Origin of the sequence: Brevibacillus nigriterrae (assembly GCF_049846925.1) — a bacterium.
Taxonomy (GTDB): domain Bacteria; phylum Bacillota; class Bacilli; order Brevibacillales; family Brevibacillaceae; genus Brevibacillus_H.
In genome coordinates this window covers 1-55335 of the sequence record NZ_JBNCMT010000009.1, presented here as the reverse complement: position 1 = coordinate 55335, position 55335 = coordinate 1, and the positions used below count along the sequence as shown (strand labels likewise).

General features: G+C 43.8%; 66 protein-coding genes and 2 riboswitches (1 of these 68 only partly in view). Of the genes, 31 read left to right on the top strand and 35 right to left on the bottom strand.

The features are described from left to right. Positions 1-609, bottom strand: the 5' portion of a protein-coding gene (gene typA, locus ACPW7N_RS08830) for a translational GTPase TypA (RefSeq protein WP_425650690.1). It extends 1233 nt beyond the left edge of the window; the window shows 609 of its 1842 coding nt (coding positions 1-609); its start codon is at positions 607-609; its stop codon lies off the left edge, out of view. Positions 610-772: 163 nt separating this feature from the next. On the opposite strand from typA, the gene ACPW7N_RS08825 reads away from it, so the two are divergent. Genes ACPW7N_RS08825 through ACPW7N_RS08815 form a run of 3 tightly spaced genes read left to right on the top strand, consistent with a single transcriptional unit; the run spans position 773 to position 3810 of the window. Next, entirely contained in the window at positions 773-2155 is a 1383-nt protein-coding gene (locus tag ACPW7N_RS08825) for a hypothetical protein (RefSeq protein ID WP_425650689.1), read from the top strand. Continuing rightward, positions 2152-3123 (top strand): hypothetical protein, encoded by a 972-nt coding sequence (locus ACPW7N_RS08820; RefSeq protein WP_425650688.1) that lies wholly within the window; start codon positions 2152-2154, stop codon positions 3121-3123. The genes ACPW7N_RS08825 and ACPW7N_RS08820 overlap by 4 nt, the downstream gene beginning before the upstream one ends. 45 nt (positions 3124-3168) lie before the next feature. Further along, entirely contained in the window at positions 3169-3810 is a 642-nt protein-coding gene (locus tag ACPW7N_RS08815; protein WP_425650687.1) for a YhcN/YlaJ family sporulation lipoprotein, read from the top strand. 69 nt (positions 3811-3879) lie between these two features. Here the strand turns inward: ACPW7N_RS08815 and speD are convergent, their stop codons facing one another. From speD to ACPW7N_RS08800, 3 genes are all read right to left on the bottom strand, one after another. After that, entirely contained in the window at positions 3880-4284 is a 405-nt protein-coding gene (gene speD / locus ACPW7N_RS08810; RefSeq protein WP_425650686.1) for an adenosylmethionine decarboxylase, read from the bottom strand. A 248-nt stretch (positions 4285-4532) separates the two neighbouring features. Continuing rightward, positions 4533-5135 (bottom strand): hypothetical protein, encoded by a 603-nt coding sequence (locus ACPW7N_RS08805; RefSeq protein WP_425650685.1) that lies wholly within the window; start codon positions 5133-5135, stop codon positions 4533-4535. Between the two features lie 368 nt (positions 5136-5503). Further along, a complete protein-coding gene (locus ACPW7N_RS08800) occupies positions 5504-6004 on the bottom strand; it encodes a DUF4446 family protein (RefSeq protein ID WP_425650684.1) in 501 nt (166 codons plus the stop codon). A gap of 181 nt (positions 6005-6185) precedes the next feature. On the opposite strand from ACPW7N_RS08800, the gene ACPW7N_RS08795 reads away from it, so the two are divergent. Then, positions 6186-7214, top strand: coding sequence for a PilZ domain-containing protein (locus ACPW7N_RS08795; protein ID WP_425650683.1), 1029 nt, complete (start codon positions 6186-6188; stop codon positions 7212-7214). 116 nt (positions 7215-7330) lie between these two features. Here the strand turns inward: ACPW7N_RS08795 and ACPW7N_RS08790 are convergent, their stop codons facing one another. Beyond that, the gene (locus ACPW7N_RS08790) at positions 7331-7930 is read right to left on the bottom strand and encodes a hypothetical protein (RefSeq protein ID WP_425650682.1); all 600 of its coding nucleotides are present in this window, start codon (positions 7928-7930) and stop codon (positions 7331-7333) included. A gap of 335 nt (positions 7931-8265) precedes the next feature. Between ACPW7N_RS08790 and ACPW7N_RS08785 the strand changes: the two genes are divergently transcribed. Further along, entirely contained in the window at positions 8266-8907 is a 642-nt protein-coding gene (locus ACPW7N_RS08785; protein ID WP_425650681.1) for a YktB family protein, read from the top strand. 124 nt (positions 8908-9031) lie between these two features. On the opposite strand, the gene ACPW7N_RS08780 is transcribed toward ACPW7N_RS08785, so the two are convergent. After that, the gene (locus ACPW7N_RS08780) at positions 9032-9997 is read right to left on the bottom strand and encodes an NAD(P)H-dependent flavin oxidoreductase (protein ID WP_425650680.1); all 966 of its coding nucleotides are present in this window, start codon (positions 9995-9997) and stop codon (positions 9032-9034) included. 231 nt (positions 9998-10228) lie between these two features. On the opposite strand from ACPW7N_RS08780, the gene ACPW7N_RS08775 reads away from it, so the two are divergent. Next, on the top strand, positions 10229-11704 hold the full coding sequence (locus tag ACPW7N_RS08775; protein WP_425650679.1) for an aminotransferase class I/II-fold pyridoxal phosphate-dependent enzyme: 1476 nt from the start codon (positions 10229-10231) through the stop codon (positions 11702-11704). Positions 11705-11811: 107 nt separating this feature from the next. Here ACPW7N_RS08775 and ACPW7N_RS08770 read toward each other — a convergent pair whose 3' ends face one another. The 4 genes from ACPW7N_RS08770 to ACPW7N_RS08755 all read right to left on the bottom strand — a co-directional run bounded on the left by ACPW7N_RS08770 (position 11812) and on the right by ACPW7N_RS08755 (position 15662). Continuing rightward, the gene (locus tag ACPW7N_RS08770; protein ID WP_425650678.1) at positions 11812-13917 is read right to left on the bottom strand and encodes a TolB family protein; all 2106 of its coding nucleotides are present in this window, start codon (positions 13915-13917) and stop codon (positions 11812-11814) included. 163 nt (positions 13918-14080) lie between these two features. After that, positions 14081-14203, bottom strand: a complete 123-nt coding sequence (locus tag ACPW7N_RS08765) for a GapA-binding peptide SR1P (RefSeq protein WP_425650677.1) — start codon at positions 14201-14203, stop codon at positions 14081-14083. Positions 14204-14343: 140 nt separating this feature from the next. Beyond that, on the bottom strand, positions 14344-15174 hold the full coding sequence (locus tag ACPW7N_RS08760) for an alpha/beta hydrolase (protein ID WP_425650676.1): 831 nt from the start codon (positions 15172-15174) through the stop codon (positions 14344-14346). A 188-nt stretch (positions 15175-15362) separates the two neighbouring features. Beyond that, on the bottom strand, positions 15363-15662 hold the full coding sequence (locus ACPW7N_RS08755) for a DUF3055 domain-containing protein (RefSeq protein WP_425650675.1): 300 nt from the start codon (positions 15660-15662) through the stop codon (positions 15363-15365). A gap of 220 nt (positions 15663-15882) precedes the next feature. Here ACPW7N_RS08755 and ACPW7N_RS08750 point away from each other — a divergent pair, with 220 nt between their 5' ends. After that, positions 15883-16863: a 4Fe-4S binding protein gene (locus ACPW7N_RS08750; protein WP_425650674.1), complete on the top strand. Its 981-nt coding sequence runs from the start codon at positions 15883-15885 to the stop codon at positions 16861-16863. 64 nt (positions 16864-16927) lie between these two features. On the opposite strand, the gene ACPW7N_RS08745 is transcribed toward ACPW7N_RS08750, so the two are convergent. Then, positions 16928-17452 (bottom strand): MarR family winged helix-turn-helix transcriptional regulator, encoded by a 525-nt coding sequence (locus ACPW7N_RS08745; RefSeq protein WP_425650673.1) that lies wholly within the window; start codon positions 17450-17452, stop codon positions 16928-16930. Positions 17453-17685: 233 nt separating this feature from the next. Here ACPW7N_RS08745 and ACPW7N_RS08740 point away from each other — a divergent pair, with 233 nt between their 5' ends. Both ACPW7N_RS08740 and ACPW7N_RS08735 read left to right on the top strand, forming a co-directional pair. Beyond that, positions 17686-18114 carry a DUF1885 family protein gene (locus tag ACPW7N_RS08740; protein WP_425650672.1) on the top strand — a complete coding sequence of 143 codons (429 nt, stop codon included), beginning with the start codon at positions 17686-17688 and terminating at the stop codon, positions 18112-18114. Positions 18115-18212: 98 nt separating this feature from the next. Beyond that, entirely contained in the window at positions 18213-18746 is a 534-nt protein-coding gene (locus ACPW7N_RS08735; protein ID WP_425650671.1) for a gamma carbonic anhydrase family protein, read from the top strand. 64 nt (positions 18747-18810) lie between these two features. On the opposite strand, the gene ACPW7N_RS08730 is transcribed toward ACPW7N_RS08735, so the two are convergent. From ACPW7N_RS08730 to ligD, 10 genes are all read right to left on the bottom strand, one after another. Further along, positions 18811-19176, bottom strand: coding sequence for a DUF4912 domain-containing protein (locus tag ACPW7N_RS08730; RefSeq protein WP_425650670.1), 366 nt, complete (start codon positions 19174-19176; stop codon positions 18811-18813). 104 nt (positions 19177-19280) lie between these two features. Next, complete coding sequence (locus tag ACPW7N_RS08725; RefSeq protein WP_425650669.1) at positions 19281-19874, bottom strand: hypothetical protein; 594 nt, start codon at positions 19872-19874, stop codon at positions 19281-19283. A 76-nt stretch (positions 19875-19950) separates the two neighbouring features. Then, entirely contained in the window at positions 19951-20112 is a 162-nt protein-coding gene (locus ACPW7N_RS08720; protein WP_425650668.1) for a hypothetical protein, read from the bottom strand. 60 nt (positions 20113-20172) lie between these two features. Next, positions 20173-21312: an N-acetyldiaminopimelate deacetylase gene (locus ACPW7N_RS08715; RefSeq protein ID WP_425650667.1), complete on the bottom strand. Its 1140-nt coding sequence runs from the start codon at positions 21310-21312 to the stop codon at positions 20173-20175. Continuing rightward, positions 21312-22493 (bottom strand): aspartate aminotransferase family protein, encoded by a 1182-nt coding sequence (locus tag ACPW7N_RS08710; RefSeq protein WP_425650788.1) that lies wholly within the window; start codon positions 22491-22493, stop codon positions 21312-21314. Before ACPW7N_RS08710 ends, ACPW7N_RS08715 begins: the two co-directional genes overlap by 1 nt. 67 nt (positions 22494-22560) lie before the next feature. Beyond that, positions 22561-23271 (bottom strand): 2,3,4,5-tetrahydropyridine-2,6-dicarboxylate N-acetyltransferase, encoded by a 711-nt coding sequence (gene dapD, locus ACPW7N_RS08705; RefSeq protein ID WP_425650666.1) that lies wholly within the window; start codon positions 23269-23271, stop codon positions 22561-22563. A 129-nt stretch (positions 23272-23400) separates the two neighbouring features. Next, positions 23401-23586, bottom strand: a riboswitch (Lysine riboswitch). Between the two features lie 73 nt (positions 23587-23659). After that, the gene (locus tag ACPW7N_RS08700) at positions 23660-24667 is read right to left on the bottom strand and encodes a DUF2804 domain-containing protein (protein ID WP_425650665.1); all 1008 of its coding nucleotides are present in this window, start codon (positions 24665-24667) and stop codon (positions 23660-23662) included. Between the two features lie 65 nt (positions 24668-24732). Continuing rightward, positions 24733-26772: a diguanylate cyclase domain-containing protein gene (locus tag ACPW7N_RS08695; RefSeq protein WP_425650664.1), complete on the bottom strand. Its 2040-nt coding sequence runs from the start codon at positions 26770-26772 to the stop codon at positions 24733-24735. A 134-nt stretch (positions 26773-26906) separates the two neighbouring features. Then, positions 26907-27653 carry a type I methionyl aminopeptidase gene (gene map / locus ACPW7N_RS08690; RefSeq protein ID WP_425650663.1) on the bottom strand — a complete coding sequence of 249 codons (747 nt, stop codon included), beginning with the start codon at positions 27651-27653 and terminating at the stop codon, positions 26907-26909. 20 nt (positions 27654-27673) lie between these two features. Then, complete coding sequence (gene ligD, locus ACPW7N_RS08685; RefSeq protein WP_425650662.1) at positions 27674-28609, bottom strand: non-homologous end-joining DNA ligase; 936 nt, start codon at positions 28607-28609, stop codon at positions 27674-27676. Between the two features lie 149 nt (positions 28610-28758). Here ligD and ACPW7N_RS08680 point away from each other — a divergent pair, with 149 nt between their 5' ends. From ACPW7N_RS08680 to ACPW7N_RS08670, 3 genes are read left to right on the top strand one after another with little or no spacing between them, the layout of a single operon-like run. Further along, positions 28759-29502 carry an N-acetylmuramoyl-L-alanine amidase family protein gene (locus ACPW7N_RS08680; protein ID WP_425650661.1) on the top strand — a complete coding sequence of 248 codons (744 nt, stop codon included), beginning with the start codon at positions 28759-28761 and terminating at the stop codon, positions 29500-29502. Beyond that, positions 29499-30449, top strand: a complete 951-nt coding sequence (locus tag ACPW7N_RS08675; RefSeq protein WP_425650660.1) for an ATP-dependent DNA ligase — start codon at positions 29499-29501, stop codon at positions 30447-30449. Before ACPW7N_RS08680 ends, ACPW7N_RS08675 begins: the two co-directional genes overlap by 4 nt. Before the next feature lie 6 nt (positions 30450-30455). Continuing rightward, complete coding sequence (locus ACPW7N_RS08670) at positions 30456-31526, top strand: hypothetical protein (protein ID WP_425650659.1); 1071 nt, start codon at positions 30456-30458, stop codon at positions 31524-31526. Between the two features lie 45 nt (positions 31527-31571). Here ACPW7N_RS08670 and ACPW7N_RS08665 read toward each other — a convergent pair whose 3' ends face one another. After that, on the bottom strand, positions 31572-32339 hold the full coding sequence (locus ACPW7N_RS08665; RefSeq protein ID WP_425650658.1) for a divergent polysaccharide deacetylase family protein: 768 nt from the start codon (positions 32337-32339) through the stop codon (positions 31572-31574). 16 nt (positions 32340-32355) lie between these two features. Then, complete coding sequence (gene ku, locus ACPW7N_RS08660; RefSeq protein ID WP_425650657.1) at positions 32356-33255, bottom strand: non-homologous end joining protein Ku; 900 nt, start codon at positions 33253-33255, stop codon at positions 32356-32358. Between the two features lie 129 nt (positions 33256-33384). On the opposite strand from ku, the gene ACPW7N_RS08655 reads away from it, so the two are divergent. Beyond that, a complete protein-coding gene (locus tag ACPW7N_RS08655; RefSeq protein ID WP_425650656.1) occupies positions 33385-33714 on the top strand; it encodes a hypothetical protein in 330 nt (109 codons plus the stop codon). On the opposite strand, the gene ACPW7N_RS08650 is transcribed toward ACPW7N_RS08655, so the two are convergent. Both ACPW7N_RS08650 and ACPW7N_RS08645 read right to left on the bottom strand, forming a co-directional pair. Continuing rightward, a complete protein-coding gene (locus tag ACPW7N_RS08650) occupies positions 33693-35129 on the bottom strand; it encodes a sensor histidine kinase (RefSeq protein WP_425650655.1) in 1437 nt (478 codons plus the stop codon). The genes ACPW7N_RS08655 and ACPW7N_RS08650 overlap by 22 nt on opposite strands. A gap of 3 nt (positions 35130-35132) precedes the next feature. Continuing rightward, positions 35133-35831: a response regulator transcription factor gene (locus ACPW7N_RS08645; protein ID WP_425650654.1), complete on the bottom strand. Its 699-nt coding sequence runs from the start codon at positions 35829-35831 to the stop codon at positions 35133-35135. Positions 35832-35954: 123 nt separating this feature from the next. Between ACPW7N_RS08645 and ACPW7N_RS08640 the strand changes: the two genes are divergently transcribed. Together ACPW7N_RS08640 and ACPW7N_RS08635 are read left to right on the top strand one after the other, a co-directional pair. Then, positions 35955-36110 carry a hypothetical protein gene (locus tag ACPW7N_RS08640; RefSeq protein ID WP_425650653.1) on the top strand — a complete coding sequence of 52 codons (156 nt, stop codon included), beginning with the start codon at positions 35955-35957 and terminating at the stop codon, positions 36108-36110. 103 nt (positions 36111-36213) lie between these two features. Beyond that, positions 36214-36714, top strand: a complete 501-nt coding sequence (locus tag ACPW7N_RS08635; protein WP_425650652.1) for a DUF6803 family protein — start codon at positions 36214-36216, stop codon at positions 36712-36714. A 67-nt stretch (positions 36715-36781) separates the two neighbouring features. On the opposite strand, the gene ACPW7N_RS08630 is transcribed toward ACPW7N_RS08635, so the two are convergent. Then, positions 36782-36976 carry a hypothetical protein gene (locus ACPW7N_RS08630; RefSeq protein ID WP_425650651.1) on the bottom strand — a complete coding sequence of 65 codons (195 nt, stop codon included), beginning with the start codon at positions 36974-36976 and terminating at the stop codon, positions 36782-36784. Between the two features lie 129 nt (positions 36977-37105). Here ACPW7N_RS08630 and ACPW7N_RS08625 point away from each other — a divergent pair, with 129 nt between their 5' ends. The 6 genes from ACPW7N_RS08625 to ACPW7N_RS08600 all read left to right on the top strand — a co-directional run bounded on the left by ACPW7N_RS08625 (position 37106) and on the right by ACPW7N_RS08600 (position 39858). Further along, positions 37106-37618 carry a hypothetical protein gene (locus ACPW7N_RS08625; RefSeq protein ID WP_425650650.1) on the top strand — a complete coding sequence of 171 codons (513 nt, stop codon included), beginning with the start codon at positions 37106-37108 and terminating at the stop codon, positions 37616-37618. A gap of 140 nt (positions 37619-37758) precedes the next feature. After that, entirely contained in the window at positions 37759-37959 is a 201-nt protein-coding gene (locus ACPW7N_RS08620; protein ID WP_425650649.1) for a hypothetical protein, read from the top strand. An 80-nt stretch (positions 37960-38039) separates the two neighbouring features. Next, complete coding sequence (locus ACPW7N_RS08615; RefSeq protein WP_425650648.1) at positions 38040-38267, top strand: hypothetical protein; 228 nt, start codon at positions 38040-38042, stop codon at positions 38265-38267. Continuing rightward, complete coding sequence (locus ACPW7N_RS08610; RefSeq protein ID WP_425650647.1) at positions 38242-38622, top strand: YkvA family protein; 381 nt, start codon at positions 38242-38244, stop codon at positions 38620-38622. Before ACPW7N_RS08615 ends, ACPW7N_RS08610 begins: the two co-directional genes overlap by 26 nt. Positions 38623-38631: 9 nt before the next feature. Beyond that, the gene (locus ACPW7N_RS08605) at positions 38632-39114 is read left to right on the top strand and encodes a GNAT family N-acetyltransferase (RefSeq protein WP_425650646.1); all 483 of its coding nucleotides are present in this window, start codon (positions 38632-38634) and stop codon (positions 39112-39114) included. Between the two features lie 33 nt (positions 39115-39147). Then, entirely contained in the window at positions 39148-39858 is a 711-nt protein-coding gene (locus tag ACPW7N_RS08600; protein ID WP_425650645.1) for a thermonuclease family protein, read from the top strand. On the opposite strand, the gene ACPW7N_RS08595 is transcribed toward ACPW7N_RS08600, so the two are convergent. The 4 genes from ACPW7N_RS08595 to ACPW7N_RS08580 form a co-directional block, all read right to left on the bottom strand. Further along, a complete protein-coding gene (locus ACPW7N_RS08595) occupies positions 39855-40934 on the bottom strand; it encodes a glycosyltransferase (protein WP_425650644.1) in 1080 nt (359 codons plus the stop codon). The genes ACPW7N_RS08600 and ACPW7N_RS08595 overlap by 4 nt on opposite strands. 7 nt (positions 40935-40941) lie before the next feature. Then, positions 40942-41703, bottom strand: a complete 762-nt coding sequence (locus ACPW7N_RS08590; RefSeq protein ID WP_425650643.1) for a glycosyltransferase — start codon at positions 41701-41703, stop codon at positions 40942-40944. Between the two features lie 104 nt (positions 41704-41807). Next, positions 41808-42350: a flavodoxin family protein gene (locus ACPW7N_RS08585; RefSeq protein ID WP_425650787.1), complete on the bottom strand. Its 543-nt coding sequence runs from the start codon at positions 42348-42350 to the stop codon at positions 41808-41810. Positions 42351-42377: 27 nt separating this feature from the next. Then, entirely contained in the window at positions 42378-43349 is a 972-nt protein-coding gene (locus ACPW7N_RS08580; RefSeq protein WP_425650642.1) for a substrate-binding domain-containing protein, read from the bottom strand. A gap of 118 nt (positions 43350-43467) precedes the next feature. Between ACPW7N_RS08580 and modA (ACPW7N_RS08575) the strand changes: the two genes are divergently transcribed. The 5 genes from modA (ACPW7N_RS08575) to ACPW7N_RS08555 all read left to right on the top strand — a co-directional run bounded on the left by modA (ACPW7N_RS08575) (position 43468) and on the right by ACPW7N_RS08555 (position 46732). Beyond that, positions 43468-44247 carry a molybdate ABC transporter substrate-binding protein gene (gene modA, locus ACPW7N_RS08575; protein ID WP_425650641.1) on the top strand — a complete coding sequence of 260 codons (780 nt, stop codon included), beginning with the start codon at positions 43468-43470 and terminating at the stop codon, positions 44245-44247. Between the two features lie 51 nt (positions 44248-44298). Further along, the gene (locus ACPW7N_RS08570; protein WP_425650640.1) at positions 44299-44778 is read left to right on the top strand and encodes a GAF domain-containing protein; all 480 of its coding nucleotides are present in this window, start codon (positions 44299-44301) and stop codon (positions 44776-44778) included. Positions 44779-44976: 198 nt separating this feature from the next. Next, positions 44977-45561 carry a hypothetical protein gene (locus tag ACPW7N_RS08565; protein ID WP_425650639.1) on the top strand — a complete coding sequence of 195 codons (585 nt, stop codon included), beginning with the start codon at positions 44977-44979 and terminating at the stop codon, positions 45559-45561. Between the two features lie 2 nt (positions 45562-45563). Then, positions 45564-46493 carry a 4Fe-4S dicluster domain-containing protein gene (locus ACPW7N_RS08560; RefSeq protein WP_425650638.1) on the top strand — a complete coding sequence of 310 codons (930 nt, stop codon included), beginning with the start codon at positions 45564-45566 and terminating at the stop codon, positions 46491-46493. Positions 46494-46498: 5 nt separating this feature from the next. Next, positions 46499-46732 carry a hypothetical protein gene (locus ACPW7N_RS08555; protein WP_425650637.1) on the top strand — a complete coding sequence of 78 codons (234 nt, stop codon included), beginning with the start codon at positions 46499-46501 and terminating at the stop codon, positions 46730-46732. 129 nt (positions 46733-46861) lie between these two features. On the opposite strand, the gene ACPW7N_RS08550 is transcribed toward ACPW7N_RS08555, so the two are convergent. Next, a complete protein-coding gene (locus tag ACPW7N_RS08550; protein ID WP_425650636.1) occupies positions 46862-47638 on the bottom strand; it encodes a class I SAM-dependent methyltransferase in 777 nt (258 codons plus the stop codon). After that, positions 47638-47777: riboswitch (molybdenum cofactor riboswitch) on the bottom strand. It overlaps the preceding gene by 1 nt. A 232-nt stretch (positions 47778-48009) precedes the next feature. On the opposite strand from ACPW7N_RS08550, the gene modA (ACPW7N_RS08545) reads away from it, so the two are divergent. The 4 genes from modA (ACPW7N_RS08545) to ACPW7N_RS08530 are packed head-to-tail and all read left to right on the top strand — an operon-like array spanning position 48010 to position 50545. Beyond that, positions 48010-49104: a molybdate ABC transporter substrate-binding protein gene (gene modA / locus ACPW7N_RS08545; RefSeq protein ID WP_425650635.1), complete on the top strand. Its 1095-nt coding sequence runs from the start codon at positions 48010-48012 to the stop codon at positions 49102-49104. Further along, on the top strand, positions 49058-49165 hold the full coding sequence (locus ACPW7N_RS08540) for a substrate-binding domain-containing protein (protein ID WP_425650634.1): 108 nt from the start codon (positions 49058-49060) through the stop codon (positions 49163-49165). The genes modA (ACPW7N_RS08545) and ACPW7N_RS08540 overlap by 47 nt, the downstream gene beginning before the upstream one ends. 20 nt (positions 49166-49185) lie before the next feature. Next, a complete protein-coding gene (gene modB, locus ACPW7N_RS08535; RefSeq protein ID WP_425650633.1) occupies positions 49186-49866 on the top strand; it encodes a molybdate ABC transporter permease subunit in 681 nt (226 codons plus the stop codon). Between the two features lie 16 nt (positions 49867-49882). Beyond that, positions 49883-50545 carry an ATP-binding cassette domain-containing protein gene (locus ACPW7N_RS08530; RefSeq protein WP_425650632.1) on the top strand — a complete coding sequence of 221 codons (663 nt, stop codon included), beginning with the start codon at positions 49883-49885 and terminating at the stop codon, positions 50543-50545. Between the two features lie 95 nt (positions 50546-50640). Here the strand turns inward: ACPW7N_RS08530 and ACPW7N_RS08525 are convergent, their stop codons facing one another. From ACPW7N_RS08525 to ACPW7N_RS08510, 4 genes are all read right to left on the bottom strand, one after another. Continuing rightward, positions 50641-52389: a methyl-accepting chemotaxis protein gene (locus tag ACPW7N_RS08525; RefSeq protein WP_425650631.1), complete on the bottom strand. Its 1749-nt coding sequence runs from the start codon at positions 52387-52389 to the stop codon at positions 50641-50643. Between the two features lie 244 nt (positions 52390-52633). Continuing rightward, on the bottom strand, positions 52634-53269 hold the full coding sequence (locus ACPW7N_RS08520) for a pyridoxamine 5'-phosphate oxidase family protein (RefSeq protein ID WP_425650630.1): 636 nt from the start codon (positions 53267-53269) through the stop codon (positions 52634-52636). A 96-nt stretch (positions 53270-53365) separates the two neighbouring features. Continuing rightward, positions 53366-54172 carry an MBL fold metallo-hydrolase gene (locus ACPW7N_RS08515; RefSeq protein WP_425650629.1) on the bottom strand — a complete coding sequence of 269 codons (807 nt, stop codon included), beginning with the start codon at positions 54170-54172 and terminating at the stop codon, positions 53366-53368. A 145-nt stretch (positions 54173-54317) separates the two neighbouring features. After that, entirely contained in the window at positions 54318-54782 is a 465-nt protein-coding gene (locus tag ACPW7N_RS08510; RefSeq protein WP_425650628.1) for a YbaK/EbsC family protein, read from the bottom strand. An 83-nt stretch (positions 54783-54865) separates the two neighbouring features. Here ACPW7N_RS08510 and ACPW7N_RS08505 point away from each other — a divergent pair. Further along, positions 54866-55335, top strand: a 470-nt coding sequence (locus tag ACPW7N_RS08505; protein WP_425650627.1) for an NAD(P)H-hydrate epimerase, incomplete at its 3' end; no start/stop codon positions are given.

Here is a 55335-nt window from a genome sequence, read left to right as displayed (position 1 = left end):
ATTCTCATCTGCTTCAGGAGCAGGTGAATGTTCAATAATCGTATCGAACAGTGGTTTCAAATCGTCTTGTAGCTGATCTGGCTCCATACCGGCAATTCCAGCCAAACCGGAAGCATACACGATTGGGAAATCCAATTGATCTTCCGTTGCGTCAAGGTCAATGAACAAGTCATATACTTCATTGATTACTTCTTGTGGACGAGCATTTTCACGGTCAATTTTGTTTACTACAACAATTGGCGTTACTTTTGCTTCTAATGCTTTACGAAGTACGAAACGAGTTTGTGGCATACAGCCTTCAAATGCATCTACAATTAAAAGAACCCCATCGACCATGCTCATGATACGCTCTACTTCTCCACCGAAGTCAGCATGCCCAGGAGTATCTAGAATGTTAATGGTGTACTCATTGTATTTAACAGAGGTTGTTTTCGCCAAAATCGTGATCCCACGCTCACGTTCCAAATCGTTGGAATCCATCATGCGATCTTCCACTTGTTGATTGCTTCTGAATGTCCCAGATTGAATCAACAGCTTATCAACTAACGTGGTTTTACCATGGTCTACGTGAGCAATGATTGCTATATTCCGAATATCAGGGCGTTTCATAAGTTCCTCCTCTTTTTCACATACACTCCATCATAACAGGTAGATGTAATCTTAACAACGTACCAATATAAAAATTTTGTGTGTTTCTTCATGTAAAGGTTTGTCCAATATTCAAATAAATGGTAAAATGCGTAATAAATTCATCTTTTTAGGTGATGGTGAAATGATGAGTATCACACCTTGCAAGCAGACTGAATTATTCGCCGATACAGTAATAAAACTGGCTGATGCTTTTGGCATGTTCGCTACCTTTTATTCAACAAATCGTTACTCGAATCAGTATGTCTGGGATCAATGCGCATTTTCTGATCGGCGGACAATGTCTGCTACGTACTTCTTTCTTTCTCTGCATACATCGGATGGACGGATTGGACAGGCTCTCGGTCAAGGGATGTCTCAATCCGCACTAGAGAACGCCTTCCATCTGGCTAGGCATACGATGCAAAAAAACGAAAGACTGACAACTGTGATCAACCACTTGCAAAAATATGAACAACAGCAAAAAATCCCCCCTATTACCACGCCTCCCCGATCCGGGACATCAGACGTTGGTTTACGGCAGCACTATATTCAGTGGGAAGCTCATCACAGAGAGGCTGCTGGCATACTTTCACATTCTTCTCTTCGATCTTCATTGGAGACTTCAACAGAATACCATTATTCGCTGCGAACTGACGGAGTAAGTTATTCTACTGTGATTCAGCGTTTGCAAGGCATTCACCAATTTGAAGAAGGCAACCGGCGATCCGTCTACACGGCTGGTTACAGCACAGAATTTGATGATTGCCATCTGGTGGAACCGCTTATCATGTCCATGAATCAACTGCTTCAGCAAGAAAAAAGCAGACGAACACAATGGATCTCGTTCGGTCCTCCCAAAGTCGAACCTGCTCTTGATGCAACGTCTTGTCTTGTCATTGACTCAAGAATATTAGCTCACTTTCTGTTTGCCCGTATCGAGTTGAACCATCCCATCCAAAATCAGCATTATCGTACCAATTTCTCTATTTCACCGTTGGAAGGAACACTCGGGTATAATCCCTTTCACCCATTTGGCTATATTATTCCCTTATCAAAGCATGAATTTGCAAATCTGGATTTCGATCCCCTCTACCAGACTTTGTTTTCACAAGATACGGCCTGTTTTGGAAATCATGCAGCGTTGGACATCCCAGCTCTGTGTACAGATGATCCTGTTCCAGCATTTACTCATCCACAGCAATTGGTTCAGGTCATACAAATGAAAGGACTTGTCGATGACGAGCCTGTCTATTTTCTACAAGGAGTTCAAGCATTCAGGTTGGATAAGGAAAGCGCCACATGTGCCATTCTGCCAGACTATTTGTATAAATTTGAATCAGGTCAATTGCAGGCGATTTCAACTTTCTGGCTGATGGGAGAGGTAAATGGGTTCATCTCCCAACTGATTGGCGGATTAGGGCCTGATGTCATTGAGTATGCTGAACGATCCAACTGGTCTGTTTCACTACCACAATATGCTGTGCTGCATTTGAATCAATTTCAAAAGGAGAAGAGCAGGGAATGATTACACCTAACATACTTGCTGAATATTTATCGGATGTTATTGCGAAGCCCCTGTTCAAGCTGAAGCCGCACTCCTTTATGCTTTCCCATACGGAATCTGCTGCCATCGGTTCTGCAACCATACCTGAAATCAAACAGATGACGTACCTTGCCCTGCGATGGGAAGATGGTACCGTATCACAGCACCAGCTTGCCCTCGAAGAGCTAGCCTCCAACGGCTTGCCATTGGATGCATGGCGAACATCACGCTATTTTGCCAAAAGTTTACCTGAGCCTGCTCGTTCTCTACCTGATCACTGTTACTTTGATCAACAAATTGCTTGCATTATCCACCACAGGCAAATACCAGACTGGATGGATCGCTACCACTACAAGCTCCTTCATATAAAGAACATCATTTTTCAATCGACCGAAATGGAACACAAAAAGGACTGGACGCAAATCAAATTACAAATTCCAGGTTATTGGATAGACTTCCAAAGCAGTCACTTACCCAATGAATCGGAACAATCTTATTTGGATATGGAATCGTTATGGCTTCAAAAAGCCCTTGTCCACCCCTTACCAACCAATTATTCGAACAGATCATTTACCTGGGTTCTCTTATCACCGGATGCAGTTGCTGCTCTTCTCTCACAGGGGAATGCACAAGCCAGGGAATGGTACGAAACAAAAAAACGAGGAAAAATCTGGCTCTATCAGGAGTGGATGAATCACCAGGAAGAAATCTTATACGTGCCACGTCTACACCTACTTCAGGCAGGTCAGACACAACCATCCTTCCATGCGTACACACCTGAGGCTTATGTTTATACAGAAGGTTTGCCCTTTGCCAAAATACCGTTTACGTTCCGCTTTCGGTTATCTGCATTCGCAACGCCCGAACATGAAACACACTTGGTTAAAAAAGTAGGCTGGTCAGGATATGGGTTAGCCGTTCCGAGACGTTTACTGGAGGTTACTTCCTGAGTATTTTTCACCCCCATTCACAAAATAAGAATGGAGGTGGAATGAATGAAAAGATGGGTATATTCAATATCATGTTTACTTCTGTCCCTTTCGTTAGTCGCTTGCGGAACAAACAACGCAGCCAGAACCCAAAATCAAGCCGGCCCTGCTCCTGCAAAAAGCAATACCACGGGGATTCGCAGTTTTGGCTATGCAACTTCTCAAAAGCCTGCAACTCATCCTGGCGTGGCACAACCTGGTGTGACACCCCCTAGCGTTGCACAACCTGGACACATTACCCAAAATACTCATACAGCCACAACCTTTGATCATCACTTGGCAAAGAAAGTTGCTCAGGCTGCCGATAACGTTCCCGGTGTCGATGGAGCAACATCTGTCGTACGTGGCAATGAAGTCGTCGTCGGAATAAACACAAGAGTATCCAATACAACAGCCACACAACAGACTGTGATCGAACGTCAGGTCCACAGCGCGGTACGGGCCATCGCACCCAATCATCACATCCGGGTTACTTCTGATGCAACGATGGTGACACGTATCCGTACGCTTGCGTCTAACATTACTGGTTATGGCAAAGAGATGACGACTGGGCCGAACACTGTGGGCGCTAATCTTGCTAATGCTGGTAATGATTTCATGGCACTGGTCCGTGATCTGGGAAGAACGGCAACCGCACCATTTAGATAGCTAGTAATATAAAAAGGGTGCTCTCATACAGAGCACCCTTACCTATTCCATCATTTGAGTTACGAACAATTACTTCTTCACTAACTCTTTTACGTTGATTTCTGGATCAACTACTTGTAATTCTCCAATACCGCGTACAATTTTCTTTGCATGAATCTGAGTAGGTTTCAACACAGAGATCATGTAGTCAATTGCAACTTGAGGATCCACCGTTTCACCACAGGTGTAGCAATCCAACGCAGCAAAACCGCGCTCAGGATACGTGTGGATGGACAAATGACTTTCCGAGAGAAGAACCAGTACAGTAGCTCCTTGAGGTGAAAACTGTTTGGACTGAACACTTAGTACCGTAGCACCACAGGCTTCTGCTGCCTCAATCATTTGTTGCTTTAAAAAATCTGCGTTGTTTAATAGGTCGAATTGTACTCCCCAAGTATCAACGGCAACATGTCTTCCGAAAGTTGAGTATTCCATCTTTCGGTTCCCCCTTCCTAGCAAGTGTAATATTAAAACATCGCTAGGACCTGCGTCATTCACTAACGGGGGCGGTTTCTCCCGTGTTATCCACCCTTTGAAGTGAATCCTGGTTCCTAATCTTGTTTTCCAACGAGAATAAAATTATCATGCTTCGGGCGAATTGACAATACCTTTTTAAAAATTAATTTTTGGAAATAAAAAAATGGGCGTAATAAACGCCCACTTCCCTTGATATATAAGGCTTTTTACGCCTCTAAAACAAACAGTCTTTTTGAAAATGTGACGAGCTTTTCATCAACTGAACCAAGCTTCTCAGGATAGGATCGGTTCACCCAATTACGCAGGTCTAACAAACGATCAACTTCTTCTCGAATATGCTGGATTTCCTGTTCAGAACCCATCTTACTAAACATTTCTTCCAGTTCTTTTGTCCGTTGGTTCACTTCCACATCTGCTTCGAAAATGGGAACGCCCGCTTCTTCAGTTACTTCTTCAATACGAGTAACGGAGCCTTCGTCATAATGATAGACAACTGTAAAACCGTCATAAACCCGATGAACCACACCGTGTCCTTTGAAAGCTTTCATTGCCTTTCGCATAACATTGGCTAGCCCTAGATCCGTGATCACATAAGAGCTTTCACACAAATATCGGGAACCCTGGCGTCTGAAGGGAAGTTCAATATCTCCATTCCGGTCTGCCATCACGATATCTCTATCACCGTTATCACATACTTTAACTTGTACAGTAATGTTCTCTTCTACAAACAATTGGACGAACTGGTTTAACTCTCGTTCGCTCATTGTAAAATAGGCGTTCGCGTAATTCGTAGATAAACGCTGTGCCATAAATATCTCCTCAATTCTTCCAGTTTTCCAAGTCAAAAATAACCTGGTGCAGGCGGCTTATCGCGACGACTGCGTTTCCCTGGTGAGGAAGCTAAGTATCAACAAACGAACGTTGAAGAACCTGGCCTTGCCCAATGAGTATTAACTCTACATTGGTAATGAAGGCGGATCACCTACTTCTGTGATAATTACACACATTTACATTTATTATTATACATGAGAATAAACAAAAAATCCTCCCTTAGAAACGGGAGAATCTCGGAAAAATCTTGGTATTTCAGCGAGGTATCTGATTTTCGAAAAAGTTCTTACTTTTTAACAGGATTTCTCCTGATTTCTCTTAAAACGACGTAATATTGTGCATTGACTTACGATCTTGGAGTCTGGCTTGCTTTTTTAATCGCTGCATGCTCTTCATCAGACAGGTTGTAGATGGATTTACCCGCTTCCAACGGTTTGGCATACGTACGAGATTCTTCTCTGCCGTAAATACTGGTGATTACGACTCCATTCTGATTATCGTCAATGAGGGCAAGAGAAAAACTGAGGTCACTTCCTGTATTGCCAAAGGCATTATACCGAATAACAGCCAAATTGCCTGCAGATTGACTCAGTCGTTGGGTGAGCCGATTGAGTAAAAACTGCTGATCAGTCTGTTTGTTTTTTATCTCTTCCAATTGATCAATGATCGTAATCAGACTTTCTTCCAGGTTTTGACCACTTCCACCGGTGAAAAACTTGTTCTGTTTTTTCTTCATCCTGCCAAGCTGCAACCCTTGCAAAATGACAATGAAAAACAACAGGAGAATAAGAACAGACAACACGAGCGGAATATATGGTTCAGCAAAAACGGAAATCAACAATGGCATAACAGTTAATTCTTCCTTTCTACTTCAATCAGTCTTTCCTATTGTACATCTGGCTTCCCTCTAGTTCAAACGGATTATTCACACCAAGTGATCATCGTGCAAAAAACCTACAATACACAGGAAATTCGAAATGTTCTATACTGAAGGGAGCAGTTATTTTGTCCGAGAAAGGTGATTTTCTATGACGGATTCTTCCCTTTTGTATCTGCAGCTTCTTTCAGTTGAACAAAAAGGCTGGTTAACGCTTCGCATCAAGGATCAAAATCCCATTACGGCTCCTGCAGTAATTGGGCATATCAGTCAGAACTCGATTGTAGTGTTGTCTTCTTGGCAGTCGCTTATACCTGTGGAACGAATCGTGCAAGCTGAATTCCGTTACATCGAAAATTCCGGCATTTATACACTCGTATGCAATCAACTGGAATCATTCACTACCTCTACAAAAGGAATCCGTCTCGAATTGCTTCCCCCTTATGAAATGTCACATCGACAGCAACGGAACTTCATTCGTATCGAACCAGAAGGTGATTTCTCGCTTTCTTTTACACCACTATACCCTGACGATTACTTGCCGGGAACAGGCTTAATCAAAGATATGAGTGGAAATGGTCTGCGATTCCTAACAGACGAGTTCGTACATAAAGACTCCATTATCAAAATCTCATTCCCATTGCCGGAAACGGGCGAACTGATTACTGCTGTTGGACAAGTCGTCCGCAAAGAGTTCGCAAGCGATGAGACGATCACTTCTGTCCGATTCCTAGACCTTGACCCAGACGACCAGAAAAAACTAATTGCCTACTGCGTATCAGAACAACTCCGCATTGCTCAAAATCAATTGAAACAGCGCCGGAAGTTTGCCAGGATCACGTTGGAGACTCCGATTCAAGCCGATATTCGGGCCATCGATCAACCTGAAATTCACGAAACACAGATAATCAATCTTGGCGGCGGAGGGATGTTCATCATCACAACAACAGAACTGGTAGATTCTCCGCTTTATCATGTGACGTTCCAGCTTCCAGCCCACCAGCAAGTTTCTGCTTATGCCAAAGTAGTTGAAAAAACCATCAGTGAAGATATGGCCAAGTATCACTTCGAATTCGTAGACATACAGGCAAAAGACCAGGAGCTCATCGTTGATTATGTATTAGATCAGCAACTTGCCTTAATTCAGGAACCACCTGTTCTTCTCTCCGGCAAACAGTAAAATACAGAACCAAAAACACAAAGAAGCGGTAAACCCACCACGAAGGGAGTACCGCTTCTTACTCTGAATTCCATTCAGTTAGTTCCATGATCAACCTACCTATCTGGCAATTTGAGTTATACTTCCAGCAACAGCATTTCTCGGCGGAGTTTACGCAACATGTCTTTTGATTTTTCCACCTGCTTCGTATCATTTGATTGGATCGCATCATAGAGCGTAGAGAGTTCATAATCCAATTCCAAACGAAGCACCGGAATTCTCTCTTCTGCATCACGACGCTTCAACGCGGCAATTACCTGGTCCATTGTTACACTGCATGCTTTTTCATAAATCACTTTTTTCTCAGCTCCTTTTATCTCTACTATTCTGACGGCCTCCCCATAGCGGATATTCTTGACGACGATTTGATTTTCGTTGATCAGCTTGATAATGGCGTGGCCTTTTGCTTGCTCGATAAACTGATACAACACCATGGCTACCTGCATATCACGAACAGCGTAATCCAGTTCTGTTAACTTGAACCCTTGTGAATTCTTGTCAAACTTCAGTACATATTTGTCATAATTCGTAATGATTTGCAGAGAAAACTGTTGCACGGATTCCTTCCACCCGATGTCAAAACCGGACTGTACAAGCGATTGCATCAACTGATTGAGATGTGTTCTGTCGAACCACACGGCTACATTGCAATACTCCAGTGTGTTGTACGGTTTCATACTGTTCCCTCCCATTTAACTGAATACTCTGACGAATTTGACGAAATTATCGGGAGTGAGTGGTATATCATATTATTCAAGTTAGTGTTTTGCTATTCCCCCAAACCTAATTTCTTATTATTCTTTACCCGATTCTCATGCGGCCTAATCTTTTTTCGGACAAAATTTTGTCTTATTCGATATTATCGAACTTTTCTGATGTTTTAACCAGCGGGAGATATTTCCTGCTGTAAACTGCTATTGTCATTGTAGTTATGTTATCATATGGGAAAAATGCGTAAGACTTGACTTAAAAAACGCCCTTTTTTATTGACAGTGCTAGGAGGAGACCTGAATTGAACGATTTCAAAGGATTTAGTCAAACTGATTTTGATGTATTTACAATAGATGGATTGGATGCAAGAATGGATGCGCTCAAGTCGAATATCCGCCCAACCTTTGGGGTGCTGGCAGAACGTTTGACTCCGATGCTCTCCGTATTGACCAAAGAGGAAATGTTTCCGCATATCGCCAAACATGCCAGACGAACGGTGAATCCTCCAAGTGACACATGGATTGCTTGGGCTGCTGATAAACGAGGCTACAAAAAGCACCCACATTTTCAAATTGGACTATGGGAGACTCACCTGTTTGTGTGGTATGCCGTTATTTACGAATCACCGTTTAAACAAGAGATTGCCCTGGCCATGCAAAAAAATCTCAAACAGATTATGAAACTGATTCCCGATGACTTCCGTTGGTCTCCTGATCACACAGACCCTATGAGCAAGCTTCAATCGGAACTTGGGAAAAAGGGAGTCGAACAGTACATCCATCGACTGCAAACGGTCAAGAAAGCAGAGTTGCTTTGTGGCATTACCATTGATCGCCATGATCCGGTCCTTACTGACGGCGAGAAATTAATGGCACGTTTGGAAGAAACATTGGAAATACTCAGCAAGTTATATCTTTTGTGCAAGCCTTCCGTTCGAGTGTAAGGTTGATTGTCAGATGTAAACATAGATGTAAATTTATATATATGCACGAGAACAGGTCCATTTTTTAAAAAATCTCGCCCGACAATTGCTTACAATTGCCTTGTCGGGCGGGGTTTCTCTTTACCTACCCTTTCATGATTGTGGAAAGACGGTTGGTAATCTCGTCAGCCTGATGGAACATGCGTGCAAATAACTCCTGAACAGTTGGCACGTCATGAATCAGGCCAATCACCTGACCTGCCCATCCAAAGCCTTTTTGATCGTCCCCTTCATAAATAAACGAACGATTTCGTTCACCGGATATGTATTCCTTTAACTGTTCGTAACCATATCCTTGTGATTCAAGGCCAAGAATCGTCTCCGATCCCGCAGTCTTGACCACTCGGGCAGGAGCGCCAAGTGTCCGCTTGATTACGGCTGTGTCGTGTTCTGATCCTTTTAATAGTGCCTCTTTGTAAGCAGAATGTGCATGGACACATTCCTGTGTTGCAATAAAGCGGGTTCCCATTTCTACCCCTTCTGCCCCTAATGCAAGCGCTGCCATAATTCCTCTGCCATCGCCTATTCCGCCGCTTGCCAGTACAGGGATACTTACAGACTCGACAACACGAGGAATTAGAACCATTGTCCCCAGATCATCTCGTCCCAGATGTCCTCCCCCTTCTTGTCCAACTGCCATTACCGCATCTGCTCCGATTGCCTCAGCCTTCTGTGCCTGTCTGACCGCTGCCACCAGTACCAATTTCTTGATGTCGTGTCCATCCAATCGCCGAATCAAAGGCTCAGGATTGCCACCCGTGATGGAGACCACTTTTACGCCCTCTTCGATCGCTACATCAAGCATGTGTTCATAGGGGCGATTGTGCTGACCAATTGCATAATTGACACCGAATGGTTTATCAGTCATCGTCTTTACCTTTCGAATTTCCTCACGTAGAGCTTCAGGGGAAGGAAGCGACATGGCGGTAATTTGCCCCAAACCTCCAGCGATAGAAACCGCTGCGGCTAGTTCTGCATATGCTAGATAGGCAAGACCACCCTGGACAACAGGATAACGAATAGATAAGAGTTCTGTTACTCGAGTTTTCATGCACTAACACCCTCCTTTTCTTTCCTTTTTCTCGTTTCTCTTGTCTAACTCCTGCCAAAGTGAAAGAAACTAGATAAGATGCAGAATTTCCACATAAGATATTTTGAATATCTTCTAAAAAAATTCTTGCTTTCCCCCCCCTTTTTGCTATACTCAATTTTGTTGTTTTTTTTTGCAGTTTCAATGCATAAGAATGCTTAATAATTTCTATAAAAAGCGAGGCGATAACAATTGAGACAAGCTAAAACCCCCTTGTTCAGCGGATTAGTCGAACATGCCAAGAAAAATCCCATTCAATTTCATATTCCTGGGCACAAGAAAGGGACGGGTATGAACCCCGTATTCCGCGAATTTATTGGGGAAAACGCCCTCTCTATTGATTTAATCAATATCGCTCCGCTGGATGATTTGCATCATCCCAAAGCAATGATCAAAGAAGCACAAGATTTGGCTGCCGAAGCGTTCGGGGCTGACCATACATTCTTTAGCGTCCAAGGAACTAGTGGTGCCATCATGGCAATGATTATGGCTACCTGCAATCCGGGAGATAAAATTATTGTCCCCCGAAACGTTCACAAATCGATTATGTCTGCGATCATCTTCTCTGGTGCGATTCCGATCTTTATTCACCCCATGATGGATGAACGATTGGGAATTGCTCACGGCATTACAACCAAAGCGGTACAGAAAGCGCTGGAGGCACACCCTGATGCATCTGCGCTGCTGGTTATCAATCCAACCTATTTCGGATTTGCTGGCGACCTCAGGGAAATCGTTCGCATTGCACATAACTATCAGGTACCTGTACTTGTCGATGAGGCACACGGCGTACACATTCACTTTCATGAAGAAATGCCGATCTCAGCTATGCAAGCTGGCGCAGATATGGCTGCAACGAGTGTGCACAAGCTAGGCGGCTCACTTACACAAAGCTCGATCCTCAATGTTCGAGAGGGCCTGGTTGATGTCAATCGTGTAAAAACAGTGCTCAGTATGCTGACGACTACCTCGACTTCCTATATCCTGCTTGCTTCCTTGGATATGGCTCGTCAACACCTTGCCATGAACGGACATATGCTGGCACAACAAGCGATTGATCTGGCAATCAAGGCTCGTAATGAGATCAACCAGATCCCTCGACTATACTGTGTTGGTGAGGAAATTCTCGGTAAACCGGCGACCTATGCAATGGATAAAACCAAACTCCTGATTCACGTGAAAGATTTAGGTGTCACCGGTTGGGAAGTGGAGAACTGGCTTCGTGAGAAATATCATATCGAAGTCGAAATGAGTGATTTGTACAATATCCTCTGCTTCATTACAGCAGGCGATACAGAAGAAACCATTCAGATTCTGGTGAATGCACTGCGTGATCTCGCAGTTGAGTACTCTCATGCAGAGGCAGTTGAGAGACCTGCTGTGACGACTTTGCCAAATATCCCGGTGCTTTCGTTGTCTCCACGGGATGCCTTTTATACAGAAACGGAGATTATTCCTCTTAAAGAATCAGCAGGACGAATCATTTCCGAATTTATTATGGTGTATCCACCTGGTATTCCAATCTTCTTGCCAGGTGAGGTAATTACAGAAGAAAACATTGCGTATATTCAAGAGAATTTACGAGTAGGCTTGCCTGTACAAGGTCCTGAAGACGAATCAATCCAAACGATTAAAGTAGTTAAACGGCAGACAGCAATTTCCGGGTAAGAAAACCCACCCGACACTCGCACATCCTGAGCATCGTCGGCAGAGCCCCAAACTTATAAATTAAAAAAGACATTAGGTGTAAATCACCTAATGTCTTTTTCTTTTGCTTATGGAAGTACTTGAACGATAACCTCATCGAGTGGAACGGTCTCGATCAGCTCAATGGCTCTGTCAACATTGTCAACAAACTCCAATAAGTTATACTTCTCTTCTTTAGATGTGCCTCTGAAGAAAATAAAAATAATGTTTTCTGGAGCGTTGGAATCGATGATATTGTCAATAGTGTCGTCCAGAATAATCTCGGCAAGCGTGTACTCTTGAATTTCACCTGGTGTTTCGCCATCATCTTGTGGCTGTGCTAAGGCCATCATGTAAAGGGTGTTATCCTTGTCTCGCTCATCGATCCAGACAATCCGGTTGCCGCCTAAGCGAGCATCGGTTGGCTTGGCAAACTCACTGAATTTCACATCGAGATACTCTTCTTCATCCAGATCGTACAAGATGTACTCATAATCATTTTTATTTCTGCTGAATTCATTGTCTTCAAACAGGATTATGTTGCGAGAAATCTGCGGACGCTGCTGATCTCCCTTACCCTTGTCGAATACAGAATACACACGATCTTTTTCGAAGTCGTAGTAGTAGAGATCCATTGTTTTCTCCACTTTTGTCGTCCACACGATATAGTTCTCAGAGAGACTTGGGCTCTCGATATCCATATTCTTCTCAGAAATCGTCTCGATCTCTTCGTTTTCCTTGAAGTCAAAATAGTTGATCTCATGGTCACCTTTGCCGTCTTCTATCCACATCACACGATCGCCGGCAATATCAACCTTGAGTAATTCGTCGTTGGTATCTTCAATTTTTTTAGTGGATCCATTCGACAAATTAGTCAGATTAAGAACATAGTCTCTACCGTCTTCCTCAACCCAGAACAAGTTATTCCCGTCTATTTCATACAAATCTTCCACTGGTTTGGAGGATTTTGGTGTTGCTTTTTTGACGGTTTGCGTCTTGGTATTGTATGAGAAGAGGTCTTCTTCTTCTTTGTCATACCATACTGCATACGTGTTGCTAACAACAGGTCGATCTGGCTCATGACTGTCAGGAGAGATCGTCTTGATTTGGGTAGTTGCTACATCATAAAGCATGACTTTATCTTTTTTGCCTTCGCTAATAAACGTAACATACTTGTCACTCGCATCCGGCTGGCTTGGCTCCCCGATATTTCCGCCTAATGCAGTTAATTCTTCATCATCGATGTTAAACATATACAATGAGGTTACATCGTCATCTCTCATCGCAAAGAGAACATCTTCATCATAGATGACTGGTGTAATCCGGTCGTAAATGTCACTTTCAATAGACCCAGAATCCTCATTTTTCACATTGTAGAAATACAAGTCATCCTTCTGATTGTAGATGACCATGTTCCCATGCACCATTGGATTTTTGGAGTCATTGTCAGAATCGGTGATTTGCTCTTCTCTTTTGCGTGAGATGTCATAGTAATAAATGTTGCTTACTCCCTCACGTCTATCTTCAAACACGATCGTTCCATTGCTGACAGAAGGATTGGACTGATTGTACTTGTTTGTAGTGGCACGTCCCTCTTTGTTTGAGGATGTATCATAGTAGTAAATGTCCAAATTGGAGTTCCGCTCGTCCTGAAAAACAATTACTGAACCGCTTACACTTGGGTCACTGGCTTTGTTGCTGGTCGTAATTTGATTCTCTGTGTTACTCTTCAAGTTATAGGAATAAATATTGGAATTGCCTCCACGCTGGTCAGTCCAGACAATCGTGTTGCCATCGATATCGACATCAACTGGCTTCGCTTTATCCGAGGTAATCTTTGTCGTCTTTTCGGTGGAAATATTGTACAAATAAATGGATTTGGAATCTTCCAACCAAACCACATTCTTGCCATCTACCTTGACCATTGATTTCTTTTTGCCGTCTGCGGCAATTTTTGTTTCCTTGCCAGAATCACGGTCGTAAACAACAATACCTTGCTCCGTATCCCCGTTTGTTACCCATACTGCATAATCGCCAGAAAGATCGATTCCTGATGTATTGGATGGTTCCGGACTTGAACCTTTGATCTTAACTTCTTTTCCAATATTTTCATTTGCATAGGCAGCAGGTACATTCCAAAGAGATGTAGCCAGCACTGCCACAGCAAGCCATCCATAGACGCTCTTGCGTTTCATCTTGCTCCTCCTCTTCCCAAATAAATAAATTATTGGTCTCATTCCATTATAGGCAGGGGCAGACGCATAAACAAATAATTTTTTACTAAACAATGTGGAAAAACATTGAAATAAAAAAAGCGCTTCTTTCAAAAAGAGGCGCTTTCATCTATTCATCCAGCAATTATTCTTTGTCTTTCTTGTGATCTTCGCAACCACAGTCGCAAACACCGTACAGTGTCTTCACTTGATTGGATTCAAAATGATCGATAATTGTATCACAGCTTTGACATACGATTGTACCCATTCAAGATCCCTCCGAATTTTGCAATTAACATAGCATATTAAATGGTTAACACCAGAAAAATGTATTGTTTATTACCTGTATCCATCTTAATATGTCATACCAATTGCGTCAATAGGAAAATGAAAGGGTTTACTAGTATGTCACATTTCATTATGTAATCCGTGCTTCGTGCTTACATGGTTATCCAACCACGTTCCAAGCTGCTCCAAAACCTCTTGTCGCTCCGGTTCGTTAAAGACCTCATGATACAAACCGGGAAAGGAGATGAATGTTTTGTCTGTGGAAGGAAGCCGCCACACAAAGTTTTCGACTTTTTGGGGATCAATCAGACAATCACTTCCTGCCTGCAAGACAAGTGTGGGAAGATTAATCTTTTGACTGTTCACCGCGGCATTTTTCATCTCTCTTTGCAATTCTTGAAACCAACGGACACTAACTTTCTTGTAATTAAGCGGGTCATTCTGATATTTAACTTGCATTACAGGGTCTCTTGTCACCTGGTAAGGAGCGATATCATTGCCCATACGCAGTTTCGGCCAAATCTTGTCCAGGGCATCCGCCAAACCTGCTTTCCACGCAGGAACCTCAACTTTCAGTGCGAGACATGGCGATGAGAGAACCAATCCCGCCAAGCGCTCCTTATTCTTGTACTCTTGAACGAACCTTGTTGCAACTAGCCCGCCCAAACTATGTCCCAAAACAAATAGCGGGAGGTGAGAAGGCAGCTTCGTTAAGGCAAGACTGATCCATGCTTCTACCGCATCCAGGTACTCCTGAAAAGATTCGATATGCCCTTTCAATCCGGGAGAACGTCCCCATCCCGGCAAATCTCCTGAAACAACATTGTATCCTCGCCCAATCAGATACTCCGCAACGTGTTCATAACGCCCCGAATGTTCAGCCGTTCCATGAATGAGCAGAACCGTTCCCCTCGCATCATCCACAATCCAATCCCGATAAAACAGTTCCATACCGTTCCTCCCAAACACGTTACTTTTTCCATTCATTTCATCTTCATATCTTATACTGTAGTGGAAAACAGACCGGACGCCAAGTATCCGCTCCGTTCACGCAGGGCCCCAAACTTATAAAATGAGAAAGGAGCAGAAGATTCCTCTTCTACTCCCGTGTTGCAACTATTGGCAATGGCTGAAAGCGCTTAATATTGATTTTCTTCAAATGGCATGGACGGCAATCTGTCCTGAAAAAATTCCGAAAGCTCCTTGGCTTCCACTGGGCAGTTGAGTCGGAAGATTTTTTGCAGATAAGCTGGATTAATTACATCCTCAGAGCTAAGAAGGGTAGATTGCCCTGTCTGCATACAGATGACTAACGGCTTACCAAAAAAATGTTGAGAATACACAATCCCAAAATCATACCGGGACTTCTCAGAAATGAAACCAAAAAAGTTGACAGTCGCTGTTTCTGATTCATTATACAGGTAATCGTAACGGTCCAAGGACAAGCCCTCCTTTTTCTGTAAATTTTTGAATTATCTTTATATTTTATCATTCTTTTATGATTTCTGTCACTGATTCTTAGGTATTAGTTTTACACTCTTGTTCAAATTTCTGTCATTTTCGTCACAGCATATACCCATGAGAGTATGGTTAAATGTATTCATATACCTTTTATTCTTTTTAAAAAATGTGATTCTACAAAAAAGGAGATTGAACAAAATGGGTAGTGCTCTTCTGCGTCCACTCATACAATTGGCCGCTTTGTTGCTGTTTTTCCTCGTTCCTTTATTGAATTTGTTTCGGATGGACCTTGAGAATCAATACTTCTATATACTGAGGCAAAAGTTCTCTTTTTCAGAAGGCTATATCTTATTGTTAGCAATTTTGACACTTGTATTCAGTTTTGTATCGATTTCTCAATGGTTTGGGCGTCAATTTTGTGGATGGCTCTGTCCGCATAACACGTTCGTCGGATATCTGACCCGCATCACCAAATGGCAATGGCTCACCAGCAAAGTATTCAGACACACACTCGATATTGTCATTTCCGTCATTTTCGCACCGATTATCGCTTATTGTACGCTAGCTTATTTTATCGACCCCTATGAGATTTGGCATATCCTTACGACTACAAACCTGTTTAACATGACAGGCATTTCGTTCATTGTTTTGACTGGATTCTTTTTCGTTATGATAAATAGGTTACGTTATAAATTTTGTCAAAATGCATGTCCGTACGGTATGTTGCAAATGATTTTATCAAACGGCAATCAAAAACGGACACTTTCTCAAAGCGTCTTTTCCGGAGTTGGCATCGTACTCTTAACCATCATGACTTTGCTTGTCGCAAGTACGTTCTACTTTGCTTTGAGCAGTCCTGGTTACATGATCAGCGTTGCGAAAAAGGTCAATGGCGTCCCTTCTGAAAATCAGTTGATCTACAGCTTCGAATTGAAGGTGGAGAATCTGAAGGATACGACGCAGAACTACAAAATCGCTTTCCAAGGGCTTCCCGAACAATGGAAGAGCGACATACCAGCGGAAGTAGTGCTCAATGCTAATGAATCCAAAACACTGCCAATCATCTTCCGAATCAGCGAACCTGATTTCGGCAAAAACTTCATCATCGAAGTGATCGTTACAAATGAAGAGAATAAAGTGGTAAAACGCAAACTCTCTGTCTTCCCGATCCGCAAATAAAGAACCCGCTTAAAACAAAAGAGAAGCTGGCATGTTCATCTGCCGAACGCTTCTCTTTTTTTATCTAGCTAACGGTTTTTTCGTCGTAACTCAATCGAGTTTCACTCTCTTGAATCCAGCGTACTTTATCTTCTCCGTGCAAAGCGTGCGCAAGAAACGAAAGACATTCGAAAAACAATTGAACAATGACCGGACTATATCGCTCCTGCAACTGCTCCAGAGCAGAAGTTAACCGGAAAATCGCAGGAGAGTTTTGCCTGCTTTTTTCGATTACGTGTTTGCCTAAAAGGGTAGGATAGACGTTGACAACCCGACCATCCAAATCCGACTTCTCGATCGTAACCAATCCTTTGTCCATCAATTTTTTGATGTGAATTACGATGGAAGAAGGATGCCAGAAAGTCCAATCGGCTATCTGAGTAACACGCACTCCCTCATAACAGTAAACAATCCATAAGATGTTTAGCTGTACGGATGAATCCAGTTCTGCGGCCTTTGCTGCTCGTTCCCAGTCTTCATTGTTCACTACATTAATTGCCCGCAGTGTATTCAAAGTTTCATACACTTGACGTATCGACGCCTCTTGCATGCCTTACACTCCCTCCAATACCATTCTCTCTATAAACCCCTACCTCTTCCATTTTGACAAAGTCTGATCAATAAACGAAATATTATACACATTATACATTTTTCTGAAAAAACAATCAATTATTTTCGTAGGCCAAACCCTCCTAACCGTTTAGTTGTCAAATCATATGCCGGAATGCTACACTAATCTTTGGGATACAAACGAAAGAAGCGGATAATAGGAGTGAACAGTACGTGAATTTACAAACGGCCTACATATACCTAGTAGAGGGTTCAGTAGTTCCCACAATTACGCTTGCAGAATTGAAGGCAAAATTCCAGAACTATATGGAACAAACCAAAAAAACTGGCGCTCAATTGGGATGGGAATATGCATCATCAGCTTTTCCTTACATGATTGAAGAAAAACCAGAAGGAAAAGACTCGTGGTTCGTGTTAAAAGGAAAAGATCCGAAAAACTATAGAGCCATTATCGTTGGAGTTGGAAAGAAAGAAGTAGAAGGCAAAGACCTCAGCTATATTCAAATCACGTTGCCAGAAGTGTACACAACCGGCGACAGAGGAAAAGCGAATGAATTCACTCGCTATCTCGGTCGTGAATACAAAGGGGAAGCTCATCTTTTTAATGGACGAGTACAGTATTTCCAACCACGTAAAGTTTAATTTTATTATTTCGGCTACACAGACAGTCTCTACCACTCGTATAGGCTGTCTTTTGTTTTATTCACTTCTCGTGTAGAAAAAATGGAGGGGGTATTCTCATGCTTTATCCGTATAAAGGACGTTATCCAGAGGTCGATTCATCCGTGTTCGTCGCTCCCGGCACTAGAATTATAGGTGAGGTGCGTATGGGACGTGATTCAAGCATTTGGTTTAACAGTGTCTTGCGTGGAGATGAAACGAGCATCCATATTGGTGAGCAGGTAAACGTCCAGGACAATTGTACGCTGCACAGTTACAGCGGATTCCCGCTTGTCCTCGAGGATCAAGTCTCAATCGGCCACAATGTCGTCTTGCACGGCTGTCTGATTCGCAAAGGGTCTTTGGTAGGGATGGGTTCTATTGTATTGGATGGAGCTGAAATCGGCGAGGAGTGTTTTATCGGGGCAAATACATTGATCCCCACCGGCAAAAAAATTCCGCCACGCTCCATGGTGATGGGTTCACCTGGTAAAGTGGTACGTGAATTGACTGAACAGGATCTGCACATGCTTAGGCTTACTACGAAAGTTTACTGTGAAAAGGCAAAAGAATATCGTGATGAATATCGAAATCTCCCGCCTCAATCAAGCTGATAAATGTAAAAAAACAGGCTCTCTACCTAATGTAGAGAGCCTGTTGCAATTATCGAATGCTTACTTAAGCTAAAGCTGCAGAACGTGACAGCGAATAAAATCTTCCGTCAATCATACGAACTCCCAGATCAACACAATACGTTAAGCCTTCCATGACACCGTAGAGAATCCATTCGGATGAGCGGTGGTTAATATCGAAATCCGTGTAGCTGTCAGTACCGTCATTCTTGATATCGCCGCGTCCTGTCAGATCGTACAATCGTAATATAAATGGCAGTTCAGAAAAAGGGATGCCAAACTCACGCTCTGCTTCTAATCGGAAACTCTCTGTCATGGACCATGTAGCACGTAGTGATTGGTCGTCTTTCCATTCAATTCGTATGTTGGGGTCCTCTACATCTGTCGATGACCTCTCGGGATTCGTATTCATCCGCTCCCATCTTTCCTTTCTCATGTCAACTGAAGATTAGATATATGACTATATCTTGCACTCCATTATAGCATGAAAACGCTCAAATATGAATCTTCATAACCTTATCTTCCGACAACAAATGTGTTTTCACCAACGACTGTATACGATTCTGATTTCGTACGCTTCATCTGAAGTTGGACCTTATATGTTCCATAATACTCCAATTTTGTTGAGATGAATGGCTCCGAGAAATAAAATGATGTGCCATTTTTTGTTGAGAACTCCCACTCTTTCCCGCTGTCTACCACTTTACCATTCGGAGCAACCAGAACCACTTTACATTTCAAGTCCTTGGAGACTGGTGCATTATCAATTTCGACAAATACACCAAAGCTGCGTGGAATGTCTTTATCAGACCAGCCTTTTATCGGATTGCTAAACACCAAACTCTTGCTTTTGGTTTGTTGAATCCCTTCCAAAACAAGCAAGTTTACCTCTGGCTTCTCCACACTTAACTTTCCTGATTTTTTGTCGAAATTCGTGAATCCGCCCAAGCTTTCTACCAAATCCTGAACCGATCCAACAGACGAAGCAGGAAGCTCCACATTGGTCCGGACTTTATCTAAAGTAACGTCTACGCTACCATCACCCAATGCTGTTGTAGTAACCCCTGCTATCATCAAGGCAGTTAGAACCGTCATCGCTTTCTTTTTCATAGCCACTTTCCTCCAGTAAATGAGCCATTGCTAGTGTTCGGAATATCGATTCACTTCGTTCCGAATCTTTTTCTTATTAAGTTATACGCACCAGAATGGAATAAGTTGTGCAAGTTTGAAGATTTTTTTCAACAGAATCCACAGTATCCACAACCCTTATTTTATCGGCATCGGATGAGTTATCCACAAAACCTGTAGATAAATGCATTAATTTCCAGCGAAAGAAGCGTTTTCCCAAGAAAAAAAGCTCCTTTTTCCTAAGCGGAAGAAAAGGAGCAGTAATCAGTCCATTTTTGAGTTACTTGTTGTGCGTGCCAATAAACTGAAAATAGGCTGATACGTGATCAACGGCCAGTTCAATTGCATCTTCATTTGGTTCCAACTTGCTATGATGGAGTCCGTATGGTGTATCTACCCCAAACCAGAACAAAAATCCGGGGATCTGTTCGAGGAAGTAGCCGAAATCTTCGCCTGTCATTGCTTCTTTGCATTCAAACAGCTTGATAGTCTCTCTTGTATTGACCCAATCCATGAACTGCCGGGTCAACTCAGGGTTGTTGTAGACCTGACAGTAATTTGAACCGTAATCAATCGTCGCCTGACACTCGAAACCGGCTTCGATTCCCTTCACCAACGCCTCAATCCGTGCTTTGATCTTATGCATAGAAGGCATGGAGAGGGTACGAATCGTCCCTTCGATTCTCGCTTTTTCGGCAATAATGTTTTGCTTGGTACCCCCGTCAATTTTTCCGATTGTGATTACTCCTGAGTCAAGTGGGTCGATGTTTCGAGCAACTATCGTCTGCAGTTGTACGACCAGATGGCTGGCCGCTACCACCATGTCATTTGCTTTATGCGGATAGGCTGCATGACCACCCTTTCCCTGCAAATCAATGAACAGTTCGGAGGTATTGGCAAATAAAATGCCTTCTTTTGTGGCTACCGTTCCGACCGGGTATTCTGGCGCAATGTGCATGGCGAAAATCGCATCCGGTTTCCAAGCACGAAACTCATCTGATTCGAGCATTGGCAAAGCGCCACCCGGACCTTCTTCTGCCGGCTGAAAAATAAACAAAAGGTTATCATCGATCGGTTGTTCAAGCATCTTCGTCAGAATGCCAAGACCAATCGACATGTGAAAGTCATGTCCACAAGCGTGCATGTAGCCTTGATGTTTCGAACGGAAATTGTAGTTTGTCTCTTCTTCAATCGGCAAACCATCCATATCGGAACGCCAGGCAAGCGTGCGTGAAGGATTCTTCCCTTTCACCAGAACAAGGATCCCGGTTCGCCAGGTGGCAACCTCCATGCGGTCATGCGGCAAGCTTTTGATGTAGTTCAAGAGGTATTGTTGTGTCTTGAATTCCTGAAAACCCGGCTCAGGAATTTGATGGAGCTCACGTCGGATCGAAACGAAAGGATGTACTGTCGTACTCATCAGACTGCTCCTTTCTTAATGACAACCTGCTCGATTGCTTCCGTCAATTGCCCAACCAAAAGGTCAACCTGATCTTTGGTAAGTGTCAATGGTGGCAGCAAGCGGATAATGGTTCTCTGTGTTACATCCACCAAAATCCCCTTTCGCAGGAGGTGTTGTTGAATGGCGCTTACTTCTTCTGCAGCAAGATTGGTTGGCAGCCCCAACATCATCCCTCTTCCCCTCAGCGCTGAAAAAAGACTTGGGTATTGAGCGGACAGTTCGGTCAATTGATCCCACAAATACTTTGCGACCGCATTCGCCTCAAAAAGGAATAAATCCTGTTCAAGCACATCCAAAACCGCATTGCCCAAAGCCGCACTTAACGGAGACGGAGCAAATGTTGTCCCGTGATCTCCTGGCTGGAACAGATGCGTCAACTTGCTTCCAACGATAATTCCACCGAGCGGCAGCCCACCACCGACACCTTTTGCGAACAAAATGACATCTGGAGTAATTCCCGCATGCTGATAGCAAAACAGCTTTCCTGTGCGACCAATCCCTGTTTGAATCTCATCGATACAGAAAAGAATACCGTGCTCTTTTGCTACTGCTTCTACCTGCTGCAGGTACTCATCTGATAGTGGAATGACCCCACCAGATCCCAGCACAGGTTCCATGAGAATGGCTGCCGGCTTCTCGGTCTGACACAGCGTCCGCAACGCTTCGATACTCCCCGCTTCGATTTCATACACAGGGAAGGTTGGCTGTGGGAAATCCTGATACACATGTGCTTGCCTTGTCAGTCGAAGAGCCCCCAATGTTCTGCCGTGGAAGCTGTTTTTCAGAACGACAATGCCGCTTTTCTCATTTCCTTGGGCCAGCGTCCATTTATGAATCAGTTTTATCGCAGCTTCTGTCGCTTCTGCTCCTGAGTTTCCGAAGAATACTTTACCCGGGATAGTATGATCAATTAACCGCTTCGCCAGTTGAATGGCAGGAGGGTTCAAAAAATAGTTGGAGATATGCAAAAACTTCTCACCTTGTTCACGCAAGGCTTTCATCACTTCCGGGTGTGAATGTCCCAAAATGTTAACGGCCAGTCCTGTGAACAAATCGAGGTAGGATTTTCCCTCCGCATCATACAAGTAATTGCCTTCTCCTTTGGCAATGGCAATCGGTAATCGCTTATAGGTAGACATGATATATGTTTCATCTAATGAACGCCAATCTTCCAAGGGATTCACTCCTTTAACCGGGGACCCAATCTTACAGCTGACGAAGCTCTTGCTTGATTTCGGTTTTGGATTTGGTTTTGTCATCGATTTGCTTAATGATGCGAGCTGGTGTACCTGCAACGACAACATTTGGCGGTACATCATCAATAACAACCGCACCTGCTGCCACAACAGAACCTTGACCGACACGGCAGCCTTCGAGAATAACCGCATTTGCACCTACAACTACGTCGTCTTCGATAATTACCGGAGTTGCAGATGGTGGTTCGATTACACCTGCAACAACAGCGCCTGCTCCGATATGGCAGTTCTTGCCGATGGTTCCACGTCCGCCAACAACAACGTTCATGTCAATCATCGTGCCTTCACCAATGACAGCGCCGATGTTGATTACCGCACCCATCATAATAACTGCGTTATTCCCGATGGATACTTGGTCACGAATGATGGCACCTGGCTCAATGCGCGCCTGAATGTGCTTCGTATCGAGCATAGGAATTGCTGAGTTGCGGCGGTCGCTTTCTACGACAAAATCTTCGATGCGGTCTTTGTTTTGCTCTAGAACCGGCGAGATTTCACTCCACTCGCCGAACAGCACGCCTACATTGCCTGTAATAAATGTTTTGGTATTCTCACCAAACTGGATTCCTTCCAGTTGACCCTTGATATGTACTTTTACCGGGGTTTTCTTTACACTTTTTTGAATAAAGCTGATAATTTCATTCGCATCCATCATGTTCATTTCTCTCATCCTCCACAATATTTTGATTGATTCACCGAACAGAGCCTGATGCTCCACGATGGTTCGGGGCTTAAACCGAAAAAATGCAATGAGCAGCATATCTACTCATTGCATATGGTTCCCTTGCAATTCATAAATAGCGCTCCACAGAGAAAAACTCTTCTGTGACAAGGTGGCTGTTATTCACAGACACCCCAGTTTATGCCCTGGGGGATGGCACAAACTTCGGCGCATTGACCTTTCCCTCTTCCCATTGGAGCCCCTACTCCTTATCCAAGAAGATATACTCTTTCGTTGCGCACCTCTATTTATCACATTTGTGATTTCAATTGTTATTACTCTACCAAAATAATCTGAATCAGACAACCAAGAATTACGAAACCGTTTTTTACCACTTTGCCTGATGTTCTTCTACACAGCCGATCAACCGATCAAAAGAAATGCGCTCCCCATCCTGTGTACGGACTGTGCCGCTGAAGTGGCCGAATACCTGTTGCAGCGTAGAAGATAAAATTCCTGCTTGGTTTCGAACGATTCTTCGATCAAACGGGGTAAATGCAATTTGCACATCCGATGATAATTGGGACAGGATCTGCCAAGGTTGTAACAAGTTCGTTCGATCATATGTAAAAACTACATCTTCCTCCAACTTATAGACACGGTTATCAAGGAACAAAGCATTTTCGTTGACTCCCGTTCCATCTGTCCAGCCGGCTCCCAAATTAAAGCCGAATGCTTTTTGGTCAACCTCGCCCGAGCAGGTTGCCCAGTTCCAAAAACTGCGGTACGGCCATATTCCTCTCCCCACATCTAGAGCAGCAAAGCTTACCCCTTCCTTACAGTGGAATTCTCGATCCCCAATCCGTACAAGTCCTTGTACCGGAAGACAATTCTGCTTGGAAGTAAAGTGAAAGCGCTGCTGATCCCAGGGAATGACCACGTTGAGTGATTCATATGCATCCGGTTGTTGAATAACGAATTGAGCGCTTATCCACGGATCACGGCCGAAAGAGTTAACAACCAGATTTCTTGCTTTTCGGGAAACATCCTGTTTGCTCGAAAACGACAGACGAGGGTGTGAAAAGGTGAAGTCATCATCTGCACATGGAGGCAACTCACATCCGATCCCGAACGGAATAGACAACTGTTCTTCCCAGAACTGCTGTCGCTCGTAATCATACACGTACGTAAAGGCGATTCCGATGTAATCCAGATGAATCAGCGTGACATTAAATAAAAAGACATCTGATGTGATTAACCAATGATTCCACTTTTTCTTGCGTAGCCAACTGCCTTTCAAATTGCAAATATGCTTTGGTGTACGTGACCAGCCAATGCTATTTTTATTCAATTGACCTGACTTTTCACACAGGTATACAGATTCCGTCAATTCCATGAGCAACGTTCCCCCTTTTCACATGTTATGCTTGTAAAAAAAACTCAGCCTCGCGGGAGGCCGAGTTATGTATAGGCAATTAAGCAATTGCGACCGTTATCCTTGGCATTATATAAGGCTTTGTCAGCAAAATGAAGAATTTCATCTCTTGTTTGATCAATACGAGGCACAAGACTGACCAGCCCGACACTGACAGTAACTACTCTGCTAACAATTGAGCTAGCATGAGGGATCTGGAGATCTTCGACCGTTCTTCTAATTGTTTCTCCGATTTGGACAGCTTCCGTTTCGGATTCCTCTGGCAAAATGATAGCAAATTCTTCACCACCGTACCGAGCAAACAGATGCCGATCATTCGTAATCAATTGATTAATCGCCTGGGAAATTTCTTTGAGGCAAACATCTCCCCCTTGATGCCCGTACGTATCGTTGTACGCCTTAAAGCAATCAATATCAAACATGATTAATGTAAATGGTTTCGATTCAGCCATTGTCCGATGTAATTCTCGTTCGAATGTCTCATCAAAAATTCGACGATTGGCAATTTGCGTCAGGCCATCTATCGTTGAGAGACGCTTGAATCGCTCATGTGCTTCACTTAACTTGTCTTCAACTAGTTTGCGCTCGGTAATATCCCTTGAAACGACTACTGTCTGGATGTGTTCGCCCTGTTTATTCACTACAGGTTGGCAGCGAATATCTAGTGTAATCCAGTTCCCGTTTTTATGTTTCCAGCGAAGCTCAACCGTAATGGGCTGTTTGTCCTGTTTCAAACGATTCATTGCTTCCACTGTTTTTGACAAATCTTCCGGATGAATATACTGATAAGGTGTGTTTCCGATATAGAGATGCCTCTCCAGGACTAACTGATGCGAAGGAGAAGCGTACAATACAACATCGTTTGGGGCAAGTACAGTTACGAAATCAGTCATGTTCTCGGCAATTAATCGATACTGGGCTTCATTCTCTGCAAGTAGTTTGATATTGGAGTCAATCGTAGCAGACATTTCATTGAAAGCTTTGCATAATTCACGAAATTCCACAGCAGTAGTCGTGAATTCTGTATCCTCGATCCGATAGTGGTAAGTGCCGCGACGAATATTTTGGACACCATCCACCAGCATTTGCAACGGTTTGTTTAACTTGTCTGCAACAATAATGATGATAATATAGCCTGCGATATAAACTCCAACCATGATGGCCAGCATAAACAGGAGGGAACGATAGAAAGGAGCTTCAATTTCTTCCTTGTCCAGTTCATTGATAATCAGCCATTTGCCGTCAAAAATCCACTGATACACCCCATATGCTTCCTTGCCGCGATAATTGATATAGCTCTCATTTGCTTCCAGATGCAAGAATGCCTGGTTGGTAATATAATTTTCAATTTTTACATTCATTTTGGTGGTATCTTGCACGATGCCTTGCTGAATCAATTCATCAATAAACCGTGACTCCGTAATCATTAACTTGTCTAAACCGACAAGGTAGCTTTCACCGGTTTTTCCGACTGTTACGCTTTTCATTGCACGATCGATTGTTGTCAGGTTAAGTGCACCGAACACCAGCCCGAGAAATTTTTGATTTTGATCCATCACCGGGGAAGACACAATGACAACCGGTTGACCAGACACTTTTCGGTATAATACATCCGTAATGCTCGCCTTTCCTGCTTTGGCATCTTTAAAATATTGCCGATCACTAAGATTTGCACCTGTCTTGGTACCTTGTCTGTCGCCTGTGTCAAGCTCAGTAATCCCTTGTGCATTGACAAATACAATCGCTGAAAATTCTCGTTGTCTATCCATAAAGCCTTCATACATTTGCTTCATTTTATCTTTTTGGAGCAGTTTTGCGGCAGGAATATTAGCCAGAGTGTCAATGTCACTCGCTCGCTCTTTTAGCCAGTTTTCAATGAACAGTTGCTGTTGCATCGTTACTTGTCTCAATCGAAGAAACTCTTCTTCTTCATGCTGATTTTTTTCATACAAAAGAACCAGCACAAAGTTCAACAGACCGGTGAGCAGTATCAGAAAGCTTATCCAGAATCGAAGCCGCTGTTTGATAGTTTTAAATTGAAAAAGTCGAGAAAACAAAAGTTTCATCTCCTGAAATGGCCTCCACGTTACCTGGATAGTTCTGACTCATTGGGACAAGAAAGAATAAATTATCATTATTATAATATACCAGTAAGGAAATCACAGGAAGAATAATAATAAATATTAAAATTTTCTAACTGTTATAGGCATGTTAGGATTTGAGGCCCTTTAGAGGTGATAGCAATCGTATGTTCATACTGGGCAGCCAAACTCCCGTCTAGCGTGCGGGCCGTCCAGCCATCATCGTCAACGGTGGCATAGTAATCACCTATCGTCAGCATGGGTTCTATGGTAATGACCATGCCTTCCTTCAATCGTGTGCCTCTGTTCGGCTTTCCTGCATGAGGGACGACAGGGTCTTCGTGAATATCTGTACCAATTCCATGTCCGGTAAATTCCCGCACAACGCCATATCCAAGCGACTCAGCGAATGTTTGGATAGCATGAGAAATATCCCCAATCCGCTTGCCTACAGTCGCCTGCTCAATCCCCACAAACAGAGCCTGTTTGGTCACTTTCAATAAATCCTTTGCTTCTCTAGAAACTTTTCCTACTGTATAAGACCATGCTGAATCAGCTAACCACCCGTTCAAATTCACAACCATATCGATGGTTACAATGTCCCCTTCCTGCAACTGCTCTCTGGAAGGAAATCCATGACAGATCACGTCATTCACAGATGCGCAGGTTGCAAACGGGTACCCTTGGTATCCCTTTTGTTCAGGTGTCGCATAATGGCTGGCCAGGAACTCTTCTGCCAGTTGGTCGATTTCCCATGTGGTCACACCTGGTTTCATAACCTTTGCAATTTCTTGATGACATAGGGCTACGATCTTTCCAGCCTCTCTCATTTTGGCAATTTGCTCAGTCGTTTTGATTCGAATCATCGTGCCACCTCCGCACGATATTATATAGGGACCTGTGATTCGTGGTGAATAAATGAGAGGACATCATCTAGGTTGATTTTCTTACGGCTCTCCTCCATTTGTTGAAACGGGCAACCATTGCGTAAAACACGCTCATGCACATTTTGAATGGTAAATTGACTGGGATGGAGTGTCTGTGTCACTTCACTCCAATAAAGCGGGGTAGCAACAGAAGCGACGTCTGTTCCCCTGGCAGAATAGGGTGCAATGATTGTTTTCCCATCCGCATGTTGGACATAGTCTAAATAGAGTCGATTCCCTCTGTTTTTTTTGAGCCTTTCTGTCGTGAACAGGTTTGGCTCTCTTGCTGTCAGGTAGTCGGCAATGAACTTCGTAAACACGCGTGTCTGATCAAATGAGTACGTGTCTAATGGCAGAGGGATATATACCTGCAAACCTTTGTTTCCCGATGTCTTCACGAAAGAATGAATCCCAACCTTATCAAAAATTTCTTTCATCATCAGAGCCGCTCGGATTGCCAAATGAAATTCCTGTTGAGACGGTGGGTCAAGGTCAAAGACGATTTCTTCCGGCTTCCCTGTCGGCGAATTGATTTTGGTAAATGGGACATGCAACTCTATTGCAGCCTGATTTCCTAACCAGAGCAGTGTCGCCAAATCATTGCACAGGATGTAGTTGATATCCTCGATTTGATAGGTACGAACAAAATCCGGAGCATAGGCTGGACAATGCTTCTGATAAAATTTCTCTCCGGCAATTCCATCAGGATAACGAATGACGGTTACAACCCGATTTTCCAAATGAGGAAGCATATAGGGAGCCATTCGTATTAAATATTCGAGATAAGAAATTTTTGTAATCTCATTCTTCTTCCAAATGATTTTGTCTGGATTGGAAATAGTAATCGTTACGTCATTCACCTGAACTTGAAGCTTCTCACCGGTTGCCGTCCCCATTTTTGTACCCCCCGCCATCGATATGATTCATCAGGATATAGTGTGACTCCCCAATCATCAAATTACACTGCAATAATCGAATGAGCATTTTACTTTGGGACAGGATAAACATGACGATTCTCTACATAGGTAAGGAGTACATTAAGACTATGTCGAAAAAAATCAGTTTTCTTCTGGTTGCTGCAACGCTTGCCTTTGCTACTCCCTGTGTTGCAGTTAACAACAGCCCGGTTGATTCGATTCACGTAGTAATCGATGTGGGTCATGGAGGCGTAGATATCGGAACATCGTACAAAAACCTGTTTGAAAAGGATATTAATCTGCAAATCGCAAAACTGGTTTACGATGAGTTGGAAGCATCAGGCTATCATGTAGCTCTGAATCGTGATGGTGATTATGCACTGAGTGACGAAAACCACTGGCTTAACAGTTCCTCTCGTCATCAACGTGATCTCGCCCAGCGAACACAATTGGCGGCTGAGCTATCGCCTCAACTCTTAATCAGCCTGCACGTAAACTGGTCTTCTCATTCGAAGGCATATGGCCCTTTGGTTTTGTATCAAAAGACCAATCAAAGCTTCCTCATTGCCGATATGATTCAACACACTCTCAACCAGGTCTATCAGACGAAAAAAGAGCCTGTCGCTGGCAAGTCGTACTTTTTGCTGAAAAACTCATCCTGCCCCAGTGTCATCGTAGAAATGGGCTTCCTTAGCAACGCTTCGGACAGGCAGCGACTGATCAATCCCGTTGAGCAACAAAAAATTGCCAAAGCGATAAAAGACGGTGTCCACGAATATTTCATGCTGGCAGGGCAAATTCATGAAAATCAGCCAGTCGATACATGGATCGGCATTTTTAAACGATTGCTGAAAAAAATGATTCCACGATGAAGGCGGGGAATTTTGCCATTAAGCCCATTATCCCTTTTGAACCAGTTGCAACTGACGACATCCCGACAGGACCCTCATGGGTGAGCCAGGTAAAGTGGGACGGTGTCCGTGTGTTAACCTACCTCAACGACAATCACATTCAATTATTTAATCGAAAGCTGAATGAAAGAACAGGGCATTACCCTGAATTGCTTGACCCCAAGCTGTACTCTGCGCACTCCGCCATACTGGATGGAGAGATCATTTCGTTCCACAATGGCATGCCGTCCTTTTATGAAGTAATGAAGCGGGACGGTATTCGGAATCTGGATAAGGTACGAGCTGTTGCAGGTCAGGTGCCCATTACCTACATGCTCTTTGACATTCTTTACTTTAACGGAGATTGGGTTACCTCGATGGCACTTGCCAAGAGACAGGAGCTTTTATCCGAGATCGTGAATACCAATGAAACGGTTCTGCTCGTGGAGAATTCCTCAGACAATGCTGCTTTGTATGAGGCAGTTAAAGCAAACGATCTGGAAGGGGTTGTCTATAAGGACTTAACAAAGTCGTACGTGATTAACGGAAAAGATGACAGATGGCGAAAAAAGAAAAATCACAAGGATTTGATAGCGGTAATTGGAGGAGTAACCTATAGAGGCTCAATCGTCAATTCCTTGTTGCTTGGACTCTACGATCATGAAGGCAAGCTCTGGTACATCGGAAATGTAGGCGGAGGCAAGGTTACCCAAACGGAGTGGAGTGAATTAACCAAGGGTATCCAGAGAATCGTCCAGAATCAGAGCCCATTTGCTAATCAACCAGCAATCCGTAAAAATGTGACGTGGATAAGACCGTTGATTACCGTAAAAATCCAGTATATTGAATGGAAAGAAGGCCATTCTGTAAGGCAGCCCAGCATACAGGCTTTCGTAAACGTGCCGCCTGAGGAATGCAGATTAGGGTGATGCGAAATGAATATATGGATAATTGGTCTTATGTTAATCCCGCTTTTTGGTGATCCTGCAGCCAAACTCGAAAAGGATGGTTTGCTAATAAAGGTTGCATCAACAGTCGATTCCAGCTTTTACTCAACACTTTATATCAATAGCAAATTCGCCAAACAATTGATCAAAAGCAAATCCAAGGTTACTGTGCATCGTCCCGAATTGCCAAGAGCCACCATAGAGGTTGGGCAAAACAAATATATTTTTGACTCGTATTCTCATTTATTTGATATGAAAAAGGGTAAAGAGATCACGCTTAACCCTGCGATCAGAAAAGAACTGGAAAAGACAGTAGAAGCAGTGGAAAAAAAGCATTATGGCCAATTGATCTCCTGGGATGCAATGAAAAAAGTATTTAGCCGAATGTCCTATGCCGAAATCACCGACCTGGAAACGGGAGAAGCCTTTCGAGTGCAACGCCGAGCAGGAAGCAGACATGCCGACGTACAGCCGCTAACCAAAGAAGATACGGCAACGATGAAAAAAATCTATAAGGGGGAGTGGAGCTGGAGAAGGCGTGCGATTCTGCTTTCCATTGACGGAAAGAGCTATGCTGCTTCCATGCACGGGATGCCGCATGGAGCAGGAGCTATTCGTGGAAACAATTTCCCTGGCCACTTCTGTGTTCATTTTAACGGCAGCTCTACCCATCTGCGGCTGGAACCAGACCCCTCTCACCACCTGATGATTCGCAAGGCAAGCGGAGGACTTAACCAGTTTTTGCTTCATGCCAAACCGCTGGAAGTGGTTGACACGTTCCTCCTTTCCCTGCATGAACAAGATTCTTCTACTATGGGGATGACTATATCAGTCGTATCCTTTCCTTTTTCCATTGACAAGATTACCGGTGTCAACTATAAGGTAAAGCAAGCGGTGGAAGAAAACAGTGACCCACTCGCTACAGAAATTCCTGTAGAAATGTCCTATTTTGAAGAAGGATCGGGTTTGCGAAAAGGCACATGGGTCTTTCATGTAAAAAGAGCATCCACAGAAGAACGGTGGAAGATTACAGATATCCAATTCATGCTGATTGATTAGGAAAAAAGCCAAACCCTTCTTTACAAGGAAGGTTTGGCTTTTTATCTATTTGTGTGCCAGTTTGGAAACCAGTACGATGTTTGCTTCTCTTTCAATCACCGGAATGAATTCGTTTAAGACAGAAGCTGTTTTTATTCCGGGAGGCCCTACATGCCCGATGGCGATACATTCATGCAGATGATTGATGCGATGGCTTACTTTCCGCATTTGTTTACGAATATGAGATTTACTGTATATATCATCCAGAAAGATGGTGTTTTCAATAAAAGGAACACCCAGTTCTTTTGCAATCACAGGGACGACACTTTTGGACGTCGTTTTGCTGTCGAGATAAATCAGCCCTCTTTCCCGACAAACCTCCAGAACCACCCGCATCACGCGAGGATCAGCAGTGGCCTTGGAGCCCATATGATTATTTACCCCGATGGCATGTGGTACATCATTAATTGCCTCATTCACTCGCTTACGAATTTCATCGTTGCTGAGACTGGTTGTGATGGCGCCTGGCCCTAACCAGCTTTTTTTTCCCTTCAGTGGTTCCATAGGCAAATGGACAAAAACGTCATGTTTCTTCTGATGCGCCATTTCCGCATCCTTTTTCGTGGAAGGCAAAAAAGGCATCACGGCAATGGTTAAGGGAATTGGCAGGTTTAAAATATCTTGCGTGCCAGCCATATTGTTTCCAAAGTCATCGATGACAAACGCAACCTTGTTGCGCTCTGGTTCCACACCCTGCTCGGCAAGAGATGAGCCTCCCCACGAAAAACAGAGAATCGGAACCATCAACCACTGAATGATTTTACGAATGTCCATGAAGACCTCGACCTCCTTACAGCGTAGCTTTTTCCTTTTCTTTTTTCTTTTTGGCGGGTGCTTTGGGCTCTTTCTCTTTCGGCTCTTTCGTCTTTGCTTTCGTAACCTTCTCTGGTGCTGGGTGCTTTACCTTGATATTAGTTTTCTTGGATTGGTCAATGCTTGCTTGCAACGCTTCCATCAGGTTGATGATATTATTCTTCGGTGCTTCCTTGGCTTCAAACACACCCGTATCCGTTACTTTTGCCTGAATCAAGTTCATTAGAGAGGAACGATATTCGTCTGTATACTTGACAGGGTCGAATGGAATGGTTAGCTGCTCAATCAGTTGCTTGGCGATGTCCATTTCTTTCTGATTCACTTCTACTTGCTGATTTTCCATCACACCGGGCACCTGATCGACACTTCTCACCTCATCTGGATAAAAAATCGTCTCCAGAATCATGCCCTTATCAAACACCCTGATGACAGCAAGGTGTTCTTTGGAACGCATGGTAATTTTGGCTACTCCAATTTTGCCCGTCTCATTCATGGCCTGACGCAGCAGCGAATATGCCTTATGGCCTGTTTCATTGGGCCCGATGTAGTACGACTTGTTAAAGTAAATCGGATCAATTTCTTCCAGCTTGACAAAGTCGATAATCTCGATATTTTTGCTTTTTTCCGCAGCGATCTCTTCTAGCTCCGATTGCTCCAAAATGACAAACTTCCCTGGTTCATTCTCGTACGCCTTTGCGATCTCCGTTGATTCAAGCTCCTTCTTGCAGACGGGACAATACTTCATATACTGAATCGGACTATGGCATTCCCGGTGGATCTGGCGCATGCGAATATCTTTTTCTTCGGTGGCCACAAATAACTTAATGGGAATATGCACGAGACCGAAGCTGATGGAGCCCTTGAATGTGGTGTGCATAGACAAGCCTCCTTTTTTCTAGTGTTCACACAAGGCTCTTTATCTTCCCTGTTACCTTTTCCCTGTGTGCAACGCATCGGAGGTGACAAATAATACAATTACATCTACACCAATTCAGGAGGATCTCACATGCCTAGAAAGCCTACCGTTTCCTTGGACTTCGATGGAGTGCTGGCCGAATATACCGGATGGAGAGGAAAGCATCATACGGGCAAACCGATTGCAGGAGCTTTGGAATTCCTGACGGTGTATCAGCGTACACATCAGTTTGTTATTCACTCGGTGCGTGAGCCGGAAGCGATCAGCAAATGGCTGATAAAACACGGTTTTCCAGCAATCCCGGTCACAAATGTGAAGCCAAAGGCATCTGCCTATATCGATGATCGGGCCATTCGCTTTGACGGCGATTGGCTAAAAGTAGCTGAGGTCTTGCAGATTCAACCCTGGTGGAAGAGTTGAGGAAACTCCATAGTTACCGTGGTTCCTTGTCCTTGCTTGCTTGAAATGTGGATGGTGCCATGATGCGCCTCGACCAAACGTTTGACAATGGTGAGTCCGAGACCAGAACCTCCCGTACCGCGCTGTCTCGAACGATCCCCTCGGTAAAAGCGTTCAAATACGAACGGGATATCATCAGGCGAAATGCCAACACCGGAATCTCGCACTTCTATCTGCAGTCGATCCCACACCTGCATGACGGTAATTTTAACCGCTCCGCCTTCAGGCGTATGCTTTAATGCATTCGCGAGCAAATTCATCAGAATCTGGGACAGCCTCGTTCTGTCTCCTTCCATATGCCAGTCACGATTGCATTCGAAATCAAGTGATACATTCTGCCGTTGAAAAGAAGCGCTCATCGAATGAACGACCTCTTCAAGCAGGTGATGAACCCGTACGCTTTCGATAATTAATTGCTGTTCGCCAGCCTCTGCCTTTAGAACTAGGTCAAGATCCTGAACCAATCCGGATAAACGCAATACTTCCAGGCGCATGGACTCCAGATTCACAGCGTTGGACTCCCAGATCCCGTCAATCATCCCTTCCACCTGCGCCAATAATGTGTTGAGCGGTGTTCGTAATTCGTGTGAAATGTCGGACGTTAACCTTTTTCTCAGCTCTTCCTGTGATTTGAGAGCGATGACGAGTTGATTAAAGGAAGTAACCAGTTCAGCCAACTCATCCTCTGATTTCAGTTCGGTTACCTGTACAGAGTAATCCCCTGTAGCCGCAAGCTTGGCCGATTTGCTCATTTCGATCACTGGCTTCACCAGACGTCGTGCAAGCAGGATGCTAACGACACAGACAAAGGTAGTCAAGAGAATCATTGTCCAGACCAATGCGGATGTATGGGCCATCTGAAAATGCTCCTCCATCGCATTGGCAGCCAAACGGTCAGTATGTTCGATCAGGAGAATTCCTGCCAACTGACCATTCATATGAATGGGGAATATCCTTTCTGACTGCTGTTGATCCACATTTCCTGAGTGACCTGCATGGCCTGCTTGTCCAGCATGGTCTGCCGCTCCCGCATGCTCTTCCGTACTGGTATTGGGTAATTTCGGCTGATTCGCCTTTCCTTCTGGCTCGGTTGTTACGATCAATTCATAGTTTTTATCCAGTAGGGACAATTTCAAGCCAAGTACAGAAGCTACTTCCTTCAGCAACCGGTCTGCCTGTGGCCCCCACCCCTGCTCTTGCTGATATTCTGCTTGTAGCTGTTTTATCAATTGTTCTGCATACATTTCATCCATGTCTGTTACATACATCCCGAAGTGATAGTCCATTTCCTGAACCGATAACAATGTTGACAGGAGAATCCCTCCCCCGCTAACCAACATAAGCGCCATCGCCAGTTTCATCCATAATCGCTGCATACGTCACTTCCCATATTCTGACGGTATATCCAGTCGATATCCCATTCCGTAAATCGTTTTGATATAGCCTGGTTCTTTAGGGTCGTCCTCAATTTTTTGTCTCAGGTTTTTCACATGCGTATCAATCGTTCTGTCGCTTCCAGAGAAATCAATGCCGAGCACTTCTGTGATCAGATCATCCCGCTTCCAAATTCGCCCCGGATGCTGTGCCAGTGTGAGCAAGAGCCTGTATTCATTGGGGGTAAGCTCAATGATTTGATTTTTTTTAGTTACTTTTGCATCGGGCAAGGAGATATGCAGGTCGCCAATCGTCAAAAAATCGCTAAGCACCTTATGCTCTCCGCTGCGACGCAGGATCGCCCTGACTCTTGCCATCAACTCCCGTGGGCTAAATGGCTTGACCAGGTAATCGTCGGCACCGATGGATAAACCATTGATTCGCTCGGCTTCTCCGCTCTTGGCTGTCAACATGATGATCGGCACACGGGAATGTTTTCGTACAGCCTGGCAGACTTCTTCTCCCCCCAGATCAGGCAGCATCAGATCAAGTATTATGAGACCCAGAGGATAGGTCAGAGCAAGCTCAATCGCATCTTTTCCATTACTCGCTGTCAAAACGTGGAATCCATCCGCTTTGACATAGGAGGAAAGGACATCAAGAATTTGTGGCTCATCATCCACAAGCAAGATCGTAGAGGACATCAACCATACTCCTTCATTCACCATCTATGTTTACTGCCAATATTTTCAGCTATTAAAGGAGAAAAATCAACATAAGACTTCCATCGTTCAGAGAGACTAGTTTGTATAGGAGGTGAACGAACCATGAGCCAAAACGATCACATTCTTTCCAAACCTGATTTTCAAGAGTTGGTGGATCGGGTTATCGCTCCAGCACCCAAAGGCCCATTTATCGGAATCAAAACCAACCTAGATGAAAAAAATGAGGTAAAAGACGTCTTGTCAGACACAAAACGTTAACCTTTTCGACAGAAGGGCATGATGTTTTCTTCATAATTCCTTCAGATTTGTCTTCGATAATTGAAATGTAAAACAGAGACAAATCTTGAAGGAGTGTAACTATATGTCGATGACACACTATATGTCCTTACTTGCTGAAAACCAACCCTGGAACCTGATCATCTTTATGGCGATTCCCGTTATCCTGGCAGAAACGATTACCATATCCGAATTTTTCATTATCTTCAATCGGCTCAAATCAGGAACACTGCGTACGTTGAACAAGTGTGCTTCGATCTTTCTCGGCTTCTACTTCCTTGGCATTTTCTTATACCTCTTTGTAAATGCAGTAATTCCGCTTACCACAACTGGTGGATGGCTCACATGGGTAGACGTGGTAGCAGTTGGATTTTATCTTTCCGGAGTATTGTTCCTGTTCCCACTTGCTTTGCTGGATTTAGGCGTCATTGCCAAGCATAAATCGGATGACGAGCGAATGAAAATTCACTTTATCCTGATTGGCGGCTTCCTCGTTGTTGCACACGTTGCCATGATTTTTGGGATGGTAGACCCATCTATCGTAGGATCAACTCCTTCAACCAATATGCAGCATATGGGTCACTGAAAATACGCAATTCAAACAGGAAAGACGCCAAATTAGCATGGCGTCTTTTTGTATGGAACAGCCCTTATTATTTCTGAGTAAAACCAATTTGCTCCATCGCCTGGTTTTCCTTTGACGCAATACCTCCGCCTGCTGTACTGGCAACTGCTTGCGGGTTAGAGGGATCTGCTGGATGCGGTGTGGTGATTTCAACTTCTGGGCGATCGACTTGTGTGAATTCATCTGGCATATCAACTTGGGGAAATTCGCTAGTATCCTTCATACTTTCCTCCTGTGGTGATTTTCTCTACAAACGTTATTGTTGCCCAGTCGACTGGTTCCTATCAGAGAAGATAGGTACCCAGTTTTCCAAAAGTCGCATATCCATATAGCAGATTGGAGGGATTGATTGGTGAATAGTAACTTTCGACCTGGCGACATACTGGTCGGTTGTACAAATGTGAATGGATTTCCTCCTGGTTACATGGGGCACTCTGCTATTGTCGTTGATTCGAATCACATGGTAGAAGCCGCTGTAACCTTCCCTACTATCCGCAAAGTCCCCATATCCTTCTTTCAACGTGATCATCCGATTTATGTGGTCATCCGCCCTGCTTCCAGCGAACTGGGACAAAAAGCTGCACTGTCTGCCCTGGACTATTTGCAGAAGTATCAGGCGAATGTACAGCGTGGTCACAATCTGCCGCCATTTTCTCTTCTCCCCAATGTCCCCTTGGAGGATCCCTGGCAAGGAGTTTATTGTTCGAAGCTGGTGTGGATGAGCTATTTTTATGGAGCAGGGATGCGTTTTTCCAACGACCATGGCCTCTTTTCACCCGAAGATTTGTACACGGGATTAAGTCAGGATAAAAATTTTATTGTGCTGTTCAAACATCCGCAGTTTCAATTCGTTGTCGATACGTAGCTCGAGTCTGTAGAAACTACAAATCGTCTTATAATTGACACATAATTCTTTCTATTCCCTCCACTGCTCGACATACTTCGCATGGATATCGCGTTATGATAGAGCTGATGACTATGAAAATTTGCAGAGGAGGGCTGTCTTTGAATCGAAACCAGTTAAGAAGGTATATTGTACAGGAGCTAGAGTGTACAATGGTTGATCATAACCTCCAATGTGTACCAAAAGAATCAACCTTGAACAAATTGAAATCACTTCACTTTACGATCAAAGTGAATTGGGATGAAGCTGACGAGCTGTCCCAGACGGTCGCCAATCTAATAAAAGAAGTTGAATGTACGTAATCAATGCTCCTGATGGTCAGGAGCATTTTTTCTTGTTCGGAAGAGAAGGTATAATGAGAAGGGTAAGGGAGGGTTTTATCATGGAAGTAATCGGCATTATGCTGTGGGTATTTAATCTGTTTGTGATGTATCTGGTCGTCCGCAATGCCATCGACAATTCAAGAAATACTGAACTGTTGAGGCAAAATCAGCAAGTTCTCCGTGATATTCGAAGGCTCTTGGAAGAGCACAATCAATCAGTGATTCAACGAAAGCTTTCTACAGAGGATAAAGGTGATTCAAGTGAGCAATCTCATTCAAAAGAGTAAGGAAAAAGCAAAACAAATCAAAAGAGAACTATTTGTTTTGCTGCTTGCTTACAAACACCCACGAGTCCCGCTCTATGCGAAAATTTTTACGCTGCTTGTTGTGGCGTATGCCTGCAGTCCGATTGATTTGATTCCTGATTTCATCCCTGTGCTGGGACTGCTCGATGATATCATTCTCGTACCTCTTGGAATCTATTTTGCCATTCGCATGATTCCCGCTGATGTGCTTGCAGAGTGTCGAGCACAAGCAATGGAAAACTCCCAAAATAAAAAGCCCCGCAATTGGTTTGCTGGAGCCATCATCGTACTGATCTGGCTGGTTGTTTTGGGATGGGTCATTACTTTATTGGTGTAGGTGAGAAATATGAACATTCGAATGATCAGGGAGTCAGACTATCCTCAGGTGATTTCTGTGATTAATGACTGGTGGGATGGCCGTCCCATGGCGGATATGCTTCCCAAACTATTTTTTGTCCACTTTGCAGATACAAGCTTTATCGTTGAGCAAGAAGATACAATGATTGGTTTCTTGATTGGATTCATCTCTCAATCTCGCCCCAATGAAGCGTATATTCATTTTGTTGGAGTACATCCCGATCATCGGAAGGCAGGCATTGCCGCACAATTATATGATCAGTTTTTCGAAACGATTCGCTCGAAACATTGTGATACCATCCGGTGTATTACCTCCCCTATCAATAAAACGTCCATCGCCTTTCATCAGCGAATGGGCTTTGCAATGGAGGAAGGGACAAGTACAATCAACGGTATTCCTGTTGTTCACAACTATGATGGAAAAGGAAACGATCGTGTCTTGTTCGTCAAAAGATTGGGCAACTCATCCTAGAAATATCATTATTTCCAAGCTAAAGGAGACATCATGAGAAAGTTGCTACTGTTGCTTTTCCTTATTACAAGCCTATTCCTGTCAGGTTGTACGAACCAAACAGCTCAGACAAATCCGAATCGAATTCCCGCTCAGGTTATCAAAGTAATCGACGGAGATACCATAAAAGCTCGTTTTGACAACCAAACAGCAACGATTCGTTTCTTGCTGGTGGATACGCCTGAAACGCATCACCCAACACTCCGCAAGCAACCGTTCGGAGAAGAAGCATACCAGTTTACCAAGAAGCTCTTGGACGGACAACAAATAGAGTTAGAGCAGGATGTTTCACCTGGGCCAGACAAGTATGGGCGGTATCTGTACTACATCTATATCAACGGCAATTCGGTACAAGAAATGCTTCTCGAGAACGGTCTAGCCAGAGTCGCATACGTCTATGTTCCCAATGTAAAATACGTGGATCGATATCGTGAAATTCAAGATGAGGCTAGAAAAGCAAAGAAGGGAATCTGGTCGATCGAAGATTATGCAGGTCCTAAAGGATTTGATTCGAATGCAGACACCGAGCAAGAGGATCCTCCTGCTCCCTGCGATGCTCCAAAAATCAAAGGAAACATTACAAAAAAAGGCGAAAAAATCTACCACCTGCCCGAAAGTCGCTCGTATCAACAGACGAAGCCAGAAAAGTGGTTCTGCACAGAACAGGAAGCTGTGGAGGCAGGATTTCGTAAAGCAGGCAACTAGCCTTTTTTGAGCAACTCATCATAATAACCCTTTTGCTTCGCCAACTGTTTTGTTAAATTAAACGATTTTACAATTTTTTTGCGGGCGTTTACACTGTACCGCTCCCATTTTTCTGGATGTTCGATTATGGCTTTCATCGCTTTGGCTAATCGGTTGACGTTTTGTTCTGGGACGAGCAGCCCAGATACTTTACTTTTCATTATTTCCGGAATTCCGGCGTGTTTTGTTGCGATACAGGGCATTCCTGTGGCCATCGCTTCTTTTAATGTATTGGGGATTCCTTCCTGATTTCCATCCTTATCCGTTCGACTGGGTGCACAAAAGATGTCTGCCTCAAAATAGGCATCCTGGATTTTTTGATAATTGACCCAGGGAATGATGTGCACCTGATCGTTCAATCCGTATTTGGCAATTTTTCTTTGATACTTTTTCAGCCTTTCGCCTTCTCCAATTAGCGTGAGCTCTGTGTTTTTATGATTCTTTTGCAAAATGGCAAATGCGTCGATCAAATCTTCGAAGCCTTTTTTATTAACAAACCGTCCGACAGCCAAAAATCGCACAGGACGGTCTTTCGGAAATTTTCGTGGAGTAAATTTGAAGCGAGACAGGTCCACTCCACCATACAGCACACGAATTTTCTTCTTGGGGCAGCCCAGCTTGATTAATTGATCCTTTAGATGGTGGCATACAGGCAAAAACAAGTCGGCTGTTTTGAAAAGCTTTTCGAGAAATTGTTTATTTTCCTTTTTTTTCGGATAAGAGGTGGCATCTTTTCCACGCACACCGACAATCATGGGTAAACCATACTTCTTTTTCAGGTGCAGCAGTTTGGATGCAAGTGTAGCATGATGAATGTGGATGGCTTTAATGCGGTGTTTTTTGATGACCTTGCGAGGATTCTCCAACAGCTTGCCAATTGGGCATATGTGGTCTTTCAGATTCGATGCTTTCCATATTCGTTTGGGTTCACGGGCAAGGAGGATTCCTTTGTAGGACTTCACTTGAGTAATTTGCTGCATGACATGGCCATCACTCAGTGACCATTTATAGTGAAGGATGGCTCGCTTTTTAGGCATGATCATCTCATCCTTTTTTTTTGTATTTTCGATCGAGTTTTCTCAAATAGGCACCGCTCCATTTATACTTATTCATAATTTTTCTACGTATTTTCTGATGATTTTTTCTGATTTTGCGATGATTCCTTTTTTTCTTGGTTCGGAAGTACTTAACAAGGGGTATCTTTTGGCAGTAACCGTAGTAACGTGCGGCGAGGCGCAGCCACATATCCCAATCCTGAGAAAAGCGGTATTTTGTATTAAAGTATCCTACCCTGCGAAAACAATCTCGATGGATGACTGCTGTGGATGTTCGAATGGTAAACTTTCTCCGATACAAGCTGTGTCGAAAATGAGTCAAGTTTTTGCAAGACTTTGGCTTTTGAACCTTCGTCTTATTGCTACGTCGTATATCGTAATACCAGTTATGCAGAAATTTACATTGAGGACGGCGCTCCAAAAAACGCTTGTTCAGCTCCAATTTATGCCTCAGAAAGCGGTCATCTGAGTCAAGGAGAGCAATATATCTTCCTCTCGCATGACGGATCCCTCTATTCCTTGCCGAGGAAGGCCCATTGTTTTTCTGATAAATATAGCGAACACGGGTACCAAATTTTTTTCTAACTTTATTCTTTGTCTGGTCCTTGGAGCCATCGTCAACAACAATGATTTCATAATCTCTGCAGGTTTGCTTGAGAACACTTTTGATGGCCTTGATTACCCATCGTTTTCGATTATACGTCGGAATAACCACGCTAAAGAAAGGTGCTCTTCTTATTTTGTGCTCCATTATTTCCCCTCACAGAAAAAATTATAATAAATACTAATTTTAACCTATGCGGAGTTGTCAAAAATGATTGGATAACCAGCGGAGCACACAAAAAATGGGTGCTCCTAGCCTAACAGGTTTCGGAATTGTTGATTGAGAAGCTGTGCATCAGCCATTGCCCGTTGATCATTCGCTACTTCGCCTGGCATGCTTCCTTTCCCGATCAAATATCCACTGAAAGTCGTGCCAACGAATCCGAAGACATATTGGAATTGTTGAATCAGCGGAAGTGCTTTGAAGCGTGGGTTGTCACCACCAGCTATCACCACATAGGCTTCTTTTTTGGCCATATCCTCTTTGAAGGTGTAACGAGAATCACGAAGCGCCTGTGACCATCGATCAACGAAATTCTTCAACAAACCAGACATCCCGTACCAGTAGAGTGGTGTTGCAAAAACGATGATGTCGTGCTGTAGGACCTGTGTAATTACGTCATCAAAATCATCATCAATCGGTTGGAAGCCCCCTGCCGCATGGCGTTTGTCGTCGATGGGCTGAATGGTTTTTTCCCGCAAATTGATAGTTGTGTAATCGATCCCTGCAAGCATTGTCTTCGTCAATAGCTCCGTATTCCCATTGTCTCTGGAACTGCCGTTCAAAACCAGTATCTTCATCGTCTCTTCCCTCCTATTTGTCTACTCTGTCTCATAAAGAATAGAACCTGTTCGAGAAATGTCATATCCGCCCAGAGATGAAATTTCATTTTGGAACGCTTGTGAACGCAAAATCTCCAAAACTACTTCAATCATCTGCTGGTTTCGGGATGTCTTTAACAGAACAAGATCATAGCTTTCCTTGATTAATGGAACAAAGTCAATGCCTACCATGCGTGCTGCCTTTTCGATGCCAACCCCTACATCTGCTTGCCCGCTTGCGATGACGCTCGCTACACCCAAATGGCTCGATTCTTCCTGCTCATAGCCTTTTCGTCCCCATTTGGAAATTCCGTGCACCCGGAGCTGCTCGTCGAGAAGGATGCGTGCCCCTGATCCTCTCTCACGGTTCACCAGAGAAATATCGGTACGAGATAAATCTTTCCAGCCCGTTAATGCTTTCGGATTCCCCGGCTGTACATAGAAGCCTGCCCATCTCGACATCATATTCACGACCAGATATGACTGTCCAACCAAGATCTTGCGTATGTACGGAATATTAAATTCTCCAGAATCCGCATCAAGCAAATGTGTACTGACAATATCTGACTCACCCTGATACATAGAAATTAAGCTGTTCAGACTGCCTTGATGAGAACGCAGTGTTCGAAAGCCGCTTCCCCTCTTTTCCAAATGGTTAGCCAACAGATCAAGGCTGATGTCTTGGCCGCTGATAATCACGGATCGGTTGGCAGAAGGCATCGTTGGCCACGTCACTTCTTGCTGTTGATGCGGATGAACGGCCGTGGTCTGGGAAGAAATGTGCTTTGCTGATTTTTGTTCCCCTTTGGATCGAACCTTATATGCTTCAAGATCTTCGGAATCCACACGCATTTGTCTTCCCACACGATAGGCAGGAAGCTCGCCTCGTTTGATCAGATCATACACGGTCAGTTTGGATACGCGAAGAATCTGCGAAATTTCTTCTGTGGTATACGATACACCCTTGTTCATAAGTATCCTCCGTATGGTTGATTTAAAACGTCTACAGCCGTTTTGGTTCTTTCTCTTTTCAACATAGCTTGGAACAGGTAAGGTAGTAATGTAAGAAAAACGGTTATTGGAGGAAATCATGTCAGTCACTACACTTCTCCGCTCAAGCATATCATTCTTGCTGCTTTTCTTCTTAGTTGGTTGTGGAGCAGGCTATTCTCCACCAACAAAACAAGCAGAGTTACTGGTTTCCGCTGCTGCCAGTTTATCAGACGCTATGACAGAGATGAAGCATGCTTTCGAATTAGAAAATCCTGCTATCATTGTAACATATACTTTTGGCAGTTCAGGCAAATTGGCAACACAAATTGAACAAGGGGCACCTTCCGACTTATTTTTGTCTGCGAGTCAAAAAGATATGGATCGCCTGCAACAAAAGAATGCCATTCTCACAGGGTCTCGAATCAATTTTGCCAGCAATGAGCTAGCCCTCATTACCAGAAAGGATAGTCCGATTCATACCACTTCATTCGATGCACTTGCCTCAGTTCCTTTTACTCATTTAGCGATTGGTGAACCAGAGTCAGTGCCTGCTGGACGATACGCCAAAGAGACGCTCACCCATCTGGGGTTCTGGACACAGGTGAAAGAAAAGCTGGTTTTCGCTTCTGATGTTCGCCAGGTGCTTGCCTATGTAGAATCCGGAAATGCGGAAGTCGGCATTGTCTATACATCGGACGTCAAAACTTCCGGCAAAGTGAAGGTACTCGGTGAGGCAAAGCCCGAGTGGCATAAACCAATCCAATACCCTGGAGCTGTACTCTCTTCGTCCGCTCACCAGAAAGAAGCGCAATTATTTCTGGATTATATCCGCAGTGAAAAAGGACAATCCATCCTGAAAGCGTACGGTTTTCAATAGAACCATCCCCTACGAAACTACATACCATCAATAGAAAGAAGGAGATTACCGATGTTTCATGTCAGCAATTACACAGGAACCCGAGAAGAAAATTATCAGTTGGTTATTCAACAATTACAAGCGTTGATAGAGGACGAGACTAATCGGATCGCTAATCTGTCGAATGCAGCCGCTCTGTTGAACCTGTTTTTGCAAGAGATCAACTGGGTTGGTTTCTATTTATATGACGAGGAGCAATTAATTCTGGGGCCGTTCCAAGGACTGCCTGCTTGCGTGCGTATTCCACTCGGCAAAGGCGTTTGCGGCACATCGGCAGCAAAAAGAGAGACCGTCCGTGTAGAAGATGTTCATTTGTTCCCCGGTCATATCGCCTGCGATGCGGCCTCTCAATCGGAGATTGTCGTTCCGATCATCAAAAATGATGAGCTGCTCGGTGTTCTGGATATCGACAGCCCGATCAAAAATCGCTTTGACGAGCTTGACCAACGCTATCTGGAGCAATTTGTTCAAGTATTAGCTGCTCATCTATAATGAGCGAATAGAGAAGCTTCCCTGTGAAAAGGGAAGCTTTTTTCTTATGCAAAGATTGGTTCGGTTCGTTTCGGTTCCGTTCTCAAAATATACATATTTATCCAAAAGTTAGCCCCTCTGAGCCATATTGGGCAGAAAAAGAGAAGTGTTATATTTGTTCCTGATATAAATCCCTTTTATATATCAGGAGGAATGTGGATGCGAAACAGAATTGGCAACACGAAGATCATTGCACTTATTATCTTTATTTTATCAGTATCCATCACATTAGGTGCGGGGTACTACAAAACCTCGCTCGCCGCAGAAAGCGCCAAATTTCAGGGAGAACTCACCAATCTTCACAACAAGCCTGCCGTTATTGACATGGGCCAACAAGGAGCGCCCAAGAGATTCGTTCAGCCGGACTGGGTTTCTCTCTCAACTGGACATGGAAAAAGCGGAATCAAAAACGCAAGCAAAGACCCGCTCTATCTGCAAATTAAATTAGTAGGATTCCCTGGAGAAGTCAAAATGGACGTGCATGATGTGTATGACGAATTAACTGGAAAAGTCATGCGTCCGATTGAACCGGGAAGTGTGCTTGGCATGACCATTCAAGTCGAAGTACCTAGTTATTTGCAAAAGCAAGCCCATATCGCTACATCAGAAATCCAATTTATTAATACCAAAACAAACTTGCTGGTTGGATCGATTCCTATTGAAATCATTAATTCTCGTTATCAAGATAAACCAAACAGCAACAATTCCAAGCAAGATCATCAAAAACATGAAGGTGGACATTAACCATGTTATCGATCTTACGCCCTAAGAAGGCAACCAAGATTCAAATCAAATCGAGAAAGTACCTGTTTCGTCGGGGGTTATGGTACATCGTAGGCTTCTTGCTGTTTTATGCGCCTTTTGCTTATTTTAACAAAGCCTTGACGTGGATGTTGCATGGAGACAAGGGAGGAGATATTCACGCCACTTGTTTCCGCATCCCGATTGCCAACCTGTTTGGCGGGAAAGGCATTGACCTGCTTTCTGTCCAAGGGATTAGCCTGCTTCTTTTGATGGGTTCCGCTTTCTTCGTTGGTGCTTTTTTCTGTGCTAGACTCTGTACAGCCGGAGCCATATCTGAATATGTAAGCAGACTTGTCCCCGATCAATTCAAGATTGACTGGACGAAATACGTGAATCCTGCCCCTATTCGCTACGGATTTCTAGCGGGATTTATTCTTGCCCCGCTTACTACGGGCTCGCTGAACTGCTCCTATTGCACTTACGGATTCCTCGAAAAGATGATGAACGGCGGGTTGTGGAGAGATATTGGCGTGTTAAGTTCGACGATCATTCTCACCGCATTCTTGTGGCTGATCATCTTTGGAGCATTAACCAAGGGTGGACGTGGATATTGTAATTTCATGTGTCCTGTCGGTGCCTTGCAAAGCCTTATTCATAGCGTCGGTGCCCGTCTCCCCTTTACCTACAAATTAAAATATGCCAAAGAAAAATGCGTCTCATGTCAATCCTGTGTGAAAGCTTGCCCTATGAAAGCGCTGAAATTGGGAGATGAAAAAATCACTTACTCCATTCACCATTGCATTACCTGTCGCCAATGTACGGCTGTCTGTCCAACGAATGCAATTACGTATGGAGCAGGCAATCGCGGTTGGAACCAAGCCACTATTCCCATGATTTCCGAACCGTGCACAGAAACGCAAAAAGGGGTGTGATCCTGATGAAGTCGTCTATCCGTATCAGAAAAGAAAAGCTGGTTTCCCTTTCTACAGGAGCAGGCGCAGCAGGATTAACGATCGGCAGTTCCGTGATAGGACCTGCCGCTCAGCTTTGCAATGGCATCTGCGGTTCTTGCGGGCTTGGCTGCAGTTCGCTCATTGCAGTAGCAACGGTTGGAATGCTCTCTATGATAAGACAAAAATATAAAAACAAAACACAAGATCAGACTGATTGAATTAGTGCCCGAGAAATATCAAAACCCGTTCCTCATTTATAGAGGGACGGGTTTTATTCTGTAAACATCCTATGCCATTTACCATAACAGAAGTAGATTTCAACGGTTATCATCTCATTGCCAACAAGGTTACAAGCTTATTTTTATATTTGACTTCTGTCGAGGCGGGTATGCAGTGATATCTTCTTTTTTTATGATGATGATTCCACTTTGTCTCTTTTCGGGCAAATAGTACCCTTCCTCTTTTTTAAGTAACAGCGTCTTTTGTATTTCAGGTGAGACTGAGCCAATTGGAATTTGATAATAAAATTCAAGGAATTCTTCAAAATCACTCAATTGCTTAAAATACTGCCCATATTCACTGGAAATCCGAATGAGGTGGTACGGTATATTCCGTTCTTTCAATTGTTGGGTTGTCTTTTGCAACGTGCCTGGATGCCAGTGATTAATCGCCGGCAACGATATGTTCCCGAGAAAAAACCGATTTTCTTTCTTGGGGTCAGGAAAAATAGCTACGATATACTGTTTCGTCGCATTCTTTAATCGGTCCAACTGGTTAAGCAAGTCAGGTTGTCTGACAATAACCACATCCGCTTGTCTGGTAGGTCTCCACGTTTTCCAATCCACCAGTGCACAAGAGATATTCGTAATCTTCTCTTGCATCATTCGTTCAAAAAGGCTTTGAACTGCTTTTGGACAACTATCCACTGCCTGAACAAATCCGACATGTGGAGCTATTGCTTGACTAAGAATACCGGCACCACAACCCAAATCAAGCACCTGCATGGACGGTCGAAACAAAAACGAGCACTGCTTGACAATCTCTTCATAATACTTCGTGTGTCTGGCAGATTCAACAAACCAGCGAATGCTTGCATCTGTCCAAATTATTTTTTCCTGTTGCATGACTTAAAAATCTCCCTTCTTTTCAGAAAAGTGAAGGTATCTCAGTTTCCCTCTATACCCTGTGGGCGAATCACGATTACCCAGGCCTACCGACCATAGCTTTCACCTTAGGCAGGTAAGCTCGAAGGAATTGAAAAACATGAAAACTCTTAACAATATCGTAACAAAAGACAATCGATAAAACTATAAGGAGATTAAATTACACTTATCAGGGAATTCCCTGATGACATTTCCCGAAGGATGTATTAGTATATCAAGTGATATTTAGTTATATTTAAATATATCTAGTTTTGTCGATCAATTGTGATGAATATAATAAGATAGAAATACTCATTACAATTTATCTTAAATCAAATAAAGGAGTGAACAGGTTGTTTAAGCATGTAAAGTCTTATTTATTTCTCTTCATGTTGTCCTTGTCTCTTATCGCCGCCCAGTTTTCACCTGCCTTCGTAAAACAAGCAGAAGCAGCAGGAGCAATTTCACTGAAAGTTGACGGCAAAGCATTATCAGTAAGCCAACCTCCAGTGATCAAAGAAGGCCGAACACTCGTACCAATGAGAGATATCTTCGAGGCATTGGGTGCTACTGTTGAGTGGAATGGAAGCCAAAAAACGGTTATCGCAAAACAGGCTGCAACGACAATCCAATTGCAAATCGGTTCGAAAACTGCAAAAATTAATAGCAAAAGTGTTACATTAGAGGTTGCTGCCCAAACAGTGAACAACAAAACAATGGTTCCCCTCCGCTTTATCAGCGAGGCATTGGGTGCAAATGTAATCTGGAATGGTCATGCCAACTCAGTTGCTATCGTTACACCGAAATTGATGGGTCAAAAAGCAAACCTGACGATTGCAGCAGCAGCAAGTTTGACAGATGCCATGAATGAGTTGAAAACGGGCTTCTCCGAAGAATACCCAAATTATAATCTTACCTTTACATTTGGTAGTTCAGGCAAACTGCTTACACAAATTCAGCAAGGTGCTCCAGTAGACGTCTTCCTCTCTGCTTCACAAAAAGAGATGGATACACTACAATCAACTTCTTCTCTGGTTCCAAACACACGAGTTAACTTTGCTGGAAACCAATTGGTGTTAATTGCTCCGAAAGACTCTAAGCTTCCATTAACTAGTTTCGATAAAATTGATGTTGCTTCACTCAAACAAATCGCATTTGGCAACCCGGAAAGTGTTCCTGCCGGCCGCTATGCCAAGGAAACCTTCGAGTCTGTCAAACTGTGGGACAAGCTGCAAGGTAAAATTGTGTACGGTAGTGATGTACGTCAAGTATTAACTTATGTTGAGTCAGGCAACGTAGATCTCGGAGTGGTATTTACCTCTGATGCTTTGAGCACGGATAAGGTAAAAATTCTAGGCATTGCCAATGAAAAATGGCAAACCAATCATTTATCCAGGTGCTGTGCTTTCCGCTTCCAAGCAACAAGCACAAGCGGATGTATTCCTTGATTACCTGAACAGTGATAAAGGAATCTCTATCCTACAAAAACACGGCTTCTTCGTGAAGTAATCGATTGAAAGGTGGCTTCCATGACTGAAGTAGACTATACTCCCCTGTATTTGTCTCTGAAAGTTGCCGGCATAGCCACCTCCATCGTTTTTTTCGGTGGAGTGCTGCTGGCACGATATTTTGCACGCAAAGAGTTTATCGGAAAAAGTGTTCTTGAATCGATTTTCCTATTACCCCTTGTTCTCCCTCCTACAGTTGTTGGATTTGGATTATTGGTGCTATTTGGGAAAAACGGTTGGATAGGAAAATGGCTTCTGGAACAGTTTGATATCCAGATCGTATTTTCCTTGATTGGTGCTGTGATTGCATCGGTTGTTGTGTCCTTTCCTTTGATGTATCAAAGCTCTACGGCTGCTTTCAAAACCGTAGACAAAAATTTGGAAATTGCTGCACGCACGATGGGGGCATCGGAGTGGCGAGTCTTCTGGACCGTTTCATTTCCCCTTGCCTGGCCTGGGGTTCTGGCAGGACTTGTCCTTGCTTTTGCTCGTGCTCTCGGTGAATTTGGAGCTACATTAATGATCGCAGGATATATCCCCGGCAAGACAGATACGATTCCAGTAGCGATTTATTTCGCTGTTGAGAATGGGGATATGGGGAAGGCTTCCTTCTGGGTAGCAATCATTATCGCACTTGGGTTCAGTACGATCATGTGGCTGAACTGGTGGAGCAAGCGTAACCTGGAACGTTTCAAACGATGAATGGAGAGAGCGCTTCATGCTAACCGTACAAATACGTAAACAATTAAACCATTTTTTACTGGATGTCGAGTTCCAGATCACCGATGAAATTCTTGTCCTGTTCGGTCCGTCCGGATCAGGTAAAACTACCATCCTCAATACCATCGCTGGCATCACACACCCGGATGATGGCGTGATTTCTCTTTCCAACCAAACCTTTTTTGAAACCGGCAAACGTCCGCTCCCTATTCAACAAAGAAAGGTAGGGTATTTGTTTCAGGACTATGCCCTGTTCCCTCACATGAGCGTGGAAAAGAACATTTTGTACGGTGCCCAGAAAAACGGCTTTACCATCCAGTCCCCTCTGATCCGACAGCTTCTGGACGTAATGAGAATTGAACATTTGATCGGGAAATATCCTTCTGCCATTTCTGGCGGGGAAAAGCAGCGTGTTGCCTTGGCTCGTGCACTTGCAACGGAGCCTCATATCCTGCTATTGGACGAACCATTTTCCGCTTTGGACCAGGAAACGAGAGGTCAGTGTCATGACATTTTGCTTCAATTGCACCGTCAATGGAAGATTCCGATCTTACTGGTTACACATGATTTGGATGAGGCACAAAAGTTAGGAGACCGAATTCTCTTTATGGAGAAAGGAACCGCGAGAACGCCTGTCCATTGCTCAAATGAAATCATCTAGCAAAACGGTCACATCCACATTAATGAAAAACGTCGAGACGTTTTTCACAGAAAAAGGCAGAGCCTCTGTTAAAAGTTGGCTCTGCCTTTTATTCTCTACAGCTTGAATTTGAGGACAATTTCTTGCAATTCTTCGGCCATTTTGGCTAGCATTTCTGATGATGAGGTGACCTCTTCCATTGATGCCACCTGGTCACTGACAATTCGAACGATACTTTGTGTCTCACGAGAGTGCTTCTCTGAAATTTCCGTTGCTTGCTCCATCCCGGTAACCATTACTTGTGTACCCGCATTCACTTGTTGAACAATCGCAGATACATCCTGTGCCTGCCCGGAAACTTCATCAATTGCTTGCAAAATCTCTTTAAAGGAATCTCCTGAAAGATTCACCATGGAAATTCCGTTTGTGACAGCAGCCGTTCCTTCATCCATGACCTCTACAGCTTGAAGCGTATCTGTCTGTATTTCCGTAATCAAAGCGCTAATCTTGTTCGCTGCGATACTGGATTGTTCTGCGAGCTTTCGCACTTCATCGGCTACAACGGCAAATCCACGTCCTTGCTCACCTGCACGAGCTGCTTCGATGGCTGCATTCAGTGCCAACAAGTTGGTTTGACCTGCAATTTGGGTAATCAGTGAAACGATCTGTCCAATCTCACTTGATTTATCGCCTAACTGATTCACTACACTTGCTGCTGCCTGTACTTTATGATGAATCATGTTCATTTGTTGAATGGCATTTTCCACTACCACAGTCCCAGTGTTCGCTTTCTCGCTTGCATCCACAGAGGCTTCTGCAACGGTTTGGATACTAATTGCAATCTGATCGATTCCTTTTGAGATTTCAGATGTGATCTGATTGGTTTCTTCCAATCGGGTGACTTGCTTCGTCGCACCGCTCGCCATTTGCTGCATGGCATCCGCTACCTGCTCTGCTGCCATACTCGTATGGGAGGCATTTGCGCTTAATTGCTCAGAGGAAGCTGCTACCTGACTCGATGCCATGGAAACTTGAGAAAGCAATCCTTTAATATTATCCACCATGTGATTAAAGTTTTGAGCGAGGACACCAATCTCATCCGACCGTTTCACTGCGATCGATTCGCCTGTTAAATCTCCCTGCGCTACTTTTGTTGCCATAGAAGCCATGGCAGTAATCGGATTTGCGATGTTCATTGCATAGAAATAACAGATAACGGCACCCAATACCAGCGATATGGTCAGGGTTATCCCTACATTGACGAGTACGGCATCTGCTGCTTTATTGTAATCCATCAGATAGGAACCAGCACTGACGATCCATCCCCAATGCTCTTCTGCCTTGGCATACGTTATCTTGGGTTTAAAATCATCTTTATTTGTTGGGAGGGGCCATACATAATAGGCAAATCCTCCTCCTGTGTTCAAACCACTTTTGATAATCTCTTGCCCGACCAGAACTCCATCCCGGTCTTTGGTCTCCCACAGGCTTTCCCCTTCTTTAGAAGGGTGAGCAAGCAAAACCCCTTGTTTATCCATGATAAAAAGATACCCATTTTCACCAACATCGAGATTTTTATTTATCGGTCGCTTTCCATCTGCTTGCTTCGGTCCAAGGATTGCCTGTTTTACACGCTCTTGTGCTTCTTCCAATGAGATGTTTCCTGCTTTGACTTGCTCATCCATTGCACTGATTAACTCAATGGTCGCATTCACATGGTTTTTCAACAAAATTTCGCCTGAGTCATTCAATGCATTCTCAGACAATTTATAACTGACTAATCCTATGACAAGACTTGGTATTAAAAGCAACAAGAATGATATCATGATTAGTCTCGAACGTATGCCTATTTTGCTCATATTCATGAATGAGGCCTCCTATCCAGAAAACAACTATCTTTTTCTCTAGTGATCTTTACCCTATTGGAACTATGAATAAACACTTTACAGAAAAACAATCAACAGCATCCGTACTTGGCGCATAAGCCAAAATGCCTGTTCATTCATAATGAACAGGCATTTATTTGAAGCGGCGGTCAATTAGCTTGCTATCTCATCTAATTGTCGCAAAACCCTATTTTTCAGGTATTGGTACTGTTTGCGTCTGTCCTCAGTACAACCGATTTATATATCCGTCTTGTAAATCTTTTGCTACCTGTTCAGCAGTAGCATTGGTGATTTTTGCATGCGCTACTAACATTTGCGGAACCGAAGGAAGCTGCTCCTTGGGCAACCAGGAATCAGGATTCCACAGCCCGGAGCGGATGAAGGCTTTGGCACAGTGAACATAACATTCATCCACTACGACACCAATTCCGAATAACGGACTGCGACCGTTTACCGCACTTTTTTCGAGTAGCTCCGGATCACGGCAGATGAAAGCCTTCCCGTTTACTCTCAAGGTTTCTCCCAATCCCGGAATATAGAAGTTGAGGCCGACATGAGGATTTGACAAGATATTTTGAATTGAGTCCATTCTTTTATTGCCCGGGCGTTCAGGAATAAACAGGTGGTGGTCATCCAGTACAATGACAAAACCCGGCTGATCCCCTCTTGGTGAAACATCGCATTGCCCGTTCACATCTGAAGTGGCAAGCGATAAAAAGGGAGACTTGGAAATAAAGTTGCGGCAATGATGGTCTAGATGAGGTATGACTTTATTGGCTGCTCTTTCACTCGGGTATCCGTATTGAGAGCGCAACTCTTCGAATTGTTCGCTTGTAGTTATAAGTTGCTGAAATTTCATAGCGATTCTATTCCTTTCCATTTTTGGAATAGTTCCATCATACTATATCCACATCCGACCAGCCACAAAACAAAAATAACCCGTTATAAGTACGGGTTATACGTATCTTCCTTGACGAGGAACAGCAATTTTCTCAAAGTGACTGACTAACATGCGAAGATTTTTTGTCAGCTCATCTCCTGCCATCGGTAGACCATGTCCGGGAATTAGTGTGGACGGCTGCAAGGCGGCAAGTTTTTCGACTGATTCTTTGGATGCCTTCCAATCCGGGGTAAAGTATTTGGGCGGACCGTGGATTTCTTTCCTCTGGGTAAGAACGGCCCATGCTGATTCTTGTCGGACGGTAATAATCGCATCACCCGAGAGCAGCACTCTGTCCTGATCCCTGAATAACGAAATGTGCCCAGGAGTATGACCAGGCGTGTGAACATAGTGCCAACCAGGCATAAACGGGATACGTCCATCTGCAGGAAGCGCCCTCACCCGGTCTCCCAAATCAATGGAACGGCGGGGATACATGGGAGAAATGAAAGCCATCAGCCCTCCCCCAACCATCGGATCGGCTGGTGGATAATTTGTCTGCCCTGTTAGAAACGGAATTTCTAATTCATGTGCATACACGGGAACATCCCATTTACGGATGAGTGGCAGTAATGCACCGACATGATCAAAATGTCCATGAGTCAAAACAATTGCTTCTGGGCGACTGTCAGGACCAAATAATTTCCTTGCTGTCTCGACAATCTGGTTTGTTGAAAATGATGTTCCCGCATCGACTAATACCCATTCTTTTTTAACCCGGTCTTCCAGTTCTACAATGCATACATTTACGATAAAAGTCCGGAATGCAACGATTTTTTGAGCAACTTGTCCAGTTTCCTTCCGATCAAGGGTGAGCTGCAATGAGAAAACCTCCTGTCATAAGCGATCACGTGGAAATTCAGCCCTTTTCAGTTTTCTCAGGAATAGCTAATGCAATGTATATACATTGAAAATAAAAAAGGATAGCTCTCACACTATCCTGAATAATTATCATTTCTTCCCCATTTCAAACTTCCTCTGCTACATTGGTTACCATCCCGCCAGTTATCTCGATTAATTGTTCGAATCGAATCGGTAACAGCGACTCAGGAATTCCTGCGGCTGTGTAGATCAGTTCAAATCGTGACAGAGTCTCATCAATAAAAATCGGAGTCGGTTGCGCTAGTGCAAATGGGCATACAGCCCCTACGATAAAACCAGTAACCTCTTCAACTTCTTGTGGAGAGGCCATTTTGGGAGATGAACCAAGCAGTTGTTTCACCCGTTTGGTATTGATTCGGACATCTCCAGAAGCGACAAAAAGGGCAAATCCCTCCTTTGTTCGAAAGAGGATGGACTTGGCGATCTGTCCCACCTCAACTCCAAGTGCATCAGCAGCTTCCTGGGAAGTATGTAATCCTTCTTTGAAAATAAGTGGTTCCAATGTCGAATCAAAATTTTGCACAAAAGCTCTCACTTTTGATAGTGGCATACGAATTCTCCTTTCCATCCATTTCCTGATTTGCTTCTTTTTTTGAGTATAATGAAAGAAATACCTGATAGGGAGAGTTTGTTATGTATGTTGTAACCGCCGAAGAAATGCGCAGGCTTGATGAATACGTTATTCAAACCATGGGCATTCCCGCAACCCTATTGATGGAAAACGCAGGTAACGCAGTTGCCCAGGAAGTGATTTCGTTTGTAAAGGAAAATAGCCACCAAATGCAAGCAGGCTCACAAAAATGGGCTGTTCTCGTGGGAAAAGGCAACAATGGCGCAGATGGACTGGTTGCTGCCAGACACCTGACGGAACAAGGCATACATGTGGATATTATCTATGCAGTGCCATCTGAGCAGCTTACAGGTGAGGCAGGCTTTCAGCGTGACGTGATTGCCCGTCTCGGAATCAAAAGCTTCGTTTACGGACCTGCGCCAATACATTGGGAGACGTACGATGGAATCATTGACGGTCTGATCGGAACAGGGACAAAAGGTGCTCCTCGTTCCCCTTATGCAGACATCATTCAGGAAGTCAATCGGAGTAA

Excerpts from the sequence above, each read along its gene's own strand:
- ACPW7N_RS08825 (WP_425650689.1), top strand. The coding sequence starts at position 773 with ATGATGAGTATCACACCTTGCAAGCAGACTGAATTATTCGCCGATACA.
- ACPW7N_RS08820 (WP_425650688.1), top strand. The coding sequence starts at position 2,152 with ATGATTACACCTAACATACTTGCTGAATATTTATCGGATGTTATTGCG.
- ACPW7N_RS08815 (WP_425650687.1), top strand. The coding sequence starts at position 3,169 with ATGAAAAGATGGGTATATTCAATATCATGTTTACTTCTGTCCCTTTCG.
- speD (WP_425650686.1), bottom strand. The coding sequence starts at position 4,284 with ATGGAATACTCAACTTTCGGAAGACATGTTGCCGTTGATACTTGGGGA.
- ACPW7N_RS08805 (WP_425650685.1), bottom strand. The coding sequence starts at position 5,135 with ATGGCACAGCGTTTATCTACGAATTACGCGAACGCCTATTTTACAATG.
- ACPW7N_RS08800 (WP_425650684.1), bottom strand. The coding sequence starts at position 6,004 with ATGCCATTGTTGATTTCCGTTTTTGCTGAACCATATATTCCGCTCGTG.
- ACPW7N_RS08795 (WP_425650683.1), top strand. The coding sequence starts at position 6,186 with ATGACGGATTCTTCCCTTTTGTATCTGCAGCTTCTTTCAGTTGAACAA.
- ACPW7N_RS08790 (WP_425650682.1), bottom strand. The coding sequence starts at position 7,930 with ATGAAACCGTACAACACACTGGAGTATTGCAATGTAGCCGTGTGGTTC.
- ACPW7N_RS08780 (WP_425650680.1), bottom strand. The coding sequence starts at position 9,997 with ATGAAAACTCGAGTAACAGAACTCTTATCTATTCGTTATCCTGTTGTC.
- ACPW7N_RS08770 (WP_425650678.1), bottom strand. The coding sequence starts at position 13,917 with ATGAAACGCAAGAGCGTCTATGGATGGCTTGCTGTGGCAGTGCTGGCT.
- ACPW7N_RS08765 (WP_425650677.1), bottom strand. The coding sequence starts at position 14,203 with ATGGGTACAATCGTATGTCAAAGCTGTGATACAATTATCGATCATTTT.
- ACPW7N_RS08760 (WP_425650676.1), bottom strand. The coding sequence starts at position 15,174 with ATGGAACTGTTTTATCGGGATTGGATTGTGGATGATGCGAGGGGAACG.
- ACPW7N_RS08750 (WP_425650674.1), top strand. The coding sequence starts at position 15,883 with ATGGGTAGTGCTCTTCTGCGTCCACTCATACAATTGGCCGCTTTGTTG.
- ACPW7N_RS08745 (WP_425650673.1), bottom strand. The coding sequence starts at position 17,452 with ATGCAAGAGGCGTCGATACGTCAAGTGTATGAAACTTTGAATACACTG.
- ACPW7N_RS08735 (WP_425650671.1), top strand. The coding sequence starts at position 18,213 with ATGCTTTATCCGTATAAAGGACGTTATCCAGAGGTCGATTCATCCGTG.
- ACPW7N_RS08730 (WP_425650670.1), bottom strand. The coding sequence starts at position 19,176 with ATGAATACGAATCCCGAGAGGTCATCGACAGATGTAGAGGACCCCAAC.
- ACPW7N_RS08725 (WP_425650669.1), bottom strand. The coding sequence starts at position 19,874 with ATGAAAAAGAAAGCGATGACGGTTCTAACTGCCTTGATGATAGCAGGG.
- ACPW7N_RS08715 (WP_425650667.1), bottom strand. The coding sequence starts at position 21,312 with ATGAGTACGACAGTACATCCTTTCGTTTCGATCCGACGTGAGCTCCAT.
- ACPW7N_RS08710 (WP_425650788.1), bottom strand. The coding sequence starts at position 22,493 with ATGTCTACCTATAAGCGATTACCGATTGCCATTGCCAAAGGAGAAGGC.
- dapD (WP_425650666.1), bottom strand. The coding sequence starts at position 23,271 with ATGAACATGATGGATGCGAATGAAATTATCAGCTTTATTCAAAAAAGT.
- ACPW7N_RS08700 (WP_425650665.1), bottom strand. The coding sequence starts at position 24,667 with ATGGAATTGACGGAATCTGTATACCTGTGTGAAAAGTCAGGTCAATTG.
- ACPW7N_RS08695 (WP_425650664.1), bottom strand. The coding sequence starts at position 26,772 with ATGAAACTTTTGTTTTCTCGACTTTTTCAATTTAAAACTATCAAACAG.
- map (WP_425650663.1), bottom strand. The coding sequence starts at position 27,653 with ATGATTCGAATCAAAACGACTGAGCAAATTGCCAAAATGAGAGAGGCT.
- ligD (WP_425650662.1), bottom strand. The coding sequence starts at position 28,609 with ATGGGGACGGCAACCGGTGAGAAGCTTCAAGTTCAGGTGAATGACGTA.
- ACPW7N_RS08680 (WP_425650661.1), top strand. The coding sequence starts at position 28,759 with ATGTCGAAAAAAATCAGTTTTCTTCTGGTTGCTGCAACGCTTGCCTTT.
- ACPW7N_RS08675 (WP_425650660.1), top strand. The coding sequence starts at position 29,499 with ATGAAGGCGGGGAATTTTGCCATTAAGCCCATTATCCCTTTTGAACCA.
- ACPW7N_RS08670 (WP_425650659.1), top strand. The coding sequence starts at position 30,456 with ATGAATATATGGATAATTGGTCTTATGTTAATCCCGCTTTTTGGTGAT.
- ACPW7N_RS08665 (WP_425650658.1), bottom strand. The coding sequence starts at position 32,339 with ATGGACATTCGTAAAATCATTCAGTGGTTGATGGTTCCGATTCTCTGT.
- ku (WP_425650657.1), bottom strand. The coding sequence starts at position 33,255 with ATGCACACCACATTCAAGGGCTCCATCAGCTTCGGTCTCGTGCATATT.
- ACPW7N_RS08655 (WP_425650656.1), top strand. The coding sequence starts at position 33,385 with ATGCCTAGAAAGCCTACCGTTTCCTTGGACTTCGATGGAGTGCTGGCC.
- ACPW7N_RS08650 (WP_425650655.1), bottom strand. The coding sequence starts at position 35,129 with ATGCAGCGATTATGGATGAAACTGGCGATGGCGCTTATGTTGGTTAGC.
- ACPW7N_RS08645 (WP_425650654.1), bottom strand. The coding sequence starts at position 35,831 with ATGTCCTCTACGATCTTGCTTGTGGATGATGAGCCACAAATTCTTGAT.
- ACPW7N_RS08640 (WP_425650653.1), top strand. The coding sequence starts at position 35,955 with ATGAGCCAAAACGATCACATTCTTTCCAAACCTGATTTTCAAGAGTTG.
- ACPW7N_RS08635 (WP_425650652.1), top strand. The coding sequence starts at position 36,214 with ATGTCGATGACACACTATATGTCCTTACTTGCTGAAAACCAACCCTGG.
- ACPW7N_RS08630 (WP_425650651.1), bottom strand. The coding sequence starts at position 36,976 with ATGAAGGATACTAGCGAATTTCCCCAAGTTGATATGCCAGATGAATTC.
- ACPW7N_RS08615 (WP_425650648.1), top strand. The coding sequence starts at position 38,040 with ATGGAAGTAATCGGCATTATGCTGTGGGTATTTAATCTGTTTGTGATG.
- ACPW7N_RS08605 (WP_425650646.1), top strand. The coding sequence starts at position 38,632 with ATGAACATTCGAATGATCAGGGAGTCAGACTATCCTCAGGTGATTTCT.
- ACPW7N_RS08600 (WP_425650645.1), top strand. The coding sequence starts at position 39,148 with ATGAGAAAGTTGCTACTGTTGCTTTTCCTTATTACAAGCCTATTCCTG.
- ACPW7N_RS08595 (WP_425650644.1), bottom strand. The coding sequence starts at position 40,934 with ATGCCTAAAAAGCGAGCCATCCTTCACTATAAATGGTCACTGAGTGAT.
- ACPW7N_RS08590 (WP_425650643.1), bottom strand. The coding sequence starts at position 41,703 with ATGGAGCACAAAATAAGAAGAGCACCTTTCTTTAGCGTGGTTATTCCG.
- ACPW7N_RS08580 (WP_425650642.1), bottom strand. The coding sequence starts at position 43,349 with ATGAACAAGGGTGTATCGTATACCACAGAAGAAATTTCGCAGATTCTT.
- modA (WP_425650641.1), top strand. The coding sequence starts at position 43,468 with ATGTCAGTCACTACACTTCTCCGCTCAAGCATATCATTCTTGCTGCTT.
- ACPW7N_RS08570 (WP_425650640.1), top strand. The coding sequence starts at position 44,299 with ATGTTTCATGTCAGCAATTACACAGGAACCCGAGAAGAAAATTATCAG.
- ACPW7N_RS08565 (WP_425650639.1), top strand. The coding sequence starts at position 44,977 with ATGCGAAACAGAATTGGCAACACGAAGATCATTGCACTTATTATCTTT.
- ACPW7N_RS08560 (WP_425650638.1), top strand. The coding sequence starts at position 45,564 with ATGTTATCGATCTTACGCCCTAAGAAGGCAACCAAGATTCAAATCAAA.
- ACPW7N_RS08555 (WP_425650637.1), top strand. The coding sequence starts at position 46,499 with ATGAAGTCGTCTATCCGTATCAGAAAAGAAAAGCTGGTTTCCCTTTCT.
- ACPW7N_RS08550 (WP_425650636.1), bottom strand. The coding sequence starts at position 47,638 with ATGCAACAGGAAAAAATAATTTGGACAGATGCAAGCATTCGCTGGTTT.
- modB (WP_425650633.1), top strand. The coding sequence starts at position 49,186 with ATGACTGAAGTAGACTATACTCCCCTGTATTTGTCTCTGAAAGTTGCC.
- ACPW7N_RS08530 (WP_425650632.1), top strand. The coding sequence starts at position 49,883 with ATGCTAACCGTACAAATACGTAAACAATTAAACCATTTTTTACTGGAT.
- ACPW7N_RS08525 (WP_425650631.1), bottom strand. The coding sequence starts at position 52,389 with ATGAATATGAGCAAAATAGGCATACGTTCGAGACTAATCATGATATCA.
- ACPW7N_RS08520 (WP_425650630.1), bottom strand. The coding sequence starts at position 53,269 with ATGAAATTTCAGCAACTTATAACTACAAGCGAACAATTCGAAGAGTTG.
- ACPW7N_RS08510 (WP_425650628.1), bottom strand. The coding sequence starts at position 54,782 with ATGCCACTATCAAAAGTGAGAGCTTTTGTGCAAAATTTTGATTCGACA.